General features: G+C 63.3%; 58 protein-coding genes and 1 pseudogene (1 of these 59 only partly in view). 42 read left to right on the top strand and 17 right to left on the bottom strand.

From position 1 onward, the window contains the following. From J2Y58_RS12625 to J2Y58_RS12600, 6 genes are all read left to right on the top strand, one after another. On the top strand, positions 1–334 hold the 3' end of the coding sequence (locus J2Y58_RS12625; RefSeq protein ID WP_310103634.1) for a hypothetical protein. The gene continues 986 nt to the left of window position 1, outside the view; only the last 334 of its 1,320 coding nucleotides appear in the window; the start codon falls outside the window, past its left edge; the stop codon is at positions 332–334. A gap of 84 nt (positions 335–418) precedes the next feature. Next, positions 419–1,735, top strand: coding sequence for a hypothetical protein (locus J2Y58_RS12620; RefSeq protein WP_310103632.1), 1,317 nt, complete (start codon positions 419–421; stop codon positions 1,733–1,735). Between the two features lie 108 nt (positions 1,736–1,843). Beyond that, positions 1,844–3,511 (top strand): ATP-binding protein, encoded by a 1,668-nt coding sequence (locus J2Y58_RS12615; RefSeq protein WP_310103630.1) that lies wholly within the window; start codon positions 1,844–1,846, stop codon positions 3,509–3,511. Between the two features lies 1 nt (position 3,512). Then, a complete protein-coding gene (locus tag J2Y58_RS12610; RefSeq protein WP_242120212.1) occupies positions 3,513–4,439 on the top strand; it encodes a hypothetical protein in 927 nt (308 codons plus the stop codon). 18 nt (positions 4,440–4,457) lie between these two features. Beyond that, positions 4,458–4,751: a hypothetical protein gene (locus J2Y58_RS12605; RefSeq protein ID WP_198356772.1), complete on the top strand. Its 294-nt coding sequence runs from the start codon at positions 4,458–4,460 to the stop codon at positions 4,749–4,751. 61 nt (positions 4,752–4,812) lie between these two features. Further along, positions 4,813–5,166 (top strand): DUF3768 domain-containing protein, encoded by a 354-nt coding sequence (locus J2Y58_RS12600; RefSeq protein WP_310103627.1) that lies wholly within the window; start codon positions 4,813–4,815, stop codon positions 5,164–5,166. Positions 5,167–5,206: 40 nt separating this feature from the next. Here J2Y58_RS12600 and J2Y58_RS12595 read toward each other — a convergent pair whose 3' ends face one another. Beyond that, a complete protein-coding gene (locus J2Y58_RS12595) occupies positions 5,207–5,713 on the bottom strand; it encodes a CPBP family intramembrane glutamic endopeptidase (RefSeq protein WP_310103625.1) in 507 nt (168 codons plus the stop codon). A 241-nt stretch (positions 5,714–5,954) separates the two neighbouring features. Here J2Y58_RS12595 and J2Y58_RS12590 point away from each other — a divergent pair, with 241 nt between their 5' ends. The 5 genes from J2Y58_RS12590 to J2Y58_RS12570 all read left to right on the top strand — a co-directional run bounded on the left by J2Y58_RS12590 (position 5,955) and on the right by J2Y58_RS12570 (position 10,361). After that, positions 5,955–6,206: a hypothetical protein gene (locus J2Y58_RS12590; protein ID WP_221211855.1), complete on the top strand. Its 252-nt coding sequence runs from the start codon at positions 5,955–5,957 to the stop codon at positions 6,204–6,206. An 82-nt stretch (positions 6,207–6,288) separates the two neighbouring features. Further along, positions 6,289–8,565, top strand: a complete 2,277-nt coding sequence (locus tag J2Y58_RS12585; RefSeq protein WP_310103623.1) for a DNA cytosine methyltransferase — start codon at positions 6,289–6,291, stop codon at positions 8,563–8,565. A gap of 256 nt (positions 8,566–8,821) precedes the next feature. Further along, the gene (locus J2Y58_RS12580; protein WP_198356767.1) at positions 8,822–9,412 is read left to right on the top strand and encodes a hypothetical protein; all 591 of its coding nucleotides are present in this window, start codon (positions 8,822–8,824) and stop codon (positions 9,410–9,412) included. Next, positions 9,409–9,951, top strand: coding sequence for a hypothetical protein (locus tag J2Y58_RS12575; RefSeq protein WP_310103621.1), 543 nt, complete (start codon positions 9,409–9,411; stop codon positions 9,949–9,951). Before J2Y58_RS12580 ends, J2Y58_RS12575 begins: the two co-directional genes overlap by 4 nt. A 32-nt stretch (positions 9,952–9,983) precedes the next feature. Next, the gene (locus J2Y58_RS12570; protein WP_310103619.1) at positions 9,984–10,361 is read left to right on the top strand and encodes a hypothetical protein; all 378 of its coding nucleotides are present in this window, start codon (positions 9,984–9,986) and stop codon (positions 10,359–10,361) included. 444 nt (positions 10,362–10,805) lie between these two features. On the opposite strand, the gene acs is transcribed toward J2Y58_RS12570, so the two are convergent. From acs to J2Y58_RS12550, 4 genes are all read right to left on the bottom strand, one after another. Beyond that, on the bottom strand, positions 10,806–13,088 hold the full coding sequence (gene acs / locus J2Y58_RS12565) for an acetate--CoA ligase (RefSeq protein WP_253719243.1): 2,283 nt from the start codon (positions 13,086–13,088) through the stop codon (positions 10,806–10,808). Beyond that, positions 13,088–14,122, bottom strand: coding sequence for an alcohol dehydrogenase AdhP (gene adhP / locus J2Y58_RS12560; protein WP_066278433.1), 1,035 nt, complete (start codon positions 14,120–14,122; stop codon positions 13,088–13,090). The genes acs and adhP overlap by 1 nt, the downstream gene beginning before the upstream one ends. 79 nt (positions 14,123–14,201) lie before the next feature. After that, positions 14,202–15,722, bottom strand: a complete 1,521-nt coding sequence (gene adh, locus J2Y58_RS12555; RefSeq protein WP_137710492.1) for an aldehyde dehydrogenase — start codon at positions 15,720–15,722, stop codon at positions 14,202–14,204. A gap of 140 nt (positions 15,723–15,862) precedes the next feature. Then, a complete protein-coding gene (locus J2Y58_RS12550) occupies positions 15,863–16,939 on the bottom strand; it encodes a GAF domain-containing protein (RefSeq protein ID WP_310103612.1) in 1,077 nt (358 codons plus the stop codon). A gap of 291 nt (positions 16,940–17,230) precedes the next feature. Between J2Y58_RS12550 and J2Y58_RS12545 the strand changes: the two genes are divergently transcribed. Continuing rightward, positions 17,231–17,988, top strand: a protein-coding gene (locus J2Y58_RS12545; RefSeq protein ID WP_310103610.1) for an IS5 family transposase whose coding sequence is annotated in 2 segments (ribosomal slippage) — positions 17,231–17,552 and positions 17,552–17,988 — 759 coding nt in all. Because the reading frame shifts where the segments join, the coding sequence is not laid out codon by codon here. A 135-nt stretch (positions 17,989–18,123) separates the two neighbouring features. On the opposite strand, the gene J2Y58_RS12540 is transcribed toward J2Y58_RS12545, so the two are convergent. Further along, positions 18,124–18,720, bottom strand: coding sequence for an alpha/beta fold hydrolase (locus J2Y58_RS12540; RefSeq protein ID WP_310103608.1), 597 nt, complete (start codon positions 18,718–18,720; stop codon positions 18,124–18,126). A 30-nt stretch (positions 18,721–18,750) separates the two neighbouring features. Further along, positions 18,751–19,146, bottom strand: a complete 396-nt coding sequence (sdhC, locus tag J2Y58_RS12535; protein WP_310103604.1) for a succinate dehydrogenase, cytochrome b556 subunit — start codon at positions 19,144–19,146, stop codon at positions 18,751–18,753. Between the two features lie 77 nt (positions 19,147–19,223). On the opposite strand from sdhC, the gene J2Y58_RS12530 reads away from it, so the two are divergent. Next, complete coding sequence (locus J2Y58_RS12530; protein WP_310103602.1) at positions 19,224–19,805, top strand: TetR/AcrR family transcriptional regulator; 582 nt, start codon at positions 19,224–19,226, stop codon at positions 19,803–19,805. Between the two features lie 196 nt (positions 19,806–20,001). Here the strand turns inward: J2Y58_RS12530 and J2Y58_RS12525 are convergent, their stop codons facing one another. Continuing rightward, positions 20,002–21,432: an IS1182 family transposase gene (locus J2Y58_RS12525; RefSeq protein ID WP_310103600.1), complete on the bottom strand. Its 1,431-nt coding sequence runs from the start codon at positions 21,430–21,432 to the stop codon at positions 20,002–20,004. 163 nt (positions 21,433–21,595) lie between these two features. Continuing rightward, complete coding sequence (locus tag J2Y58_RS12520) at positions 21,596–24,112, bottom strand: PAS domain S-box protein (RefSeq protein WP_310103596.1); 2,517 nt, start codon at positions 24,110–24,112, stop codon at positions 21,596–21,598. A 300-nt stretch (positions 24,113–24,412) separates the two neighbouring features. Between J2Y58_RS12520 and J2Y58_RS12515 the strand changes: the two genes are divergently transcribed. The 3 genes from J2Y58_RS12515 to J2Y58_RS12505 all read left to right on the top strand — a co-directional run bounded on the left by J2Y58_RS12515 (position 24,413) and on the right by J2Y58_RS12505 (position 27,089). Beyond that, complete coding sequence (locus tag J2Y58_RS12515) at positions 24,413–26,290, top strand: HWE histidine kinase domain-containing protein (protein ID WP_310103594.1); 1,878 nt, start codon at positions 24,413–24,415, stop codon at positions 26,288–26,290. Beyond that, a complete protein-coding gene (locus J2Y58_RS12510; RefSeq protein ID WP_310103592.1) occupies positions 26,290–26,667 on the top strand; it encodes a response regulator in 378 nt (125 codons plus the stop codon). Before J2Y58_RS12515 ends, J2Y58_RS12510 begins: the two co-directional genes overlap by 1 nt. 71 nt (positions 26,668–26,738) lie before the next feature. Then, positions 26,739–27,089: a response regulator gene (locus tag J2Y58_RS12505; RefSeq protein ID WP_310103590.1), complete on the top strand. Its 351-nt coding sequence runs from the start codon at positions 26,739–26,741 to the stop codon at positions 27,087–27,089. Here the strand turns inward: J2Y58_RS12505 and J2Y58_RS12500 are convergent. Beyond that, complete coding sequence (locus J2Y58_RS12500) at positions 27,086–29,548, bottom strand: ATP-binding protein (RefSeq protein WP_310103588.1); 2,463 nt, start codon at positions 29,546–29,548, stop codon at positions 27,086–27,088. The two genes, J2Y58_RS12505 and J2Y58_RS12500, sit on opposite strands and share 4 nt — an antisense overlap. A 481-nt stretch (positions 29,549–30,029) precedes the next feature. On the opposite strand from J2Y58_RS12500, the gene J2Y58_RS12495 reads away from it, so the two are divergent. Beyond that, positions 30,030–30,674 carry a DUF4375 domain-containing protein gene (locus tag J2Y58_RS12495; RefSeq protein WP_310103586.1) on the top strand — a complete coding sequence of 215 codons (645 nt, stop codon included), beginning with the start codon at positions 30,030–30,032 and terminating at the stop codon, positions 30,672–30,674. Positions 30,675–30,747: 73 nt separating this feature from the next. Here J2Y58_RS12495 and J2Y58_RS12490 read toward each other — a convergent pair. After that, positions 30,748–32,178, bottom strand: a pseudogene (locus J2Y58_RS12490) (ISNCY family transposase). Positions 32,179–32,442: 264 nt separating this feature from the next. Here J2Y58_RS12490 and J2Y58_RS12480 point away from each other — a divergent pair. After that, entirely contained in the window at positions 32,443–32,694 is a 252-nt protein-coding gene (locus J2Y58_RS12480) for a hypothetical protein (protein ID WP_198356760.1), read from the top strand. A 238-nt stretch (positions 32,695–32,932) separates the two neighbouring features. Beyond that, entirely contained in the window at positions 32,933–33,121 is a 189-nt protein-coding gene (locus tag J2Y58_RS12475; protein WP_066773433.1) for a hypothetical protein, read from the top strand. A 7-nt stretch (positions 33,122–33,128) separates the two neighbouring features. Here the strand turns inward: J2Y58_RS12475 and J2Y58_RS12470 are convergent, their stop codons facing one another. Continuing rightward, the gene (locus J2Y58_RS12470) at positions 33,129–33,593 is read right to left on the bottom strand and encodes a hypothetical protein (protein ID WP_183937287.1); all 465 of its coding nucleotides are present in this window, start codon (positions 33,591–33,593) and stop codon (positions 33,129–33,131) included. A 185-nt stretch (positions 33,594–33,778) separates the two neighbouring features. Between J2Y58_RS12470 and J2Y58_RS12465 the strand changes: the two genes are divergently transcribed. The 4 genes from J2Y58_RS12465 to J2Y58_RS12450 all read left to right on the top strand — a co-directional run bounded on the left by J2Y58_RS12465 (position 33,779) and on the right by J2Y58_RS12450 (position 35,197). Next, positions 33,779–34,099, top strand: coding sequence for a hypothetical protein (locus J2Y58_RS12465; RefSeq protein WP_242120232.1), 321 nt, complete (start codon positions 33,779–33,781; stop codon positions 34,097–34,099). 107 nt (positions 34,100–34,206) lie between these two features. Continuing rightward, positions 34,207–34,614: a response regulator gene (locus J2Y58_RS12460; RefSeq protein ID WP_310103578.1), complete on the top strand. Its 408-nt coding sequence runs from the start codon at positions 34,207–34,209 to the stop codon at positions 34,612–34,614. Positions 34,615–34,686: 72 nt separating this feature from the next. Continuing rightward, complete coding sequence (locus J2Y58_RS12455) at positions 34,687–34,920, top strand: hypothetical protein (protein WP_310103576.1); 234 nt, start codon at positions 34,687–34,689, stop codon at positions 34,918–34,920. A 4-nt stretch (positions 34,921–34,924) separates the two neighbouring features. After that, positions 34,925–35,197, top strand: coding sequence for a hypothetical protein (locus J2Y58_RS12450; RefSeq protein ID WP_310103574.1), 273 nt, complete (start codon positions 34,925–34,927; stop codon positions 35,195–35,197). Positions 35,198–35,212: 15 nt separating this feature from the next. Here the strand turns inward: J2Y58_RS12450 and J2Y58_RS12445 are convergent, their stop codons facing one another. Beyond that, complete coding sequence (locus J2Y58_RS12445) at positions 35,213–35,632, bottom strand: hypothetical protein (RefSeq protein ID WP_310103572.1); 420 nt, start codon at positions 35,630–35,632, stop codon at positions 35,213–35,215. Between the two features lie 130 nt (positions 35,633–35,762). Here J2Y58_RS12445 and J2Y58_RS12440 point away from each other — a divergent pair, with 130 nt between their 5' ends. Continuing rightward, complete coding sequence (locus J2Y58_RS12440) at positions 35,763–36,473, top strand: hypothetical protein (protein WP_310103570.1); 711 nt, start codon at positions 35,763–35,765, stop codon at positions 36,471–36,473. Between the two features lie 30 nt (positions 36,474–36,503). On the opposite strand, the gene J2Y58_RS12435 is transcribed toward J2Y58_RS12440, so the two are convergent. Both J2Y58_RS12435 and J2Y58_RS12430 read right to left on the bottom strand, forming a co-directional pair. After that, a complete protein-coding gene (locus tag J2Y58_RS12435) occupies positions 36,504–36,746 on the bottom strand; it encodes a hypothetical protein (protein WP_156442232.1) in 243 nt (80 codons plus the stop codon). 163 nt (positions 36,747–36,909) lie between these two features. Beyond that, positions 36,910–37,113: a hypothetical protein gene (locus J2Y58_RS12430; RefSeq protein WP_310103566.1), complete on the bottom strand. Its 204-nt coding sequence runs from the start codon at positions 37,111–37,113 to the stop codon at positions 36,910–36,912. 99 nt (positions 37,114–37,212) lie between these two features. Between J2Y58_RS12430 and J2Y58_RS12425 the strand changes: the two genes are divergently transcribed. Then, on the top strand, positions 37,213–37,581 hold the full coding sequence (locus tag J2Y58_RS12425; RefSeq protein WP_310103564.1) for a hypothetical protein: 369 nt from the start codon (positions 37,213–37,215) through the stop codon (positions 37,579–37,581). Positions 37,582–37,607: 26 nt separating this feature from the next. Here the strand turns inward: J2Y58_RS12425 and J2Y58_RS12420 are convergent, their stop codons facing one another. Further along, entirely contained in the window at positions 37,608–38,117 is a 510-nt protein-coding gene (locus J2Y58_RS12420; protein WP_310103562.1) for a hypothetical protein, read from the bottom strand. An 854-nt stretch (positions 38,118–38,971) separates the two neighbouring features. Between J2Y58_RS12420 and J2Y58_RS12415 the strand changes: the two genes are divergently transcribed. The 5 genes from J2Y58_RS12415 to J2Y58_RS12395 all read left to right on the top strand — a co-directional run bounded on the left by J2Y58_RS12415 (position 38,972) and on the right by J2Y58_RS12395 (position 43,178). Further along, positions 38,972–39,430 carry a DUF736 domain-containing protein gene (locus J2Y58_RS12415; protein WP_310103560.1) on the top strand — a complete coding sequence of 153 codons (459 nt, stop codon included), beginning with the start codon at positions 38,972–38,974 and terminating at the stop codon, positions 39,428–39,430. A 78-nt stretch (positions 39,431–39,508) separates the two neighbouring features. Continuing rightward, the gene (locus J2Y58_RS12410) at positions 39,509–40,591 is read left to right on the top strand and encodes a DUF2493 domain-containing protein (RefSeq protein WP_310103559.1); all 1,083 of its coding nucleotides are present in this window, start codon (positions 39,509–39,511) and stop codon (positions 40,589–40,591) included. A 742-nt stretch (positions 40,592–41,333) separates the two neighbouring features. After that, positions 41,334–41,678 carry a hypothetical protein gene (locus J2Y58_RS12405; RefSeq protein WP_310103557.1) on the top strand — a complete coding sequence of 115 codons (345 nt, stop codon included), beginning with the start codon at positions 41,334–41,336 and terminating at the stop codon, positions 41,676–41,678. Positions 41,679–42,021: 343 nt separating this feature from the next. Continuing rightward, entirely contained in the window at positions 42,022–42,276 is a 255-nt protein-coding gene (locus J2Y58_RS12400; RefSeq protein WP_310103555.1) for a hypothetical protein, read from the top strand. A 320-nt stretch (positions 42,277–42,596) separates the two neighbouring features. Beyond that, positions 42,597–43,178 carry a hypothetical protein gene (locus tag J2Y58_RS12395; protein ID WP_310103553.1) on the top strand — a complete coding sequence of 194 codons (582 nt, stop codon included), beginning with the start codon at positions 42,597–42,599 and terminating at the stop codon, positions 43,176–43,178. A gap of 178 nt (positions 43,179–43,356) precedes the next feature. On the opposite strand, the gene J2Y58_RS12390 is transcribed toward J2Y58_RS12395, so the two are convergent. Then, complete coding sequence (locus J2Y58_RS12390) at positions 43,357–43,581, bottom strand: hypothetical protein (protein ID WP_242120259.1); 225 nt, start codon at positions 43,579–43,581, stop codon at positions 43,357–43,359. 526 nt (positions 43,582–44,107) lie between these two features. On the opposite strand from J2Y58_RS12390, the gene J2Y58_RS12385 reads away from it, so the two are divergent. The 12 genes from J2Y58_RS12385 to J2Y58_RS12330 all read left to right on the top strand — a co-directional run bounded on the left by J2Y58_RS12385 (position 44,108) and on the right by J2Y58_RS12330 (position 55,534). Beyond that, positions 44,108–44,401, top strand: coding sequence for a CopG family transcriptional regulator (locus J2Y58_RS12385; RefSeq protein WP_310103550.1), 294 nt, complete (start codon positions 44,108–44,110; stop codon positions 44,399–44,401). After that, a complete protein-coding gene (locus J2Y58_RS12380) occupies positions 44,388–46,718 on the top strand; it encodes a type IV secretion system DNA-binding domain-containing protein (protein WP_310103548.1) in 2,331 nt (776 codons plus the stop codon). The genes J2Y58_RS12385 and J2Y58_RS12380 overlap by 14 nt, the downstream gene beginning before the upstream one ends. Positions 46,719–46,720: 2 nt before the next feature. Next, positions 46,721–49,981, top strand: a complete 3,261-nt coding sequence (gene mobF, locus J2Y58_RS12375; RefSeq protein WP_310103546.1) for a MobF family relaxase — start codon at positions 46,721–46,723, stop codon at positions 49,979–49,981. 8 nt (positions 49,982–49,989) lie between these two features. Next, positions 49,990–50,394, top strand: a complete 405-nt coding sequence (locus J2Y58_RS12370; RefSeq protein ID WP_310103544.1) for a hypothetical protein — start codon at positions 49,990–49,992, stop codon at positions 50,392–50,394. After that, positions 50,391–50,900, top strand: coding sequence for a DUF2726 domain-containing protein (locus J2Y58_RS12365; protein WP_285139051.1), 510 nt, complete (start codon positions 50,391–50,393; stop codon positions 50,898–50,900). The genes J2Y58_RS12370 and J2Y58_RS12365 overlap by 4 nt, the downstream gene beginning before the upstream one ends. 2 nt (positions 50,901–50,902) lie before the next feature. Further along, positions 50,903–51,241: a hypothetical protein gene (locus tag J2Y58_RS12360; RefSeq protein ID WP_310103540.1), complete on the top strand. Its 339-nt coding sequence runs from the start codon at positions 50,903–50,905 to the stop codon at positions 51,239–51,241. A 257-nt stretch (positions 51,242–51,498) separates the two neighbouring features. Next, on the top strand, positions 51,499–51,897 hold the full coding sequence (locus tag J2Y58_RS12355; protein ID WP_310103538.1) for a hypothetical protein: 399 nt from the start codon (positions 51,499–51,501) through the stop codon (positions 51,895–51,897). 73 nt (positions 51,898–51,970) lie between these two features. Then, positions 51,971–52,792 carry a CsgG/HfaB family protein gene (locus J2Y58_RS12350; protein ID WP_310103537.1) on the top strand — a complete coding sequence of 274 codons (822 nt, stop codon included), beginning with the start codon at positions 51,971–51,973 and terminating at the stop codon, positions 52,790–52,792. An 85-nt stretch (positions 52,793–52,877) separates the two neighbouring features. After that, positions 52,878–53,177, top strand: a complete 300-nt coding sequence (locus tag J2Y58_RS12345; protein WP_310103535.1) for a hypothetical protein — start codon at positions 52,878–52,880, stop codon at positions 53,175–53,177. A 159-nt stretch (positions 53,178–53,336) separates the two neighbouring features. Next, positions 53,337–53,630: a hypothetical protein gene (locus tag J2Y58_RS12340; protein ID WP_310103533.1), complete on the top strand. Its 294-nt coding sequence runs from the start codon at positions 53,337–53,339 to the stop codon at positions 53,628–53,630. A 924-nt stretch (positions 53,631–54,554) separates the two neighbouring features. Further along, positions 54,555–55,223 (top strand): ParA family partition ATPase, encoded by a 669-nt coding sequence (gene parA / locus J2Y58_RS12335; protein ID WP_310103531.1) that lies wholly within the window; start codon positions 54,555–54,557, stop codon positions 55,221–55,223. Beyond that, positions 55,220–55,534 carry a ribbon-helix-helix domain-containing protein gene (locus J2Y58_RS12330; protein WP_022676116.1) on the top strand — a complete coding sequence of 105 codons (315 nt, stop codon included), beginning with the start codon at positions 55,220–55,222 and terminating at the stop codon, positions 55,532–55,534. Before parA ends, J2Y58_RS12330 begins: the two co-directional genes overlap by 4 nt. Positions 55,535–56,007: the final 473 nt, after the last annotated feature.

The following is a 56,007-nucleotide window of genomic DNA, read 5'->3' as shown; positions in this document are numbered from 1 at the left end:
CCTGCGGGCGTGGCTGGATCGCGGTTACGGCTCGGACGAGAACATGGCCGCAGGGCACATCCGCTGGGGCAAGCTGATCCATGGCCTGACGGGCAAGCTCGGCGAGTTCACCGCTCGGCATATCGGCGCGGCACCCGGCCGAGGGCATCTGATCCGGGTCTATGTCGGCGATGATCGGCCTGCGACCGGCTATGCCGGCGCGGACGGGGTCCAACTGCCCCATGACGTCGTCGTCTCGAGCAAGGCTAAGCTGCGCTCTGAGATGGCGGCAACGCTCCGGCGCTTCGGTGCAGCAACGCCGCTGATGGCGCTGTCGGGGCGCGACGCCGGATAGCCAGAGCGTCCAGGCAGCCCAAGGCCATGGAGGGGAGGGGGCGGGGAAGCGCGCACCGGAATCAGCCGGTCAGGAGCAACTCCCTTGTCCGACCCCCAGCATCCCCCTTCGCACCATCTGATGCGTCCCGTCCTATGGTCGTTCGGCGAAGGCCCGATCTTCCCTGGCTATACCGACGATACGACATGGAACGGCTTCCTCAACGTGTCCGTGGGTATCGGCATTTGGCCCTACGTGCTGCGCGAGCTGATCGCAGGCGCCGATGGCGACGCCGAGCGCATCGCCGAATATCGGGGTATGGCCACCGACAGCAGCATGGTCTCGATAAGTCACGGCTACACGACCAGCGCCGTCGACGCGAAATGGCCGTGGCTCTTCCCTGACTACCCGCTCGCAACCATGATGCCGATCCCGGCGACGTGGTCGGAGATGAGCTGGCGGCATGAGGCAGCGCCGAGTTTCGGCCCGTGCGTCGGCCCGATGGGCGAGGCTGCTCAGATATGGATCGACTACGCGGATCCAGCGAAACGCGACGTTCCCGAAAGTTCGAGGTTCACCTTCAGCCGACGTGACGCCGTCGGCGAGCTGACCGTGATCTACGCGGGGGACGACTACGACGCTGTGCTGACGCACGCGTCTATCGAGGCGCTTGCCTGCAGCCTCGCCAAGCGGGTCGCCTATGAGATGACCGCAGAGGAATGGCAGGAGACGAGGCTGCGGAATCGGACCACGCCGGACAATGTCTGCGCGTCGCACGATTTCATGGACACCAACATCCTCATGCTTGAGGCATGGGAGGCGGAACGCGGCAATGCTCTGCTCCCGGGTGGCGAGCGGGAGCGCTTCGAGGACGACCTCGAGCGGGTAAACGCTGCGTGGGACATCGCCACCCGCTGCTACCTCACTGCGTCCGAGGAGGGCGCACGCTTCGACGCTTGGCGCCTGACTGGGCGTGCAGTCGACGGCCTTCGTGCCGCGGGCATGGACCTGGCACATGACGACGATGGCGACACGCCGGGGCGGATGTATGAGCCGGGTTTCATGGAGCGGGATCTGCGGCAGTGGGTCGTGAACGTGAGCAACACGAGCCACGCTTTCGACACGCTGTTCGACGCCGAGGCACACCTCTGGAGCGTCTTCGCCTCCGGCGAGGCAAAGGAAGCTCGGCCGTTGGCGGTGACCGCCGCGCCGATCCGTCCTGTTTCACCGCCCCGTGAGATCGCCTTCTCCGAGCAGGAGGTCACCGTGACGGCCGATGCGATCGAGCGTCGCCTTGAGGTCCTGAGACAACGCGCCGCGACCACCGCCGAGGCGTCATCCGAGGGTCTATTCCTCGCAGAGAGCATCCGGCAGCTGGCAGGCGCGCGAGACAAGCTGCGCGCGGCGACCCAGCGGACGTGAGCGGTCCGCCTCTGCGGCGCATCCCGGCGCCGCAGGGGCGAAAAAGGGGAGAGGGAGGGTGATGGCGGATCCGGGGAATTGCCCTCGCACGGCTCCGAAGGATCCGCCATGCTTCCCGCCACGATCTCCACCAGTGTCGCGCCCGAGACCATCAACAAGGTCACCCGGCTGTTCAACGGCTCGGTTAGCGACATCCTGCATGAGCTGCTGCAGAACGCGCGCCGAGCCGGCGCGAGCACGGTCGCCGTGTCCACGATCGGCCGCGCCGGCGACCGTCTCCTGCACATCGTCGACGACGGTCACGGCATCGCCGACCCGGCCAGCATTGTCACGCTGGGCCGCTCCGGGTGGAGTGACACGATCGCTCGCCGCGAGGATCCCGCCGGCATGGGCGTCTTCAGTCTTGCCGGTAGGGACGTCATCATCCGTTCGTGGTCCCAGGCCGCCGACCAAGGCTGGTGCGCCCACATCCCGGCATCAGCGTGGGAAAGCAGCCGGCCGATCGCGATCTCGCCGGATCCGATCGGGCGAGGCACCTCGATCAGCATCCGCATGGAATCCGCTTGGGAGGACGATGTCCTGCCGGCGCTGAGCCATGTTGCGCGTCACTATCCTCTGCCCGTGACCTTCGACGGCGAAAGCGTCGAGCAGACGCCGTGGCTGGACGAAGCGATCTATGAGGAGCGCTGGAACGGGTGCCGCATCGGCGTGGTGAAGGAGCATCACCGCCGGGGCGGCGCGGCTCGCCTCAATTTCCATGGCCTGACGATCCCGTGCCCGATGCCGGTCGTGCAGCAGGTCGGCCGCGGCGAGGAATGGACAGTGCTGGTCGATATCATCGACTGCCCCGCGATCCAGCTGGTACTCCCAGCTCGCAAAGAGGTTGTCCAGAACGAGGCAGTGACGGCCCTGCGCGAGGCCGCGAGCAAGGCGATATATGGTGCCATTGCATCAGAGGGCGCGCATCGGCTTTCGTATAAGGACTGGCTGGAAGCCCGACGGCTCGGCGTCGCGCTGCCCGAGGCCGAATGTCGTCTCCATGGTTGGTGCGCTCCGCATGCCGCGGCGGGCGAAAGCTATATGTCCGGCAGCAGCTTCAACGACGGCACGATGATAATCATGCCGGACGTGGCCGCCATCGTGGCGCAGCCTGCCGAGCTGGCGATCCAGCATCATAAGCCATTCGCTGGTCCGCTCGTGTTCGATGAGCCCGCGTTTGCCGGCTATCGCTGGTACGACGGGCTGGCACGCGTTCAGACGCTCGGTTTCACGGTCGAGCAGGAGGGGCGCACCTTCCACATCACCGACGAAGAGGGGGCACCTTCGGACGTCGACAACGGCTATGTCGAGCAGCTGACGCTCGAAGCCACGGTCGCACACGGCGGTCTGGACACAAAGGTCACCTGCAGCGCCGATGTCGCCTTTGCTCCGGATTTCGACCTTTCGACCGAGGTCGACGATGTTGTGATCTTCGTCCGACGCGGGGCAGAGCTGCCGGCAAGGGACGTGATCTCGCTTCTTCAACGTGCGGCTTTCGACCCGAGCTCCGACAGTTGCGCGGACAGTTATGAAACCCAGGAGGAACGGTTCCGGCGCGACGCCAGCGACCGGGTTCTGGCTTTGCTTGAGGGAACGGATGCTGCGCTCGAGGCACACATTCGCGCGCTCTTCCGCGACTACCCGGTCGATGTGCCAACGGATCGCTCGGTGACGGTCACCATGACCTCGGCGGGCGTGTCAGTCACGATCGCCGAGCGCCAACCGGAGGTCGGGTGACATGGACATGCCCCCGCCACCCGTCGTCTTGGCCTACGGCATCGGGGTCGACAGCACCGCCCTGCTGGTTGAGCTCGTGGCGCGAGGCCAGGCACCGGACCTCGTTCTGAGCGCCGATACCGGCGTCGAGAAGCCGGCGACATACGCCTATCTCGACGTCATCCGTCCCTGGATGGACGGGCATGGCATCAGGCACGAACTGGTCTCGTACACCCCTAAACGGTTCAAACACTGGCCGCCCTATTACGGCCTGCTGGAGATGTGCCTCACCAACGCCACCCTGCCGAGCAAGAGCCTGGGCGGATCGAGCTGCAGCCTCAAATACAAGAAGGCGCCGCAGGATGCCTTTCTCGCCAACTGGCAACCGGCGATCGACGCCTGGAACCGCGGCCAGCGCGTGACGCGCCTCATCGGCTATGACGCAGGCCCCCGCGACACGCTCCGGGCGAACCACGCGCTGTCGATCGAGGATCCGCTCTATGACTGTCAGTCGCCGCTGCGGGAATGGGGCTGGGACCGCGATGCCTGCGTCAGGCGGATCATCGCCGAAGGTCTTCCAGTACCCCCGAAATCGGCCTGTTGGATTTGCATCGCGAACAAGGCTGAGGAGATCCGCGACCTCCCCCGCTGGTGCCTTCGGCTGATCGTCTTGGTCGAAGCTAGAGCGGCACCGAGGCTCCACACCGTGGAGGGGCTATGGCGCCGCTCGACCAAAGCGCGCCCAGGCCGGATGACCGACTTCATACGGGCGGAAGGGCTTCTCCCGAGCCGGGAAATCGACCGCATCTGGCGCGACGCGCCGCTCGACCTGATCCGTTTTCAGGACGTCGCCGCGCTCGTGCCCGTTGGCGAACGCCCAACCATGCAGAGCTGGCTCGAGCGCTTCAACGCAGGGCTGTTCGCCCGACCAACGCCGCTCGCGGCCTGACCCCTCACGGAGGACACCATGAACGACAATCAGGATGCGCGGCCGATAGATCCGACGATCGAGCCGATGCTCGTTCTGTCGACCGCTCACATCACGCAGGAAACCTGCAACACCTTCCTGCCGACCTATCCCGGCCCAGCTTGGGAGAAGGGCGAATACGGATGGTTCATCTACGTGCCGGAGGACGTCGACGAGACGCTCCCGGTCGACCTCGCAGCCTGCATGGCCCTCGCGCGCGCGAAATCCGCCTTCTGGATTATGCTCGATCGCGACGAGCCTGAAGTCGACGGTCTCCCAGTCTTCGACTGGTGAATCTGGATCACGAACCCAACGCCGGGACTGCGCTCTGCGCGCGCCTATTCGGAGACCTCAGATGGTCGATACGACCGACAGCAATATCGATACTATCGGCCGCCTCAACGATCGGTGCCGGCAAGGCCTTGATCGGACGGCTAAGGTGATGATGACCAGCGCCTGCCTCGCCACGTTCACCGAGGACGGGACGAGCGGACTCGCGGTTCAGATTGGGATCGTCGATGCACTTCGGCGCTGCGCCTTCGATCCGCGCGATCGGGAGCGAAATCGCGGCGAGTTCGAGTTTCGCGGGCAGACCGTTTATTTCTCGATCGACTATTACGATCTCGCCCGAGAGTACGGATCAGAAGACCCCGCCGATCCAACCAAGACGCGCCGGGTCCTCATGATGATGTTGCGCGGCGACCTCTGAGGCGAACCCGGTGGACCGACCGAGGCGGGCATTGACCGTCTCAGGAGGCAAGGGTCGCATACCACATGCCGAATGCGTTGCTGGCGATGTGGACGATCAAGCCAGGAACGATGGAGCGCGATTGGACGGCGCATAGGCCGGTCCCCAGCCCGAGGCATAGCGATGCCACGAGATTTGCTGGCTCGAAATGCAAGGTGACGAACAACAGGGCCGAGGCGATGACTGCCACCACGCGCCAGCCACGATCAACGAGTGTGCCGAGCAGATATCCGCGGTAAAGCACCTCCTCGACCATCGGCGCGACCAGCACCGTCGCAACAAGCAGCGCGATGCCGGATGGCCCGGCCATTGATGCCACCAGTGCGCGGCCGACCTCGAGATTGCTCGACGCACCCGACTGCCAGACGGTGGCACCCTGCAAAGCCAATATGCCGAGCGGGATTTGCGCAACCGCAAGGCCGCCCAGCATGGTCACAAGGGTCGAACGATCCCAATCCGGTTTGACCATCAAAACAGCGCGAGCGCGGCCGACCTTGCGGATATCCATCGCCACCAGGCTGAGTATCGCAACGGCACCAAGGGCGATCGTCGCGGCGGTGAGGCCGGATCTAAACCAAGCGCAGGGCCGACGAGATAGTGGATGATGGTGAGGGCCGCCTGATGCGCAATCAGCAGTGCCGCAACGACCCATAGGGACGGCCTTGAGGCGGATCGCGGGGTTTGCACGGCGAGCGCGGGAGCTGCGGCCATCTCGTTCATCCTTCACCCCTTCACGATAGGAGACCGCAGTGTCGGGCATTAAGTCTCAGCAGAACCATGTCCGTCAATGCCGTCCACGCGATCGGCGCTTCGACCTCGTACAGCTTCTCGGCCCGGCGCCGGGCAACGCCGAATGGGAGGCCGAGAAGGCGGGTTGGCGCAGCTTCGTGATGGGCAACGCCAATTCGGCCTATCGACGCGGCACGAAGCTGCGCCACGCATGGCAGCGAGGGTATGACGGTGCCTCGCGCAGCACCGATGCGGTCCGATTGATGCTGTAGCCGATGAAGGCGTGTCGCCCGCGGCGTCACGGAGGGAAGGGGGAGAGGGGCTGTTGGGTCATGTAGATCCGGGAGCCTCACAATGAACGCATTCAGGCACGCGACGGCCGAGGTGGTGATCCGCCACGGCCACATGGCGTGCGGCCTTGGCGCCGGCGCTGCCGGCATGAACGCCGCCAATCCCCGCGTGGGACCACTCCGAGGCCGGTTCGAGTGCGCGGGCGGCATCGATGTCGATGAAGGCGCGATCCGTAATTTCGAGCGCCTGACCGGCGTGAAGGGCACGGTCATGGACCTCTTCAGCGAGGCACAATACCGGGCCTTCCACGGTGAGGCGCCACCTCCAGGGTGGCGCGAAGCGACGCCGCGCGACGTGCGTGGCGTGTTCGGCCGCCTCGACATTCTGTTCGCAAGCTATCCCTGCAAAGGCTTCTCCGGGTTGCTGTCGGCGCGGGCGGCCGAGACCGCCAAGTACCAGGCGCTCAACGACCTCACGACGCGCGGCATGATGCTCAGCCTTGAGGCCTATCGTGACGATCCGGTCGCTATCGTTGCCTTCGAGAACGTGCCGCGGATCGCCTCGTCGCGTGGCGCGCGCTTCCTTGCGAAGATCGACGCTCTGTACCGCGCCTACGGGTATGTGGTGAGCGACGTCGAGGACAGCATCCACGACTGCGGCACGATCGGCGGGCTCGCACAGAGCCGCAAGCGGTTCCTTCGCCTCTTTCGGCATCCGTCCAAGGTGCCGAATTTCATCTATCAGCCCGCCAAGAAGCGGCTGCGCGGTGTCGGCGAGGTGATCGGCAAGCTGCCGCTGCCCGGCGACCCGGTCGCAGGCGTCATGCACCGCGTGCCCGCGCTCCAGTGGAAGACGTGGGTGCGCCTTGCCTTCGTGCCGGCGGGCCGGGACTGGCGCGCGCTGAACGATCTCGCCGTCGTGGACGGGCACCTCCGAGATTTCGCCATCGTACCCGAGCAGGCGTTGCGAGAGAACGCGCTTGGCGTCCTCGACTGGTCTGACCCTGCGCCGACGCTCACCTCGGCCCGCTCGCCGGCCCAAGGCCGCTTCTCGGTTGCCGACGTCCGCGTTCCTGCCGACTGGAACGCCGATGTCCTCGGTGTCCGCGACTGGGACGGCCACACCAGGACCGTCGCAGGTCGCACCGGTCCGACGAACGGGGCCTACAGCGTTGCGGATCCTCGCCCCGACTACGGCGAGAGCACGCATCGTCACGTCCTCGGCGTGCGTGACTGGGAGCAGAGCGCGGCGACGATCAGCGGAAGCCCCAAGCCGAGTGGCGGTGCCCATGCCGTCGCTGATCCGCGGGTGAATGGCCATCCCAAGAGCGTCCAGCTCGGCGTGCAGCCGTGGTCAGAGCCAGCACCGTGCATTAAGGCCGACGTATCGGTCGGAACCGGCCCCTATGCCGTCTCCGACCCTCGAACCGCCGCCCCGCGCTTAGGCAACGTGTTTCGGATCGTGCCACTTGGCGGCTCCGAAGCTGGCGAGCCCGTCGCCGACCCGCGGCCGACGCACGGCAGCGGCGCTCACCACAACAAGATGAAGGTGGTTGCGGCCGACCAAGCAGCCCCGACGATCACCGGCTCGGATCGCGTAGGGTCTGGTGCGCTTTCTGTCGCCGACCCGAGGCCGGGATATGCGTCGGGCACGCATCGCAACATCCTCGCGGTTACCGATTTTGGTGATACCGCCAAGGTCGTCACCGGGGCCATCCATCCCGCTGGCGGTGCGCTGTCGGTCGCAGATCCTCGCCCGGTCGGCCTCAGCTCCGGTGCCCGAGATCAGCACAGCTACAACAGCCAGGCGCACTATGGCGTGGTCCGCTGGGAAGACACGAGCGTCGCTGTCCCCGGTTACGCGAAATACGACCGCGGCAAGTGGTCGGTTGCGGATCCCCGCATCCCCGAGGCCGAGCCGCTGGCCACCTTGCCGGCACCGAACGATCGGGTGGTTGCCCGGATCATCGCCTCCGATGGGACATGGCACCGACCGTTTACGACCTTGGAGCTGGCCGCTCTTCAGTCGCTATTCGACCCCGAGGAGGTCTTCCGCTTCGACGGCGAACGCGATGCCTGGTCGATGCCCCAACCGTTCGAGCTCGAGGGAACATCGGACGCCCAGAAGCGGGAATGGATCGGCAATGCGGTCCCATCGGCTGCGGCGCAGGGCATGGCCGAGGAAATAGGTGAAGCGCTGCTACTCGCCCGGCTCGGCGAAACCTTCACGCTCTCGCACAAGGCGATCTGGGTTTCGCCGCTGCGCATGGCGCTCGCAGTCGACCACAGCCCCATACAGGCGATCACCGAAGGCCGTGGCCTTGAATGGGGAGAGGCATGATGGTCGATCGGTCCAACCTCTCGCGGCCGCGGTCCAGCCAAGCCCATGTGCGCAACCCGGTCCTCGCGCTGCCGAGCATTGCCCGGCTGCAGGCGATGACGCCGGCGACCCGAGCTGAGCTACGGCTCGTCCTCCTCAAGCTGCGACACGACGCGCAGACGCGAGCCGAGGAATGCTGGCCGCGTCACAAGGCCCCCATGGCTGCCTATTGGAAGGTGGTCTCAGTGTACGCAGGACACCTGTCGAGGGTCCTGCGATGAGGTACGATCCGCGCATAGCCACGACCTCCCCGGAGGAGTTCGCCGAGTTGATGGCGCTCGTTCGTCGTGCCGATGAAGCCCCGAGGCCGCAAACGGACGACGACGTATGGCGAGCCACCTATGCCGAAGAGCAACGCCAGCGGCGTGTTGTTGGGTATCAGCAGGATCTCTTCGGATCCAAGGCGACGACACACTTCCGTCGCAACCGGGCCGCGCCGGATTGGGATCGGCCGCCTGTCGAAGCGATCGAGCAGAAGCTGGAGCGGATCAAAGGCGACCCGTTTGCGACGTTCGGTCCGCCACGATCAGATCGGCCGTCTATCCTGTCGCCGGACGAACGCGCCGCGATCGTCCGCAAGGCCGGAAACTGGCTCGCAGTGCGCCAGCGCGTCCGACTGGTCGACGCACCGGGATCCGTTGATCCGGCATTCGGAATCCAACGCTTTCTTGGTCGGGCAGGCGTGGTGTGGCGCCTATGCGGAGCCCCATTCGCGGACCATTGCTATGTCTTCTTCGATCCCGTCGGAGCCGAGCGCACGGCCAAGATCGAGATGGCAGAGCTGCGGGACCTGGAGCCGGTCCGATGAGCTGGCGGGAGCCCGACCTCTTTTACGGCGACAAAAAGCCGCCGCGGTCCCTCGCCCCGATGAAAACCTATCGTGCAGAACCGCGTAGCGCGCCGAAGCCGTATGCATGGGAGAGCATGGGAGCGTGGGTCCGCCATATGCACCGGCTTTTCGCGCTCGAAGGCCCAAACAGCGATCATTATCGCCGAACCCGCGAGACGGCACGCGCCCTGACGGTCGACCGAATCCGTGAATGCCGTCACGATGACGATCTTCGGCGCTGCGAGGCGATGCTGGTCGAGGCCTCGGCGGGGTGGCTTTACGGTCTCGATCGCACCTTCAACCGAGCGGAACGCGGAGCGCTACTGGTCGAGGTGCGCAACCGCCGTCATCTGATCGCCATCGGGCGCGATGCGCCCAAGGCCAAGGGACCGAAACTCGATCCGCGATACCTTCCTGACGACGCACTCGATCGGCTGATCCAATCTCACGCAGACGTCGCGACGGTTGACCGCCTGCGCCACGAACGGGAGCGACGCGCGATTGAGAGGGGAGGGTGAAAGACGTAAGGACAGATTGAGGGAGAATTGCCATGCTTGGATCCGGGCCCTTCGGAGAGATGGTTGCCATCGAATGGCTTCAGATCGTCGCCGGGACACCGATGGTGGTGATGATGTTCGTCCTGCTCCTCGCGATGATGAAGCGGGCTACAGGGCAGATTGACGACCAGGCCGTCGCAAGCGTCGGTTACGGTATGGTAGCAGCTTCGGGCTTCGCCGCTGTCGTCTACCTGATCGGGCTCGCCTGCGTTTATACCGGCCTGATGTGGGAAGGACTGTCCCCTGACCGGCTACCTCAGAACTTTCTCGGCAGCGGCCTTTTCTTTCTGATCGGTCTTGTCACCTACAAGCTCCCGAAGCTGTTCGGTCCTTTCGACAGATGGCTTAATCGCGACCGGACGCGCCAGTAATCAGGCTGCTGTTAGCGCCTGTTAGACGCCTGCACGCCTGTATCGGCAGCGCGTTTTCTTTGTTCCTGCCGTTTAGAAAAGACATAATCTTCGCCAGATAGAAATGACACCATCTGGTAGCAGCGGGGGCAGCGTGGAGCCATCCAAACAGCGCAGCGCTGCCCCCGCTGAGGCGGTGGACTCTCGGCTTATGCCCCCGGACCCGCTGCGACAGCAGCGGGCTCGGTCACGCCGGTTTTCAGGCGCTCGACCTTTCCCGAAACTCCATGCCCGATGCCGCATTTCGGGAAAAGGCAATCGGGAACATATTTCGGGAAAACGCGCCACCTGAGCGGCCCAAAGCGCACTCGTCGGCGTGCCATCGTGCCGGCCGACCTTCCCAATCGGGAACGGTGCCGGAGACGATCCTAACTTCGGAAAGCTTTCCTGTCCCCGTCACGGACCCTAGGCGCTGATGCGGTTAGCCACGAGTTCGTCGACCACCGCAGGGTCGGCCAAGGTTGACATGTCTCCGACTTCGCCCGGTTTCCCTTCGGCAATCTTGCGCAGAATGCGGCGCATGATCTTGCCGCTGCGCGTCTTGGGTAGGCTGGGCGCAAACTGGATCGCATCGGGCGTGGCGATCGGACCGATCTCGCTGCGCACCCATTTGCACAGCGCGGCACGCAGGGCCTCGTCGCCCTCCTGATCCGCGTTGAGCGTCACGAAGGCGTAAATGCCTTGTCCCTTGATATCGTGCGGCATGCCCACCACCGCCGCTTCCGCCACACGCTCATGCGCCACCAGCGCGCTTTCGACTTCGGCGGTGCCCATGCGGTGGCCCGATACGTTGATCACATCATCCACCCGGCCGGTAATCCAGTAATCGCCATCGGCATCGCGACGTGCGCCGTCTCCGGTGAAATAGCTGCCCGGGTAGGTGCTGAAATAGGTCTGAAAGAAGCGCTCCTGATTGCCGTAAACCGTGCGCATCTGACCGGGCCAGCTACGGGTGAGGACGAGATTGCCCTCCACCGCGCCGGCCAGTGTGCGGCCTTCGGCATCGACCAGTTCCGGAAATACACCCGGCAGCGGCTTGGTCGCCGATCCTGGCTTCGCCTCCGCCGTGCCGTTCACGGGCGCGATCAGCGCCGCGCCAGTTTCGGTCTGCCACCATGTGTCGACGATGTCGCAACGCTCGCCGCCGATCACGCGGTGATACCAGTTCCAGGCCTCGGGATTGATCGGCTCGCCTACGGTGCCGAGCAGCCGCAGCCGGGACAGATCGTGTTGTTTCACCGGCTCCTCTCCTTCGCGCATCAGCGCGCGGATCGCGGTCGGCGCGGTGTAGAACACGGTGACGCCCAGACGCTGGCACGTTTCCCATAGGCGTCCGGCATCAGGATAGGTCGGCACGCCGTCAAACATTACCGTGCTGACGCCGTTCGCGAGCGGCCCGTAAACGACATAGCTGTGGCCCGTGATCCAACCGACATCGGCCGTGCACCAGAATAGATCGTCGTCGGCCAACCCGAATAGAAGATCCGTGGTGAGCGCGACCCACAGGAGATAACCGCCGGTGCTGTGCAGCACGCCCTTGGGCTTGCCGGTCGATCCGCTGGTGTAGAGAATGAACAGCGGATCTTCCGCATTCATTGGCTCGGGCGGACAATCGGCATCGACCCCTTTGCTCAAGTCGTGCCACCACCAATCGCGGCCCTCCTTGAGATCGACCTCGGTCGTCGTCCGCTGCACGACGATAACCGTTTCGACCCCGCTCGCCTTTGCACAGGCCGCGTCGACATTGGCCTTTAGGGGAACCGACCTGCCGCCGCGCCTGCCTTCATTGGCGGTGATAACGAGCTTGGCGCCGCAATCGGAAATACGATCAGACAGACTATCGGGTGAAAAGCCACCGAACACCACCGAATGTACCGCGCCGATTCGTGTGCAGGCAAGCATGGCGATCGCGGCTTCGGGTACCATCGGCATGTACAGGATTACCCGATCTCCCTTGGCGACTCCGCGGCCCTTCAACACATTGGCGAAACGACAGACTTCCGTATGCAGTTCGCGGTAAGTGAGGGTTCGCCCCTCGCCCGGCTCGTCCCCTTCGAAAACGATAGCGGCGTTGTCGCCACGGGCATCCAGATGGCGATCGAGGCAGTTGACCGAAACATTCAGTTCGCCGTCGGCAAACCAGCGAATGCCGAAGTCGGCTTTGTCGAAGCTGCTCTCGTCCGCTTTGGTCGGGAAGACGCTCCAGTTCAGGCGGCATGCCTCGGCCAGCCAAAAGGCGTCGGGATCGCGCTCCACCGATGCTTGCATCGCGTGAAGCCTGTCGGTTGCCGCCAACATGGTGATCTCGGCCTTCTCATAGACACGGCTTCGCACGAGAAAGCGTCGGCCCGTTCCGTTGTCGAGGCTGAACATCCCGCCCCGTCCCTCCACCACGTCGAGGATCAGCTGCGTGTGCTTCCATGCCGCGAATTGCTGCGCCCCGATATAGACTGGCGTGGTGCCTATGGTGCCGAGCAGCACGTCCGATCCGCCAAGGCAAAACTCGCTGCGGGGATAAACCATCGGGCTGGAACCGTCGCAGCAACCGCCCGACTGGTGGACCAGCACCGGGCCGTGACGGTCGACGATTTCGGCCAGCAGCGCCGCTCCCGCCTCGGTGGCAATCACACGGCGAACCAAAGCGGCCCGCCCCATTTTTCCCTCGTCCTGCTCGTCACCGTTCGCCATTATACGGTCAGGTCGAGGACGACCCGCCCTTCGATCTGGCCCTGCCGCATACGGTCGAACACCGAGTTGATGTCTTCGAGACCGGCAGTCGAGATCGTCGCCTTCACCTTGCCGTCGCCAGCGAATTCGAGCGATTCCTGCAGGTCCAGCCTGGTGCCGACGATGGAGCCGCGTATGGTAATACCGTTCAGTACCATGCCGAAGATGTTGAGCGGGAAATCACCCGGCGGCAGGCCGTTAAGCGCGACGGTGCCGCCGCGCCCGATCATGCCGACCGCCTGTTCAAAGGCCTTTTCGCTCACCGCGGTCACCAGCGCGCCGCGCGCGCCTCCGCTGGTCAATCGCCTTACCGTCGTGGCGGGATCATTGTCCGTCCGTGCGTTGACCGTCTCCACCGCACCGAGCCTGCGGGCGAGGTCGAGTTTGGCGTCGTCGACGTCGACGGCGACCACCTTCATCCCCATGGCCACCGCATATTGTACCGCCATATGGCCGAGCCCGCCGATGCCGGAGATGACGACCGCATCGCCGGGCCGGGTATCGGTCATCTTCAGGCCCTTGTAGACCGTCACGCCCGCGCACAACACCGGCGCGATTTCGTTGAAGCCGACATTGTCCGGCAGGTGGCCGACATAATTGGGGTCGGCCAGCACGTAGTCGGCGAACCCGCCATTGACCGAATAGCCGGTGTTCAACTGGCTTTCGCACAGCGTCTCCCATCCACCGAGGCAGTGCGTGCAGTGACCGCAAGCGGTGTAGAGCCAAGGCACGCCGACCCGGTCGCCTTCCTTCACGTGGGTCACGCCCTTGCCCACAGCGGAGACAAAGCCCACGCCTTCGTGGCCCGGGATAAAGGGCGGCTCGGGCTTTACCGGCCAGTCGCCTTCTGCGGCGTGGAGGTCGGTGTGACACACACCGGAGGCCTGAATGGCAACCTGGATCATGCCGGGCTGGACCTCGGGAACCGGAACTTCCTCGATCCGCAGTGGCTCGCCAAAGGCGCGCACGACGGCGGCTTTCATGGTCTTGCTCATGACATCTCTCCTGTAGTTTTATCGTTCGAAGGCCGGGCGGCGGGCGAAACTCCGCGTCGCCGTGCCCGGGCTGTTCGCCTCAAAAGAAGCCGAGCTTCTTCGGGCTGTAACTGACCAGCATGTTCTTGGTCTGCTGATAGTGGTCGAGCATCATGCGGTGGTTTTCGCGCCCGATGCCGGATTGCTTGTAGCCGCCGAACGCCGCGTGGGCGGGATAGGCATGGTAGCAATTGGTCCACACACGTCCCGCGCGGATCGCGCGGCCGAAGCGGTAGCAGGTGTTCGCATCCCGGCTCCACACGCCCGCGCCCAGGCCATAAAGCGTATCGTTGGCGATGTTCAGCGCCTCATCCTGGTCCTTGAAGGTGGTGACCGACAGGACCGGTCCGAAGATTTCCTCCTGAAAAATCCGCATCCGGTTATGGCCACGGAACACGGTGGGTTTTACATAGTAGCCGCCTGCAAGATCGCCTTCGAACCGGGCTGCCTCGCCGCCGGTCAGCAGTTCGGCGCCCTCCTGTTTGCCGATATCGATGTAGGATAGGATCTTCTGCTGCTGTTCGGATGATGCCTGCGCGCCGATCATTGTCTCCAGATCGAGCGGATTGCCTGCCTTGATCGCCTCAATGCGCTGGATCGCGCGTTCCATGAAGCGGTCGTAAATGTTCTCATGCACCAGTGCCCGGCTCGGACAGGTGCATACCTCGCCTTGGTTGAGCGCGAACATCACTAGGCCCTCGATCGCCTTGTCGAGATAATCGTCGTCCTCGCGACATACGTCCTCGAAAAAGATGTTCGGACTTTTCCCGCCGAGCTCCAGCGTCACCGGGATCAGGTTCTCGCTGGCATATTGCATGATGAGCCGACCCGTCGTCGTCTCGCCCGTGAAGGCAATCTTCGCGATGCGGTTGCTGCTGGCGAGCGGCTTGCCGGCTTCCAAGCCGAAGCCGTTGACCACGTTGACCACCCCGGCGGGCAGCAGGTCGCCGATGATTTCCATCAGGACCATGATCGACGCCGGCGTCTGTTCGGCCGGTTTCAATACCACGCAATTGCCTGCCGCCAGTGCCGGTGCGAGTTTCCACACCGCCATCAGGATCGGGAAGTTCCACGGAATAATCTGGCCGACCACGCCCAGTGGCTCATGGAAATGATAAGCGACCGTATCGTGATCGATCTCCGAGATACCGCCTTCCTGCGCGCGGATGCAGCCTGCGAAATAGCGGAAGTGATCGATCGCCAGCGGAATGTCCGCGGCCATTGTCTCGCGTAGCGGTTTTCCGTTGTCCCAGGTTTCCGCGATGGCGAGCTCGCGAAGATTTTCCTCCATCCGGTCCGCGATCCGATTGAGGATCAAGGCTCGCTCGCTAACGCTGGTGCGGCCCCAGGCCTCCTTCGCCGCATGCGCCGCATCCAGCGCGGCTTCGACATCGGCCGCCTGACTGCGTGCCACCTGACCAATGGATCTGCCGGTAATCGACGAGATGTTGTCGAAATAGCGCCCTTCCTTGGGCGCGGTCCACTTTCCGCCGATGAAGTTGTCGTAGCGTTCCGCGAACGGCACCGTCATCGAAGTGGCGGGGTTGGTCTGCATGTCCATCACGTCATCCTCTCGAAACCGCCGGATCCTTCCGGTCGCGAGGACGATAGTTCCGCGAGATGGCGGCGGTGCACAGGGACTGCCGGTTGATGGACTGGGTCGATTGTCTCGCTATCGAGACAATGGGGAGACCAGATATGTCAGCGACGCTGCAAACCTACCCTTTCCATTCGACGATAGAGAGTAGCTCGACCGATGCCGAGTTCCTTTGCCGCCTTGGTGGCGTTGCCGTCTGCCCGCGCCAGCGCGCGGCGCAAGAAAGCCCGTTCCGAGTCAAGGAACGAGGTGGCTTCTTCGCCACCGAGGATATTCGAAGCCGTGCGGCGGCCCCCGAGACACGCGTTGGTCAGTTTGAACCGATGCCTTGCAGCGAAGGTCGCGCCGATGACCAGATCGTCCCGATCAACGGCCAGCAAGGCTGCATCGCCGCCCGGCAGATTGGCATCGATGATCCGGTACGAGGCGAAATGCGCGCGAAAGATGCCGCTCTCGATCCGGCGAGCGGCATCCTGCACGATCTTCTGAACGAGCATTCCCATCGCGGCGCTGTGGTCGTAGCGGCAGTTCGAGATATCCAAGGCACCGACAAGCTGGCCGGTCGCATCGCGCACCGGCGCATCCATGCAGCTTATGCCCGTATTCCGGCTGGCGAAGTGTTCATCTCGATGGATCGTGACCGGTCGACCCTCGATCAGGCAGGTGCCGATCCCGTTCGTGCCTTCCCGGCTTTCGCTCCACACTCCGCCGGGCGTCAAGCCGATCCGATCGAAAAGCTCGCGGTCACCCGCGAGACTACGCGCTTCCAGAACGACACCGTCATTGTCCGACAGCATCACGGCGCAACCCGTGGCAGAGACGATCTGGAACAGCTGGTCGAGCAAGGGACGCGCGACCTCCAGCATCAACTCACAGCGTTGCCGCCGCTGAATCAGGTCACTTGCAGATACAAGATCTGGAACCCGGTCGGCTCCTGCGTCGAGACCGTGCTTTAGGGCCGAACGACACCAGCTGGCAGCAACAAGCGAATGCGCGGCACTGGCTGAGCAATGCAGGACCTCTTCGACAAGTGCTTCATGCCGATCCTTCATCGCGCCGGGATACACGAAATGTCGCCAGTTGGCGAACCAATGCCGTAGTGTTCTGCATCCCGCCAGCAGCCTTTGGTGTGAAGAAAGGTATCCTTGCGTCGATAAATTGACATCACGCTGACCGGTCACCCCGCCTGCATCGTTCCATCCGGCAATTGCTTGCAGCCGCCCATCCGTCCGTCCGTCAGGCAGGACAGGTCGCTCATTTTGCGCTTACTACGGAGCCTGAACCAGATCCAGACGTTTCCATTATTGAACTCCAACCTTGAGCTGAGAAGATTTCCGATTTCCGAACGGAAACGGACTGTTCTGACTGTCTTTCATACCCTTCCGATCGGGAATGGTATGAGAGCCTAGTTAGGGGCAGGACCCATTCATGTGAGCGTCGCGATCTGATTCAGGCTCCGCGAGGAGACCGGAATGAGTGACCTGTTTTGGCTGACGGATGAGCAGATTGAGCGGCTGCGGCCGTTCTTTCCCAAGAGCCACGGCCGGCTGCGGGTGGACGACCGACGGGTTCTGAGCGGCATCGTCTTCGTCAACCGCAATGGGCTGCGCTGGCGAGATGCGCCCGGCGCCTATGGGCCACACAAGACGCTCTACGACCGGTGGAAGCGCCGGGGTGAGGCAGGCGTGTTCACGCGGATGATGGAAGGGCTGGCGGCGGCAGGCGCCGAGCCGAAGACGGTTATGATCGACGCCACCTACCTGAAGGCGCACCGCCCGGCATCGAGCCTGCGGGTAAAAAGGGGGGCCTTGGCCGCCTGATAGGCCGCACCAAGGGCGGCATGAACACCAAGCTCCATGCCGTAGCCGATGCGAACGGACGCCCCTTGAGCTTCTTTATGACCGCCGGGCAGGTCAGCGACTACACCGGTGCGGCCGCGTTGCTGGACGACCTGCCGAAGGCTCAGTGGCTGCTAGGTGACCGCGGCTACGACGCCGACTGGTTCAGGGATGCGCTCCAGGCCAAGGGCATCCAACCCTGCATCCCAGGGCGGCGGTCCCGCAACGAGCCGGTCAGGTACGACAAGCGCCGCTATCGGCGACGTAACCGCATCGAGATCATGTTCGGCCGCCTCAAGGACTGGCGCCGCGTCGCAACCCGCTACGACCGCTGCCCGACCGTCTTCTTCTCCGCCATCGCCCTCGCTGCCACCGTCATCTTCTGGCTGTAATCAACGAGTCCTGACCTTAAAGCATGATCGCGCGCTTGGTGGGTGCCACTGCGGTAAGCATGTAACTGTCCCAAAACACCATCCCAAACGAGACGGCTTCGGCCGTCTCGAAGGCCGTTCATTTACGGGAACACCTCAGCCCAGAGGAACCGGATGTGCTGCAACAATCGCATCGCGGAGATGCAGAAAAGCTGTGAACCCCGTTTCGCCATTCAAATGACCACCACTTGGAACCACTTTGAGCGGCACCATTAGTCGGTCTGCGACTTCCTTCGAACGGGGCAACGGCACATATGGGTCATCGTCACCAGCCCAGCAGTGAGTCACACATCCCTTCCGTTCGTTGATACCGTCCCAGTCAAATGGTTCGGCGAAGAACGATGCGTTGATCACGTCATAGTCGGGCAAACCCAGTGCGCCGATGAATCCGGCGGCCAGGAACAGGCCGGCAAACGGTTCAGTTGCTCGCTCGACAAGCCGTAGTGCCATCGTCGCACCCAGGCTATGACCCACAAGAACGGTTGGAGCAGGCTTCAATGGGCCAACAGCACCATCATAGACGGTCAACCATGCTTCTAACGACTGACCCTTTGGGGTCGGGAATCTAGGTCGCAACACGTCGATCCCTTCTCGCTCCAGTTCGACATGAAGCCAGGGAAACCAGTTTGTATCTGGACCGCCGTGCGCACCGTGCAGCACGACCACACGCAATGTCGTTTCCGACTGCCTCACCGCTCAACCTCTTTCGACGAATGCAGATAATTAGCGGAGCAGGAGCCAGCCCCAGTAGCCGATGGTCAAGATGATCGACCCGGTAAAGACGATCAACGACGATCGGCGTGCGATCTTGAGCTCATAACCGGCACCCACATCCATAAAGAAGTGGCGCACGCCAGAGAGCATGTGTTGAAACACCGCCCACGTCAGTCCGATCAATAGCAGCTGGCCAAACCAGCCTGACCAGAAGGAAAGGAACACTGCGTATGCTTCCGGACCGGACGCTACTGCGCCGAGAAACCAGACCAGCGCAGGCACGCCGATCAGCGCTAGGCCGACCCCGGTGATGCGGTGGATGATCGAGACGATCGCCCACGGCCCCCAACGCCAGATCGTCAGATGAGGAGAAAGGGGGCGCCGATGGGAAGCACGCTCGGGCAAAACTAAACCTCGTCTCAGATACACTATGCATCCGGATACACTATGCATCCGACGTATGGCAATGCTATGCTGTGCCGATGAACCGGCCGACCCGTGTTGAATCCGCAGCCGCCACGCGGTCAGCTCTGCTAGCCGCAGCAACTGCCCTCTTCATGAAGGATGGTTTTGCGCGAACGACGATCAATGCGATCGTCCGTGAGGCCGGCTTCACGCGCGGGGCCTTCTACGCCCATTTCACGTCGAAGGACGAAGTGCTGGTTAGCATTGTCGCAGGGCTGGCGGACGAAGCGACACCGCGCCTGTTGAAGCTGATCGCGGCATGTACAACCGGCGATCAGGTTATTGACGCGATATCAAGGTGGGTAGCAGAACGAAGTCAGTCGCAGGATGTAGCGTTGCTGATCCTTGAGGCTGCTCGCGTTGGAGAGCTTGCCAATAACGGTTTGCCTGCGCTCTTTACCGCTCGCTGGACCATCGTAGGTGAAGCAATCGCAAAATTTTTTCCTGACCGCGATCTAAACCTACGGCCAGATGAAATCGTCGCGATCGTCGTTGGCCTTACTTACGGGCCAGTAGGAAGCGGTCTCACTGGGCATGATGCAGGGCGGCTTGTCTCAGTCGCATTAAGGGCTGTTTTGGGAACGGTGCATACCTCTTAATTCTGACCCGACTTCAGCTTTTCTCGAAACACCATCGAGACTGTCCGAAAACTTTTTGGGGCGGGACCGGCGTGAGCCCTTCGCGATAAAGTATCGCGAAATCAGGTATTTTCATCGTCCGGGCGCTGGTGAGCACTGCGATAAGCGTTTTACGGCACCATATCGGGCGTGAAGACGACACGTTCGGAAGCCCGGATCAGGCCTGCACCGCCCGGATCAACCCCGGCACCCCGATGAGGGTGATGGCTCGTCTCAGATTGTAGGCGAGTGCCGTCAGGCTGAACTCGGCGCGGACCTTGTCCAGTCCGCGCATCAGGAAAGCGCCCTGGTTCATCCACTGCTTGATCGAGCCGAAGGGGTGTTCGACCGTGGACTTGCGGATGGTGAGGATGCCCGGTCGTTTCGCGAGGCGTACCGCCATGCGTTCGATGACCGGCTCGTGCTCGCCGCGATTGATGCGCCGCCAGCGACCCGTAGTGCAGCGCGCCTTGATCTGGCAGGCGGCGCAGGCGGCGGGGCTGGAATACTGGACCGACCGATGCCCGCGCGTCACCGAGGCGTAGCGGGTGTCCAGCACCTGCCCGCCGGGGCAGTGATAGACGTCGGCCTCGGGATCGTAGCGGAACCGTTCCTTGGGGAAGAGGCCGTTGCCGACGGCGGTGCCCCGGTGCGGGCGGGGAATGTACGGCGTGATGCCGGCCGCCTCGCACGCGACGATATCGTCGCCCGAATGATACCCCATGTCGGCGACCGCATCGATGCGATCGACGCCAAGCGCTTTCTTCGCCGCGCCGGCGGTGGGCGCCAGCAGCCCCATGTCGTTGCAGGCATTGGTGACGTGCTGCTCGACGATCAGGCTGTGCTTCGCGTCGACCGCCACCTGCGCGTTGTAGCCGAGCGTGACCTTCGAATGCGCGACCATCAGGCGGGCGTCCGGATCGGTGAGCGAGATCTGCCCTTCGCCGCTTTCCTCCAACTGGCCCAGCAGCGCCGCACTCGCCTGGCGCTGCTCACGCAGCCGCGCGATCTTGGTCGCCAGCGCCTCGCCGCGACCGGTGCCGGCACCATCCTCGCCGCGGTCGATCTGATCCAGCTCGGCCAGATACCGCTCCAGTCGCGCATCGGCCGCGGCGAGGTACGTCGTCAACCGTTCGCGGCTGAAATTACGCGACCGGCTGTTCACCGCCTTCAGCCGCGTCCCGTCCACCGCCAGCAACTCGCGCCCGAACAGGTCGAGCCTGCGGCACAGCACCACGAACTCGCGGAACACCGCCTTGAACGCGCCCCGGTTGTCGCGCCGGAAGTCGGCGATGGTCCGGAAATCCGGCCGCACCCCGCGCAGCAGCCAGATCAGTTCGAGATTGCGGGCCGCCTCCGCCGCCAGGCGCCGGCTCGACCGCACCCGATTGAGGTAGCCGTACAGGTACAGCTTGAGCATATCGGCCGGATCGTAACCGGGCCGCCCCGTCGCCTTCGGTCGCGACCGCATGAAACCGGCCCCACCCAGATCGAGGTCGTCGACGAAGGCGTCGATGAACCGCACCGGATTGTCCGCCGCCACATAGTCCTCGACCAATGCAGGCAGCAGCAGCGCCTGATCCCGAGCATGACCCTCGATATACGCCATGCCCGAAGATTACACCGCTCCGGATAGGCAGGGAATCCAGAACCACGTTTTCGGACAGTCTCCATCCCAATTGGGAAAGGGGCGCAGGCTAAATAGTTTGTCATCCAGCCCTCCAACTCGCCGGCAACTTCCGCCGCCAGTGAAACAAAGTGACACACAGGCCTTACTGTTGCGCTGAAGCATTTCCATCGCGGCCACTCAGCAGTTCGCGGACACGTGTGGCCAGAGCGTCCATCGCAAACGGCTTGGTCAGGACATGCTGCCCTGAGCCGAGATGACCGTGGCTCAGGGCAGCGTTCTCCGCGTAGCCGGTGATGAACAGCGTTGCGAGGTCGGGCCGCCGCGCGCGCGCCGCGTCAGCGAGCTGGCGGCCGTTCATGCCGCCGGGCAGACCGACGTCGGTGACGAGGAGATCGACCCGCGCGTCGGATTGGAGGATGCGCTGCGCCGCGGCACCGTCGGCGGCCTCCAGCGTCGCGTAGCCGAGGTCTTGCAACACCTCCGTGACCAGCATCCGGATCGTCGCCTCGTCGTCGACGACCAGTACCGTCTCGCCTTGCTCGGCACCATCGGGCACGGCATCGGCACCGGGCGCATCCTCGTCGGCGGCCCGGTCGGCGCGGGGGAGATAGAGGCACACCATCGTGCCTTCCCCCTTCTCTGAATAGATGCGCACCTGCCCCGCCGACTGGCGCACGAATCCGTAAATCATCGACAGGCCGAGACCCGTGCCCTGACCGATCGGCTTGGTCGTGAAGAAGGGGTCGAACGCCTTGGCGATCACGTCCGCAGGCATGCCGGTCCCGTTGTCGCTGACACACAGCGATACGTACTGGCCTGGGTTTAGGTCGCGCTCGCGCGCGCCGCGCTCGTCGAGCCAGCGGTTGCCGGTCTCGACCACGATGCGCCCGCCATCGGGCATCGCGTCGCGCGCATTAATGCACAGGTTGAGAAGGGCATTCTCGAGCTGCCCCTGGTCGACCAGCGTGGGCCACAGCCCGCCCGCTCTCACTACCTCTACCTCGACGCTCGGCCCCACCGTGCGGCGGACGAGATCCTCCATGCCCGCGACCAGCCGATTGACGTCGGTGGGCTTGGGCTCGAGCGTCTGGCGGCGCGAGAAGGCGAGCAGGCGATGGGTCAGCGCTGCCGCGCGCCGCGCCGCGCCCTGCGCCGCGACAAGATAGCGTTCGACGTCGGTTAGCCGCCCCTGCTCCAGCCGTACCCCGATCAGCTCCAGGCTGCCGCTGATGCCGGCGAGCATATTGTTGAAGTCGTGCGCCAACCCGCCGGTCAGCTGGCCGACCGCCTCCATCTTCTGGCTCTGGCGCAGCGCGTCCTCGGCGGCGCGCTGCTCGGTCAGGTCGCGACCGACGATGTGGAACAGGTCGGTGCCGACGTCGGGTACCGCAGTCCACTGGATGACCCGCTCGCTCCCGTCCTTCGCGAGCACGCGGTCGACGAAGTCGTGCACCGTCTCGCCCGCCGCCAGTCGCCGCACGATGTCGACCGTCGCGGCATGATCCTCCGGGTTGATGATCGCCGCGAACGGCCGTGCCAGCACCTCCGCCTCGCTCCAGCCGAGCAGCGCAGTCCAGGCTGGATTGACGGTCTTCATGAAGCCGTCGAGCCCGGCGGTGCCCATCAGGTCGGTGGTGGTGGTCCACAGCCGGTCGCGCTCGACGGTGCGGGCGTCTACCGTCTCCGCCAGCGTCTCGTTAAGCGCCTTCAACCGCTCTTCGGCGCGCTTCTCGCGATCGATGTCGAGGACGGTGACGACGCCGCCGGTGACGGCGCCTTCGGGATCGCGGATCGGCGCGCCGATCAGCCGTACCCAGGCGTGGGTGTCGTCGCCGCGCTGGTAGAGCACCTCCAGCTCGGGCCGCTCCTCGCCCGCCATCACGCGGGCCATCGGATATTCGTCGGGCTGAACGAGACGGCCGTCCGCGTGGCGCGAGATGAAGACGCGGTAGGCCGACACGTCGTCGGCGGCGTAGACCGGATGACGGAAGATCTCGTCGGTGCGCTGGTTGCTCGACAAGAGGCGCCCACTCGGCGCCTCGGCGGCGACGATGCCGACCGGCGCGGCCGCGAGCACCGCCTGGAGCTGTGCTTCGCTCGCCGCCAGCGCGACGCGCGCTGCGGTCTCGGCCGAGCGCGCGTCGGCGACCTCGCGCGCGGCGTTGCGCTGTTCCCCCGCCTTCCGGCGGAGCTCGATCTGGGTAGTCACCTGCCGTGCCAGCACGCGCAGCGTCAGCTTCTCGCTCTCGGTGAGCCCCGCAGGGCGCGGGGCGCGGTCGAGCACGCACACCGTCCCGAGCGCCATCCCCTCCGCATCCCTGACAAGCGCGCCGGCGTAGAAACGCAGGCCGTTCTCGACATGCACGAGCGGGTTGCCCTCAAACCGCGCGTCGTCGATGAGGTCGGGCACCACCAGCATTTCCTTTTCGAGGATCGCGTGGCGGCAGATCGACACGTCGAGCGGCAGCTCGTCGGCGCCGATGCCGACCTCCGCCTTGAACCATTGTCGGTTCTCGGCGACGAAGTTGACGACCGCGATGGGGGTGTGAAGCGTGGCGGCGGCGAGTTGTGCGATCTCGTCGAACGCAGCCTCGCGCGGCGTGTCGAGGATGCCGGCGGCGTGGAGCGCGGCGATGCGCGCTGCTTCTGAAATGGGCATTCGATACTCGTCAACATATCCAACCACAGTTTAAACGCCTAGGAGCAGCAGGTGTCCGGTCAAATCAACCAGGCGCGCTGGCAGAGCCTGATATTCTCAAAATACTACCCCGAAGGGGACCGTTCCAGCCGTCCTTCTGGCTGTTTGGCGTGCGGGAAACATGCATGGCGACTTGCATAAGCCGCCATGGCCGCCACAAAGATTGCAAGCAGGTCAGGGCCGTTCGCTTGAGCTAGGCCGAACGGGAAGCGCTTGAATATGTGGGCTAAGTCGCCAGCGATAAATAGCCAGCAAACGGAGGTGGAAGGCCCCTACGCTTCCGGTGGCAGTGCAGGCAGGACCATCGCACTCTTGGGGGCAGCCCTAAGCATCACGATCGGCGCAGTAGCGATCGCGGGGTGGGCATTTGGCCTTCCCGTTCTGACCCGCTTTTATGCAGCGCGCAGCGCTATGCAGCCGATAACGGCGCTGTGCGCGATCCTGGCGGGCGCTGGCATTCTGCGAACAAGCAAAACCCGATCAGATCGTTTCTCGTCGAACATCTGTGCCACGGTGATCGTGATCGCCGCAGTGCAGACGCTGGTCGAATACGGGCTCGGCCTAGATCTCGGAACCGATAGCCTGCTCTTCCCGGCCAGCGTCGGAAATCAAGCCATCCCGTATCCCTATCCAGGCCGCATGGCTGCGCCAACTGCTGCGGCGTATCTGCTGATCGGCGCGGGGCTGCTTCTAGCGAAGGTCAGGGGCCACGTTACTGGCCTGCTTCTGTCCGCATGTGCAACGGCAGTCCTGCTCCTCGTGATAGTCGCGCTGCTCGGTTATTTTTACATGGTCGCGCCGCTGACCGGCGTGCTCGGGTTCACCCAGGTGTCCATTCCAACCGCATTGGCGCTTGGGGGCGCGTCCCTTGGCGTTCTCGCGCTTCGCCCCGATGGTGGATGGGTCCGGCTGCTCATCGGCTCCTCTGTCGGCGCGACCGCGGCACGCTGGCTGCTGCCTGTCGTCGTGATCGTGCCGATCGCCGTCGCGTCATTAGCCCTGCGCGGCTCGGAGATCGGGCTTTACCCTTCCGACTTCCGGCTCGCCTTCACTACTGCCGTGACGATCGTGCTCCTCGCCGGCCTCGCGCTCTGGGGGGCCTGGCAGCTCGACCGGCTCGTTGCGGTGCGCCGGACGGCCGAGGCATTGCAGGAGAGTGAGGCGACGCTTCGGGCTTTCTTCGAAACAGACGGGTTGTTTGCTGCGATAATGGAGCAGCAAGGCGAGCACGTCCGCTACCTCAAAGCCAACCCGGCATTTACCCGGCTCTATGGCCGAGCCGATCTCGTTGGTGTGAGCATCGATGAAGTGCAGTCGGCGGACGAGGCGACGGCCATGATCGAACGACTGGCGCACGTTCGCTCCAGCGGGAAGCCCCTGAGCTTTGAACGTGCGCTCGACGGTGAAAGCGGAACACGTTGGTTCTCGGTGACGATCAGCCCGATTGCCGGTCATGCGGGTGAACCGCCACGCTTTGCGACCGCTTCGTTTGAGATCACCGAACGCAAGCGCGCCGAGGTGCAGCAGGAGCTGCTCAGGCATGAACTCGGCCACCGTCTGAAAAACGTGCTGACGGTGGTGCAATCGGTCGCCTCGCAAACGATGCGGCAGGCAAACGACCTGCCAAGCGCCAACCGCGCACTTGCCGCCCGACTTGCGGCACTCGGAGAAGCAACCGATGTCCTGACCGCCCAGTCATGGGAGGCGGCGGACCTGCGCACGCTGATCGGCAAGGCGCTGGCGGCGCATGGCGGCGTCGGTGAGCGCGTGCGGGCGAACGGGCCGGCCATGACGCTGCAGCCGCAGGTCACTCTGGCGCTGGCGCTGGCGCTGCATGAACTCGCCACCAATGCCGCGAAATATGGCGCGTTATCGTCTCCTTCCGGGCATGTGGATGTGGAATGGACCGTCACCGCGGGAACCGATGAAGCTGGCCCGCGCTTCCACCTCCGCTGGCAGGAAGCCGGCGGACCAGAGGTTCGGATACCGTCCCGCCGCGGTTTCGGATCAACCATGATCGAGCGCTCCCTCGCCGCATATTTCAGGGGTGAGGCATCGATCGCTTATCCGCCTGAGGGCGTCATATTCACCCTGGACTGTCCGCTGGCGGAGGCGGGCAGTGTGAGCGAGTTGGCGTAGTGGGACAGAGTAAACCGATCGGGTCCGACACCATCCTCATCGTCGAGGACGAGGCGATCGTTCGCTTCGAGTTGATCGATATGTTCGAGGAAGAAGGCTACCGCGTCTTTGCCGCCGCTGATGCAGATGAGGCCATTGCGATCCTGGACCGGCATGGCGAGGTTCGCATCGTGCTGACTGACATCGAAATGCCGGGGACGATGGATGGGCTGAAGCTCGCGCATTATATCCGGAAGCGCTTTCCGCCGACCCTTTTGCTGGTCGCGTCCGGCCGCAGGAGCGTGCCGGCGGATCAGATGCCGGAGCATAGCGCCTATTTCGCCAAGCCATTCGATCCGGCCGCGTTGCTGCGCAAGATTGATGAGATGACCCGCTAACCTCGGCAGCCTTTGATCTATGATGGGACACGATCGCTCTTCGGAGCGTTGGCTGCACGTGGAGTATTGGTATGTGTCATGTGCTTGTAATTGAGGATGAATGGCTTCTCGCTGAGTACATATCGGACATCGTCGAACGAGCTGGTGCCACATCAATCGATACGGCCACCACGGAAGCAGAAGCAATCAAGGCTGCCATTGCTCATAAGCCGGACGTCATCATGTCGGACGTTGTCCTGGCAGCCGGCCACGGGCCACACGCCGTTCAGACGATTTTTGCGAAATGTGGCGAAGTGCCGGTCATCTTCATCACCGGCACCCCGGCTGATTGTCATCCATGCAACCCGCCGGGGGTCGTATTCGGCAAACCGATCAACGAGCGGCGGGTCATGGAAGCATTCCGCGAGGCGATAGCGGCCTAGCCGTCCAACGCTTCGCGAATTTTGGCTGCCAGCTGATCGATGCCGAATGGCTTTGCCAGGAAGTTCGTACCCGGATCGATCACGCCGTTGTGGACGATCGCATTGCGCGTGTACCCTGTCGTATAAACAACCTTCAGGCTCGGCAGCCTCTTGATCGCCTCGTCCGCTAGTTGCCGCCCCGTCATCTCGGGCATGACGACATCGGTGAACAGCAGTGTCACATCCTGACCGGCGTCGATCATTGCCAAAGCGGCAGGACCGCTGTCCGCATGAAGGACGGTATAGCCCAGCTCGCGGAGCGCTTCCGTCGAGAAGTTGCGGACCCGCTCCTCGTCCTCCACGACCATGACGATCTCGCCCGGCATGCCGCCACGCGCGATCGCGGGTGTGCGCCGTACCATCGAATGGGTTTCCTCACCGAAGGTACGCGGCAGATAGACCTTGATCGTCGTTCCGTGACCGACTTCCGAATAGATCTTCACATGCCCGCCCGATTGCCGGACGAAGCCGAACACCTGACTGAGACCCAGCCCTGTGCCCTTGCCGACACCCTTGGTTGTGAAGAAGGGATCGAAGGCCTTTGCCAGCACGTCCGCTGACATGCCCGTACCGGTGTCGCTGACCGCAATCATGACATAGTGCCCGGCCGGCATCTCGGCATCCAGCGCATAGTCGGCATCAACGTTGGCATTGCCGGTTTCGATCGTCAGGCGCCCGCCAGCGGGCATCGCGTCGCGAGCGTTGACCGCGAGGTTGACGATAACATTCTCAAGCTGAACCGGATCAGCGAGCGTCTTCCACAGGCCCGGGGTCAGCACCGTTTCGAGCCGCACGCGCTCGCCCAGCGTGCGGGCGAGCAACTCTGCCAGACCGTTGACCAGGCGATTGGCATCGATGCTTTCGGGCGCCAGCGGTTGCTGCCGCGAAAAAGCGAGCAGCCGCTGGGTCAATGCCGCAGCACGTGTCGCTCCCTCCATGGCACCGTCCATGAAGCGTTTGATGTCGGTTTCACCGCGATCGAGCCGGCGCTGCGCGAGGTTGAGGCCGCCGATGACGACGGCAAGCATGTTGTTGAAGTCGTGCGCGATGCCGCCGGTGAGTTGGCCAACCGCCTCCATCTTCTGAAGCTGGCGCAATTGCGTCTCGGCAGCGGAGCGCGCTGTCGCCTCGCTCTTGATCTCGGTACTGGCCTCGGCAAGTGCCGCGCTTTGTCGATCCACCAGTTGAGCGAGCCGAAGCACCGCTTCGGCACGTTCGACGGCAAGCCATGTCACGTCCGCCACCTCCCTGGCCAATGCGATTTCAGCAGGCGTCCAATGACGTACTTCGGCGTGGTGCAGGTAGATGCCCGCGTGCCAGACGCCTTCGCGCATCAACGGTACGCACACACCCGAGAGCACCCCGCGGTCCGCGAACGGTAAAAAGTCACCCTCATCGTCATGTCGGCTGTCGCTGAACACGAGCGTCTTGCCACGTCGCCGCGACTGCTCTGCACGTTCGCCGAAGCGACTGACGGGATCGACCCCCGTCAACGGAGCCAATGTTCCGTCTGTCCAGCTTGAGCCATGACGGAGCTGCTTGGCGCCCATCAACCGGTAATAGCCCACTCGGTTGATGCCGAGGCGGCGTCCCAGCATTTCGGCAGACAGACGGATGATCGCTTCAGGGTCGGTCAACTTGCGCTGGCCTACCGTCAGCTCGATCACGAATTCACGTTCTGCTTTGGCCGCGATCAGTGCAAGGTCAGCCACCATGCGCTCGCTGATGTCGAAGCTGACGCCCGGGAAGCGGATGCATTTGCCATCGTCGTCGAAAATGCAGCGCCCTTGTGCCGAGACCCAACGGATCGCGCCATCCTTGTCCAGTAGCCGGTATTCGGACGAAAAGCTCCCCTCTCCCGCCATCACCTTTTCGATCTCCGCCTGCACGCGGGGAAGGTCGTCGGGATGGATGCCGCCGAAAAAATCCGCGATCGGGGCACCCTTCGCGGCGTAGTCGGGATCGACGCCGTAGAGGGTCGCGAACCGTGTATCTGCGGTCAGCCGATCGTTGCAGACATCCCAATCCCACGCGCCGATACTGTTGCCTGCAGATAATGCGAGTTGCAGCCGTTCGTCAGCGGCATCGCGGTCCCGCTCAGCGACGACCCGTGCTGTCGTTTCACCGGTGACGCAGAACAGCCCGGCAATGCTGCCATCATCGTAGAAGGCGGGCGAATAGGTAAAGGTCCACCAGCTTTCCTCAGGCACACCGCCGCGGCTGAGATCGAGCGGCATATCCGTCATCGTCTTCGTTTCACCAGCCAGCGTCGCATCCACGAGCGGCTCGATCTCCGTCCATATACTGGCCCACACTTCGCGGAAGGGACGGCCGAGGGCGCCATCGAGCCGCCAGCCAAGGATCGGCCGGTAGGCATCGTTGTAGAAGCATAGCAGATCTGGCCCCCACGCGAGGAACATGGGCGTTGGACAGGCCAGCAATAACGCTAGTGTCGAGCGAAGCGCGGGTGGCCAATCTCCTATCGGACCGAGTGACGTGTCGGACCAATCACGGCCGATGATTTCGGCTCCGGTGACGCTGGTGTTGCTTAGTGACATGTGCCTGATAATTCTGACGTATGTGGGGTTCGCTCTCTTCCTAGACACCTTGAAGAAAGTTTACAGCCCGTGCGCTTCATATCGCGCCTGCGCCGTGCCGTCGCAATCCGACAGCCCGATACGTGGCTTTCGCGGGGAGGTGTCCCGTTTCATGCCGCTACAGGTTTCGAGACACCGCGGCGGTTCCCGTTTTTGATCCCCAATGGGAATGCCTCCGCCGTCTCGATCGCCGTTCGTTTTCGGGAATGATGCCGGCGCCGGTTGCGATACCATGATCGGCCAAGTGGCATGTCCCCATTCGACATGGCAGGGGTGATCCGAAAGATCGCCCGGGATACCAAGCATGTCCGATTGCCGGATCGCACACCTTTCCATCACGAGGCACGAGGCACGCTCCCCCGATCCAAGCGAGGCTTGCCTTTGGCTCGGTTACTTCATCGAAGAGGCGCTTGAACGTGGCTGGAATGAGAACGAGCTTCCGCCTGACGCCATGCAGTTTGCCGCGCTATGGGATTATCATGGCGAGCGCGCCAATGGCGGACACGCTCAATATTATGAGAACAGGGACGGCGATCTAACCGCGCTGAGGAACGGATCGGAACTTCTTGGCCGGATTGGTCTGAGCCAGCATGGCAAGCTGATCGATCGCTTTATAGAGGTCGCAAATACAAATGAAGATTATATTCACGAACTTTATGTCAGCGGCAACAATCAGGATGTGAAAGCTATATTCTACGATCTCGATGACTCGTTTGCGGAGTTGGAGATAAGCGAGGGCAAGCTCCTACATCATCTTCATGACTGGGTTTTGCAGCAAAGTTGGGTCGTTGTTGATGGTGCGGATGGCCCGGCCAACACCGATTGGTTGCGGCACATCGTTCCCGAGCCTCCACTGCGCGCAGCCCGCATGGCTGCACGCGAGAGACGCCGTCACGCTGAACATCACGGGTCGATGATGGCCCTGATCCAGAAGCTCTGGCGTCGTTAATTACTGGCCTACTTCCCGCATCCGGCTTCCCGAAACTCGATCGTTTTTGAGACGCCGGCAGGCACGGTTCTGGTCATCCTGTCTGCTGGCGGACGTACTCGCCGAGGCCGCGCGCGACGAGCTCGTCGTTGGAGAGGCGAGGGCCTCGCTTCAGGCGCTGATTGCCCAGTTTGCGGCGATCCAGCTTCGGCCCAGGGGGCACGGGCGAGGGGGCCTTGAACATCCCGGCGGGCTGTGCGGTACGCGCAGGCTCGTTGTTGTTGCGCTTGGCGTGGTGCGGCTGCACCTGCTGGATGGCGTGAGCGAGGGCCAGTGCCGCATCGAGGTGCTTGTTGTCGACCACCGGCGCCTGGTTCACGCGGCGCATCTTGTCGAAGACGCGGTAGGGCAGGACTTCGCCGTCGTGCTGGATCTCGAGCCGGCCATCCGGATACTCGCACACATCCACCTTCTTGCGGGCGAGGCCCTGTGCGACCGGGGACGGCTCCAGGATGAACATCGCCTTGTTGTAATGGAGGGTGAGGGCGCCGGTGACGGTGCGCTGCTCGCGCCAGACCATCTCGGCCTCGAGGTTCTCGTGGATGGCGAGCGGCCGGTGCAGATCGCGCGGGTCGAAGGGCGCCTTGGCGAACCGTTGATTGTGCTGCGCCATGTAGAAGGGGAGGAAGGCGTTGGCTTCGTCGATGGTGTTGATGCGGTGGAGCCGCATCGCCTTCACGAGCCGGTCCTGCAGCGTGGCATTGGCGCGCTCGACACGGCCCTTCGCCTGCGGTGAGTTCGCGCAGATCAGCTCGATGTTCAGCCGGTCCAGCGCGCGCCCGAGATGGGTCATCCCATCGCCATTTGCCGAGGCCGTGTTGTTGCGGAAGGCGCTGTGCTTGTCCGTGTAGAAGGCGACCGGCTTGCCGTGCCGCTCGAGATACGTCCGCGTCGCGCGCATGTACGAAAAGGTACTCTCACTCTCGACCATCTCGAGGTGCATCAACTCGCTCGTCGCGTCGTCGATGAACACCAGCAGCGTGCATTGCGGGCCGCGGTCCTCGAACCACCAGTGTTTCGAACCGTCGACTTGGACAAGCTCGCCGCGACAGTCACGCCGGTAGCGGGGCTGATAGGGGCGAGGACGCCTTGCGGCGCGGTCCTTCCAAAGGCCAGCCTCCATCATGATCTGACGCAGCGTCTCGCACGAGAGGCCCAGACCGTGCCGCTCGGCGAGTTATTCGCGCGCGAGCGTCGGGCCGAAGTCGGCATAGTTTTCCCGCACGAGCGCGACGACTTCGGCGCGGAAGGCGTCGCTGTACCGGCGGTTGCTCGGGCGTCCGCGCTTGCGCGACACAAGACCGGCAGCGCCTTCCCGTCGAAGTCGATCGAGCAGCCGGTAGATTTGCCGCCGTTGGAGGCCCAGCAGTTCCATTGCGTCCGCAATCCGGATCTCGCCGCGGTCGAGCCGCATTAGCGTGTCGAACCGGGTGATCTCAGCAGCACTCATTGTCAGCACCGTCATACCATGCGCGTCCTCGTTGCCGAGGAAGGCTATGACACCGGCGACCCGCCGACAGCACCGTCAGTGCCGTTTCTATCTAGCGGAGTGGTGTCATTTGTATTTGGCGCTTACATTCTTTCAGAGCGATAACATAGGTTATGTAAAACAGAGCGTCTAACGGCGCTGTAAAGCTGCGTCCTTTTGGTGGGACGCGGTGCGATTGGCGCGCGCCCGCGATGCAGCTTGCCGATGTTTCTATATCGTAACTCTGTCGGAGTTGGAACCATGGAATATACTGGTTTGGTGTTCGTAATCTCGGTCCTAGTCACCGCCTCCATAACCATTCTCTACCAGGGTGGTGCGGTGAGTTTGAAGGTAACCGCCGTGGTTGCAGGGCTCGGCTTCTGCGGCATGATCGGAGCAGCAAGCATGGCTCCGCCTTCGAAACCGCTGACGTGCGAAGAGATGGCCAAGCGAAAGGCCGAGGCTGACGGCTACGTGGTTGGCCTCGCCAGCGGGATGATGATGCCCCGCTAAATTCGACGCACACGGCGCCTCTCACAAGCGGCGGATACGAAAATGGGGCCGAAACCGATAGCAGCGGCCCCGACCCCATCATCAAAGGATCCTCCGTCGAAACGGCGGATAGACCGATTAAACGCGAGTGCGTCGAATCCGGTCCGCTCCCTTTGATATACCCAACATGTTCAACAATCCATGAACGGACGCGCTGCGGTGCGTGCCGTGACAGGACGTGCCAGACGAGTACCGCGCCATGCTCAACACAGCTTCTACCTGCCGCTCACTGGCGTCCTTCGAGAACGCCTATGCCGTCGCAATCCAACTGCGCGAAGCGACCGGCGTCGACCAATTCGTCGTTCGCACCGGCAACGCTACTCAACCCTTCCGCGTATCGCGGCAGAGGCCCCAGGCGCCCGAGACCATGCAGGTACTGGTCGCCTGAAGACAGATCAGCTGCTCGCCTGCGTTCGCGCCATCAGCTGCGATGCGGTGACGCCTTCGCAGAGCGCCTCATCGGTCATGTAGGTGATCGGCAGGTTCTCGTCGCGGACGACCGCCGCCATACGGCCGCGGCGATACGCGAGGCTCTTGAGCCACGCGAGGTCCTCGAGCGCCAGCTGCAGGGGCGTCACGTCCAGCAGGTGCCACAGACGCATCTGGAACGGGCTCTGCGCCTTCAGGATCTCGGCGACCTCCTCGAAGCCGACACCCTCCTCGACACCGTTGCTATGATCGTGCGCCAAGGCCGCGAACGCTTCCTCCAGCTCACGGATAGCGAAATAGGCGATGTCCAGGCCGACGCCGATGGTCGCACCGGCCAGCACCCGGCGATCGACCGACAGCTGCGGATCGTTCAGCGCATCCAGAAGCGGCAGATCGTAATCATAGCCGCGCATCGCGTCCTTCAACTTCATGGTCGTCCTCCTGTGGCGCGTATTGAACATAACGTGAACAGGGTGCGCAAGTCTTTTTCTTCATACCACGTAGATCCCACAGGATGAATTTTGCCGGGAACATCATCACTGGTGGCACCAGGTCGCCGCGCTTGACCGCGCAGCCCTATGAAGGTCACACACATCTCACACGTTGGAGGTTCGGAATGCACGTTTTGCTTATTCTGGGGATCGCCATCGCGATGGGAGCCGGCTTGTGGAACATGCGCGCTGCGATGCGAGCAGGCCGCGGAGCAGACTGGCGCACCAACAGGGACGGACTTCGCGCACCCGGCTCCTCGCAGAGCTTCACGCTCCTCAGCATGGTTGGACCTACCGTTATCATCGCTTTGGCAGCGTTTGGTGTGCCGCTTCTGGTCCTGCTTGCTGCGGGACTGGCCTATGCGATCACGTTCGTGGTGCTGGCGGTACGCGAGCGTCGTCTGTCCGAAACATACTATCGCGGGAACGTCGGCATAACGTCGTGAGGATGTACCTCCCCTCCCCCCGACTGTCCGGCGCTCGACCGCGTGACGGTCGTTGGAAAATCGACGCGTGTTAGGGGACTTTGCTCCAAATCAAGGGTTTGAGGGGAATGGAACCCTCAACGATCCCTTTCGCGCTTGTCGTCGATGATGACCCTATCATCCTTATGGACGCGTGCGGCATCCTCGAGGATGTTGGGTTTCGCTGTCATTCGGCCGATCATGGCGATGCTGCGAAAGCTATGCTCCCCGATCACGCCGAAGGCATCACGCTCCTCTTCTCTGACGTCGAGATGCCAGGAGAGACGGACGGCTTTGCCCTCGCTCACCATGTCGCGGCGCGGTGGCCGTGGATCGAGATTGTCATCGCAAGCGGTCGCATCAAACCGAACGATGGCGACATGCCGGAGAAGGCGACGTTCATCGGCAAGCCGTTCTCCGCGGCGCTAGTACGGAACCACCTTCGCGAGAAGCTACCCGACGGGAAGAAACCTGAGCCGTTGAAAGCCGCTGTCTGATCGGACCAAATCGGACTTGGCTTTGCCCCGCCTTCCCGTATGTTCACGCAACTATCAACGGGAGTGCCGGATATGGCCACGCCGCGCCGCGACCGCTTCGTCGTTCCGAAGACGACGGGACGCGATTACCTCAACGCCTTCATGCACCTCCTTGAGGCAGCTTATTGGGCTGGGATCGTCGGCGCGCTCGTTTACGCCGACGTCGACCTCTGGGTCTGGGCAGTAGCGGGCTTGCTTGCTGGCCCGCCCTACATCATCGGCACCGCGATAATGCGTAGGCGCCTCGGCATTCTGCGGAGGGTCTGAACGGATGCAGCAGCCCCATGGGCGCACTATCCGGCTGACAGCCATCGCCCTCACGTCTGCGGCCCTTACCGGAGTGTTCGCGGTCTATTTCATCCCCGTCGGCCCCAAAGAAGAGCGCGCCGCGACCGTGCTGTCCAAGACCGGCCCGCAGGGTCAGGCGGCGTATCGCGCCGCTTGGTCCGATGGCCGCCTCACCCGCGCGGACATGTACGAGATCCGCGACGCTTCGGGTCACGAGATCGACAATTGGGTCGATATGTCGGGCCGAACGAGCTGACGCCGCTCGATCACCTCACCAGCGGACTACCACGATCGCAACTGCCAGGATCAGCGGCAGCATCGTCTCCACGGTCCCGATCGCAGCGGTCGCGAGGCGCAACCGCCTCAATCGGCGAGACGGCAACGTCGGGATAGCCCGAAGCGTCTCCGGTACGGCCGTGAGCTCCGTCAGCACCAAGGCATAGCCAAAAGCCAGCGCGACGATGATGCCACCTATCGCAGCAACAGCGGATGGCGGACTGATTGCGATGCCCGCGATCGCTACGGCGACTGCACCACCGAGCAACCCCGCAGCCGCAACATATTGGCGCAACAAGGCGGTGGCATCACGCTCGGCGGACGGATGGGCGATGTTGTCGATGCGCTGATCGCGCGCGCGCCATGCGTCGGCGAACAGGTGCCAGGTCGTAGACGGCCTCACTACCGTATCCATGCTGCATCTTCCTCGAGGGCTGGCATAGCCCTCCCTGAAACCAAAGGGGTCGGCAAGCGCCGGCCCCTTTTTTTGCCTGCGGACCGCTCCCGCGAGCGACACCGAAATAGCAGCGTGTCACCCGCCGGCCGTGCGGATAGACCAAGACATGATTATCGCAGCAGACGACATCGTCGACTGGGTTTCGGATCGCGGCGATCTCCTGATCGCAGCATGGACCCCGCAGATCGCGGCAATGACCGACTGGAAAGTGCCCTATGCCGAGGCGCTCGCCGGTGAGCTTCATGACGGGATGGTCACGTCACTCCTGCGCGGAGGCACCGAGGCAAACTTCCTCAACCTGGTCGCGAGGAGTAACACCGGGCTCGCCCCTCGAACGGAGCGCGACCTCGCCGAGCGCTTTTTCGGCGTCACGCTGAAGCTTGCTCGCGCTGCCCACCGGCACGCGCAGGACGGCAAGGCGACCGCCCTCCCCTTCAAGTACGGGACGATCGTCGGCGACGCCCGCAAAGATCCCTCGCATCTTCCGCTGGCCAACGTGCTGCTCCCCCGCGAGCATCCGTTCTGGACGCGGTGGCAACCGCCGTTCGGTATGGATTGTCGCTGCGGGACCATCGGCATGACGAACGGCCAGCTTGCCCGGTCCGGCCGGAGCATTACCCCCGACGAGGCACTGCCTGCGATCGAGGCGCAGCTGCGCGACACCTGGCCCGCCGATTTTCGACCGCTGCTCGACTTCCGACAACCGCCGGCGCCCGCGACGCCTCCACAGCCGACGATCACTTTGTCGCAGCGGCAGCTCGACGACATTCTATCCCCTTTCAGGCCTGATACCGACTAACCTATCAGGCCGTGGCGCGATCGCAGCTAGTCAGACAGCATCGCCTCTGCGTGATGCGGCCTCGTTCACCCAGCGGCCAAGCAATGCCTGCCCTGCGGTGACCACCGCGCCGCCCATGCCCAAAGCGAGAAAGGCACCGAGGGCAACAGCCAGTGGCTCAAGGCGGCCGGCAAAGGTGGCGCGCGCGAGATCAACGGCCCAGAGCGCGAAAATGACATCCACCGCGACCAACGCCGCAAGGATGCAGAAAGAAACCGTCAGACGTAACTTCATTCGCCTGCTCCTATTAAGCAGCGTACCGCAGACGCGCGGTAACCGCATACTTATCGCACAAGCAGCGCCGATTGCGAACGAGCCAATTGATAACATTGGGCCGTGCCTCGATAGACGATGGTGCGTCAGCGTTTGGCGTCACCACAGCCTGTTAAATACGCGTTCAAGAGGGCGGGAAACCGGCCTCGGCCAAAATATCATACCCTGTTACGTGCCGCGCGATCATTATGCTTTTCGGGACGAGCGCGAACATAAAAAGGAAGAACGATATCAGGCCGCCTGCATAATGATTTGCCAGGAGGAATAGCGGCAGCGAAATTATGCCTGCAAGCATAAAGGCTGCGATCCCCCGAAGTGCCTTGTTCATCCAACAGACTCCCATCGCGGACTTGATGATTACCAGTTCGGCCCGAAGGCTGGAAGAGGTCGATGGCGCGCGATCACCATGGGTGGTGGCGCACGAGGGTTGATTGCTCGCTTCGGCTTTCTTGCCGCCGGCTACGTGGCTACGTTGACGACCATGGAGGACAGCGCCGTGCAGCCAATCGAACGCGACACCCGACCGCAGTCTCTTGAGGACGTGGAGCGGAGCATGCGGCGCATCACCGATCGCTATACCTGGAAGCGGGTCTTCCTGTTCGCCGCCTTGTTCATCTGGCTCTTCAATGCCTATGCCGCCCAGCCCTACGTCGACGGGCGATCGTACATCGCCGTTTGGGTCGTCGCCTGCATCGGTTGCTGGACGGCGTCGGGCTGGCTGCTTGACCTGCCCCGGCTGATGTTCCCGGAGGTAGAGGCCTTCCGGCACCTGCGCCGCCCAGCGCCGCGCCAATAGCCGAGCGCTTCCTCCATCGGCATCGATCAGATGATCGACACGCCAACCTCAGCGGCGAACACCATCAACCCGGGCTCGCCGAAATACTGCGCGTAACCGGGCCGCGGCTCGGGCGCCGAGTTCACGAACCGAGCGGGCTGACAGCGCCACCCCCTGCTATGAGGCCGAAGCGCCGCGCGCGGGAGCCATGCGATCAGAGCTGGCGCATGGGCGTCTTGTGACGTGAAGAACGGCATGGCGAGGATCAAGTCATCGTGGAAGGCGGTCAGCCGGCCCACATAGCCATAGGCGCTCTTGTCGGTCTTCTCGTCGCTCGCGTACTTGCCCTTGACCTGCACCGGCCGGACGATCGTCGTGTTCGTGGCGGGGCGACTGACGATCATGTCGAAGCCGTTATCGCGGCGAGGGAAATAGATATCCCACCCTGCGTCGGCGAGGACGCCGGCGACGTACATCTCCGCGAAATAGTCGCGCACGCGAGCTGGTGGCTCATAGCCGGGCGATGCCGTTTCGTTGATCTCGGGTTCGCCAGTCACGTGCAGTTTCCTTGCCCCTCGCATGACGGACATGGTGGCTGCATCTCGGCATAAGGGGAAGATGGGTGCTGGCCATCCCCGCCCGATGGGCGGGGCCGGGCTCTAGTCGGCAAGAGCCGACCGGAGCCCCGCAAGAGCGGGTCTCCGCCCTGACGGGTGACGATCCCTTGTCCGGGTCCCGGAGACGCTCCCACGGCGCTCCTGAGGCGATCTGCGCGGATGTGGGAGGCTTGCCCCTCCCCTGGCCCCAAATGTCACGCGCGCACGACGTTCATCGCTGGCAGCCTTCGGCTGTTGAATCATGCGCTAAGCGCATGATGAGTGCTTTGTGGGCCTATGTTCTCATCGCACCCTGCGCCGTCTCCCAGTGTCTCGGCGTGCCAGACCCGTCCGACGGGGTCGGCGTCAAAGGGGAATTGCCCGCAAGCGGGCAATGCTTTTGTTTGTTTGAAGACGCCTCAACAAGAATACCGGGCCTGACGGCCCTACGGTTTCCACCGCTAAAGCGGCGGAGCCTCCGTCATTCATGTTGACCCCGCCGGCCGTGCCTGCCTCTTGAGCCCCTGCGAGGACGGCTCCGGGTGCGATGAGAACAGAGGCCGGGCCTTGCCCATCAGCACAGTAAAAGGTGAATTGATCGCTTGGGCGATCAATGCGTCTTTGATTTGTTTATTTACGCTCCCTAGTCGGGAGCTATTTATGCTCGGACTCACCGTGTACGATGACTTTAGTGTCAAGAAAACAATGCGCTTCAATACTTAGAGGGGAGGGGGTAAAAGAAAGATGCCGGAAGGGGAAAGGCCCCAAGTACCGGCAAACAGGGGGAGAGGCCCCCGCAAACAGGAGTTAAGATCATGAACATCGGTTCCTTCAAGTCGGTCAATGGTCAGCTGCTCGGTTCGGTCGCGACCGCCACGATCGACCTCGCTCGCTTGGGTCTCCGCCCGGTCGAGAGCACCAACGAGCGCGCGCCCGCCTTCGAGATCATGGTCCTGAACGTCGCGAAGCGTTGGGTTCAGATCGGCGCGCTTTGGGAAATGACCAGCAACAGCAGCGGCGAGAGCTTCTATCAGGGCAAGCTGGACGACCCGAGCCTCCCCGAGCCGCTCCAGATCATGCTCTTTGGCGATGCCGAGGAAGGTTATCGCGTCGTCTGGAACCGCCCCACCGCGCGCCGCGAGAACCTCGACGGCAGCCGCACCGGACGCCGCACCCGCGCCAACACCGGCGACGACTTCGCGGGCAATGCGACCGCCGATGGCCAGATCGCAGACGCCAACGTCAACGACCCGGATTACGTCCCGCAGATGTAACCCCGACCGAAGCGGGCGGGGAGAGGGGTGCAACCCTCCCCCGACCCTAGCCGCCACCATTTGCCAAGGATTGACGCCATGACCAAGGAAACGACCTCCACCCGCTTTACCAGCTTTGCCGCGATGGGCGAAGCCCTCACCGCGCGCGACAACGTGACGGGCACCGCAGCGGACGACGCTTGCGACCCGCGCACCGCCGACATTGCCGAGAGCATGGCCGAGGAAACCGCGACGACGAATTTTCAGGAAGCGTTTGGCGACGTTGGCGCGCTTTCCATCGTGGAAATGGGAGGCGACCGGCAGGAACTCGACATGCCCGAGCCGATCGAGGCGCAGCACGATTGCGCGGCGATCATGGCGACCCTTTTCGACCTGTTCCGCGATACCCGCCTAGAGGCGAGCGCGCAGGCGATCGCATGGGGCTTCGTCAACTCGTTCCACTACGAGGCGCAGAAGCTGGAACGCGAGGAAGACCGGCTTTGCGCCGACCTTGGCGAGATGACGCGCCGTTACGATCCGTCGGAGATTTACGCGGTCGAAATGGAGGAATTGCAACTCCGCGCCCAGACCAAGACGGAACAGCGCGCCGCTATCGAGTGCATGCGCGATTATGCCGCCGACTGCTACCGCGCGCAGACCGGCCACCCATGGTCCCCGGCGCGCGGATCGAAGGTTTCGAGCGGAGGCACCGCCAGCCAGATCGCCGCAATCGACTTCCTCAAAGCGCGCGCGCAGGATCACCGCGAGAAGCGCAACCCCACCGGCCCGCTTGTCGTCTTTTCGGGCGGCGCAGAGTGGCACGACTGGCAACAGCTTTGGGACCGGCTCGACCAGATCAAGGCGCGCATCCCGCACATGACCTTGTGCACGACCGCGCAGCGGAAGGGCGCGGACGCAGCCGCCGCAGCATGGGCCGCAAGCCGAGACGTCACGGTTGTTGCCTTCACGCCCAATTCTGCCCGCTATGGCAAGCGCGCGGGCTTCGTTCGCAACGAACAGCTTGCCGCCCTTAAGCCGGTCGAGGCAATCGTCTGTCAGGGTTCCGGGCTGCAATCCAACCTGTTGCAGGTGTTGAAAGCCGCCCGCGTCCCGACCCACGCTTTCCGCATCGACGGACAGGCCCCCGCCCCCGTCGCAACCAAGCGCGCCGCGTTCGGTTGAACCCATCGGGCGGCGCGCTCCCCCCTACGCGCCGCCCCTCCCCTTTCCTTGGCAGGAATGACTAGGCCAGCGACGGGAAATCCCCGGCGCTGGCCCCTTTTCGCCACCGTCGCTTTGTGGGGGAAACCCTACTGGTTTCCCCCACGCCAGGTGACCGGGCGCGCACTGCCTTGGCACGGCCCCGTCGGGCCGCGCCTGGTCAGCGCGCGCCCGGTCACCTTCCCCCTTCCGGTATGGCGCTGCCGCAGGTTCGCGGGAGCGTCGATGATCGCGCCAAACCGGCCCGCCCGGCGGTAAGGGCAGACGGAGTGAAGCGGGATAGCGCGATGTTGGTGGCAGGCAGGCTAGGCGCGAATTTGCCCATGCTCGACGCGGTTTCCGCAGGAAGCGAGCGGGCAGCTGACGACTGCGCCGACGCGTCGTCTCTGTCCCTGAGACCCCCTGCCCCGGCACCCCGCTCGCTCGCATCGGTCCGGCCCTTCGGCCTCCCCTTGCTACGCCTCGGCCGGGGAAGCGCCAGAGCGGGCATCGAGCCCGCCCTGGCGCTGCTGCCGCGGAATAATTTGTCTCTCTGTAGTCCCATGGTGGCGGCCGGGGCGACAGGCCTCAAGGACGGCGGGGCCCCACCATTTTGCTCCGCAAAATCGTGACCCCCACCGCCGCTGACGCGGCCGCTTTGCGGTCCTTGACCCCTGCCACCCCGGCCACCGGGAGGACTTCGTCATCGACGAAGGAGGCTCACATGCACAACGTTCTGGAAATCTACGGCTACGACCCCGACCCGTTCGGTATCGACCAGATGGACGACGCGGAGCTGAGCAGCCGCGCGCGGTGTCTCACCACGGAGATTGGCTCGCTGAAACGCCGGCTCGAGCGGTTCGAGGACTTCCTCGACCGGATTGATCTGGCGGCACTCGGAGAGGCGACCCTCGAGGAGATGATCGACCGCGCAGGCGGGGACGACTGGCGACTGCGCGAGGCTGGCGTCGAGCTGGACGACATCGAGCGCTCGCTATCGTGCAGGCAGGCGGCGATGGCCGAGTCTGATCGCGTCGACGCCTCGAACAGCACCAGCAATTGGCCTTGAGACGACTGAGGGGGCCACGCGCCCCCTTTTTCATCGTGACCGCCGCCCCGGCTCGCTCGCATCGGTCCGGCCCGTCGGCCTCCCCTTGCTACGCCTCGGCCGGGGAAGCGCCAATGCGGGCATCGAGCCCGCCCTGGCGCTGCTGCCGCGGGGTAAACCCTCTATCTCAAGTCGTCCCAGTGTGTCGGCCGGTACGGCGAGCCTCAAGGACGGCGGGGCCCCACCATTTTGCTACGCAAAATCGTGACCCCCACCGCCGCTGACGCGGCCGCTACGCGGTCCTTGACCCTCGCCACCCCGACCGACGCATGATCTCCGTCATGAAGACAAAGGAGGAACGGTTATGCAGGTTCTGTTGTTTCGTGCTCTGAAGGACGCTAATGTCGATGACGACAAGGCGGCTGCCGTAGTGGCAGCGATCGAGGAGCACGTGGACGTGGCAGTCGGTCAGGCAAATAAGGCGCTCGAGGCGAAACTGACGGGCATCGACAGCAAGATCGAGACGACGCGCTCGACGCTGACCATCTGGTTCGGCGTACAGACCGCGCTTCTTGCACTGCTCGGCGCTGCCGCCATCTGGAGCAACTTCCTCAAATAACTTGGCCGGGACGCAACGCTCTCCGGTTGCCAGATTTCAACAGGCCGCTCGGTGATCCGGGCGGCCTTTTTGCTGTCTGCGATCCGCGCGCCCTACCCGGCTCGCTCGCTGCGGAGCGGCCCCTTCGGGCCGCCCTTGCTACGCCTCGGCCGGGAAGCGCCAGAGCGGGCATCGAGCCCGCCCTGGCGCTGCTGACGCACCCATAAAGCCATTCTCCAGCACGCGCGTCGAAACGCTGCCCGCGCCCAGCATCAAGGGGCCGGGATCATCGCCGGAGAGGAGAGAGAAAGGGTGACGCAATTTCAACGAAGGAGGTCGAGATGACCATCACGTTCCGCGTCGACGACGGCCACAATGTCCTGTCGCCCTCACCCGCCGTCATCACCCCCGACCAGCCCGGCGCGCTTCGCGATCTGCTCAGCGATCATACCGCCCGAACAGGCGATGCGATGGTCATACCGATCCACGGCGATCCGGCCGCCGGGGCGTTCGAGATCGAGGTCCGCGTGTGCCCTCTCGCACTCGCTTCGATCGCTCGCTGCTTCGACCACGATCCTGCCGTGATCGCCGTCATCGACGAGGCGCAGTTTCGCGCGCGCCGCGCGCGCGTCTGGCAGGAGGAACCGAGCGGCGATCTGCGGCTCGGCCTTGGCCTAAATCCCGATGGCGCACCTGAATTGGAGGTCGCCAACGGGAACGCCTTCGCCCTTCTCGCCAGCCTCGGTCTGGACGAGGAATCGTGCGGTGCGATCCCGCTGTCGCAGCTTCGACAGCGGCTCATGGATCCGCGCATCCGGCGACGGCTCGACGAGGATCCCCAGATGTCTCGCTACGTCGAGGCGCTGACCACCATGGCGGCGCTGAAACCCGTCGAGGGGGAATACCACCTCGCATGGGCCTGACGGCCCGGCGAGGCACGCTCAGCGACCCGCAGGGACGCCCAGCCTACCAGCTGGCGCGTCCCTTTTTTTGCTTGCGAACCTCAAGCCGGCTGCGCCGCGTCCTGACCAGAAAACAGAATGGCCGCATGAGGTAGCAGCCCCATGCGGCCATCGCCGTGACCATCGGTCTCGAACCGGCTCAGGCTTCCGCCATGAGCCGCTTCTCGACCTCGTCGACGCCAAGCGTCTTCACCACCTTCATCAGCCCCTCCAATCGATCGAGCGGGACCTTGAACAGCCCTGCCTTCTCGACTGCTCCGACAGCCGCCTCCCGCACCTTCGCCTGATGCGCCTGACGGCGCTCAGCGAGCTTGCGTTCGTCGGCCGCGATCGCGGCCAGTTCAGCGTCTAGTGACTTCGCCATAGTGTGCCCTTTTCGGTACGGCTGATTGGCTCTGAACGGGACGAATATACCAACCGATGAGCCGCACAGGAAGCCACTAGAACGACCATGGAGCAAACCCTTGGCTCTCTTCCTGCCAGAGGACCTTGACCCCGGCGCGCAGCGCCCTTCAGGCAGCTGCTTTCCGCCTAGCGGCGGATTGGGTCCCGGCGGAAACCAGCGGGGATCCCAAGCCGTCTCGAAGGACCGGAACACCCAGAGCAATACGAAGGAATCGGGACTTCAGTAGAGCACACCCTACGCAAGCTTCGCTTGCCATTTTTCCCGGTTTTCTGCGGGTTTCAGAGGCTACACTAGGCGATCCCACTCGACTAGTTTTTGATCCCATCCGATCCCGCTTGAAAAACCGCAGAAAACCGTCGTTTTTTCGGGATCGCCTGGGATCGCTTTTTTGCCCGAACGTCATGTAGCGATTGCCAACGGTCACCACCGTAGCTTATACCGCTCTCGTCGCAGAGCCCACCAACCTCCCTGCTAGGAGGTTGGATTGAAACGCCCGTTTGTACAGCGAACCGTCCGGTTCGACCCACACCAGTTCGCCCAACTGGAGGAGCTTGCTGAACAGCAAGGTCGATCCATTGCTGACGCCCTGCGCCTGGCGATCGCACACTACATTTCGGGCCAACAGATCCTTTCCGAGAGTCAGCTCAGGCACCTCCGTGTGACCGAGTTCATCCAGATCGCCATGGATGCGATCATCCGTGAGGACCACCCCGACCTCCGCGACCATTTGATCGCCCAAACCGACCTTCGGATGGAGCAGTATCATGGCGCGCGATGACTCCAAGGGCATGCGGCGTGACATCCGCAACGACGGCCGTCCCATCCCCCAGGAACACCACTCGGCGCGAGGCGAGCTACCCCGCAATTCCGGCAACTTCACGCGTGGTTCGCAGCTCCTGAACACCCAGGTGCTGATGTGGCTGCAGGGGGCCAAATTGCCGATCCTGATATGGCTCGGCGTGTTCGCCCTTGCCTACGTCATCATCCTCTCCATCACGCTCGACGAGAACAACGTCCAGCTGATCTGCATGCGGGTGCTGGCGGGTCTTTGGGATTGGGTCGCTCTCGACAATCTGAAGCAGGTCGATCTGCGGATGCCCGACAACAGTCTGCACCGCACGATCATGGGCTATGTGCCCTACGTTCCGGAGGTCGCCCGAGCGTGGACGAAAGCCGTGCGCGGGGTGATCGGATCGGCCATGATCGCGTCCTGCGTCACCGTGCCCCTCGCCATCTGGTACGTCGACTTTTCCAAGCGCCGCGGCAAGGCAATGGTTCAAGAGCGTCACGAGCGCGGCGCGATGCTGGTCGAGCGCGATGTCCTCTACGCCGAGATCGTCCAGCACAACAAAATCGAGTTCGTGAAAGAGGCGCAGAGCCTATTCCCGAACAAGACGCCCGAGCAGGTCCTGAAGCTGCCGTTCGGAGCCCGGAAGGCGGGTGGCATCCACCACCCGTACACGATCGCCGGCATCCCCTACCCGCACCGCCTCGAGCAATCCCATTCCCTGCTTCTCGGCACGACCGGTGCCGGTAAGACGACCGCTCTTCGCAAGACCATCGCACAGATCCGTCAGCGCCAAGACAGCGCCGTCGTGTTCGATCTGACGGGCGCCTATGTCGAGGCCTTCTACGACCCCGAGCGGGACACGATCCTGAACCCGATGGACGCGCGCTGCCCGGCCTGGTCGATCTTCAACGACTGCCGGACCTACAGCGAGTTCACCGCAGCAGCAGCCGCCCTCATTCCGTCCGATGGCGGCTCGTCCGAGCCCTTCTGGGCGCTCGCCGCACGGACCCTGTTCATCGAGATGTGCATGAAGCTCATCGAGAAGAAAATGACCACGAACCAGGCGCTCGCGGACAACCTCATGACGGCCGACCTGAAGCAGGTTCACAAGCACCTCGCGAAGACGATCGCAGACCCTTTGACGGCGCCTGAAGCCGCTCGCATGGCAGAGTCGATCCGCGCCGTCTTCAACACGAATGCGCAGGTCTTGCGCTTCCTCCCCGACGAGGGGCGCACCTACTCAATCAAGGACTGGATGACCGGCGAGAAGAAGCCCGGTTCGATCCTCTTCATCACCTCAAATTACACTGATCTCGAGATGAACCGGGCGCTGCTGACGCTATGGTCGAACCTCGCCATCCACTCGCTCATGACGATGCCGAAAACCCGGTCGCTGCGGACGTGGTTCATGTTCGACGAGCTCGGTGCGCTCCACCGGCTCCCGGCGATCGAAAGCGGCCTGCAGACCGCCCGAAATTTCGGCGGGGCGATGATCCTTGGGCTCCACTCCTTCGACAAGCTGGTGCAGGTCTACGGCGAGGAAAACGCCCGCAATCTGTCGTCGCTGGCGCGAACGAAATTGATCCTGGCCGCAGCCGATCTCGATACCGCGGAGCAGTGCGCCAAATATATCGGCAACCGTGAAATCCGGCAGATGGATGAGGGGTATAGCTACGGCTACAACAACACCCGCGATGCCTCGACCCTGACCCCTCGGAAGCAGGTGGAGCCGCTGGTCATCCCAGACGACATTACGAACCTTCCGTCCATGCACGGCTTCGTCAAATTCCCTGACGGCTTCCCTGCCGCGCGCATCCAACTCGAGTGGGAGCATTACCCGAAGGTCGCGGAGGGTTTCGTCCCGCGGAAACCACGCGATCCTGACGCGCCTGCGGCGTCTGGTCGCGGAGGTGGTGGAAAGTCGAACAGTGGTGGCGAAGACGGCGGGCGTGGGGAGTCGCTGGCACTGTCGGAGGAGGAGGTCGAACCGGCCAACGTCGCGAACAATCTCGCCGCAAATATCCTCTCCCAGCCCAGCGAAGCGGAGATCGATAATTCCCGCGACGGCCTGTCGTCTGAGGCGACGGTGGTGAGCAGTACCGAAGCGGGATCGCCGGCCGATCGCGGCCGGGCCAGCGATGATGAGCGTGACGACCGGACCCGGTCCATGGATGGGCGCAGCGCCCCTGCGCGCAGCGACGAACGGTCGCGTGACGATCCGACACCAACCGCGGAGCGGCCGGAGGATCTGTCCGTCCGCGAAGCGCGTGACGCCTTCCCTGAAGACGACGGGATCGGGCTGTAACGATGCACTCGATCGCTACCGTGAAATCGGCCTCCGGCGCGGCGAAGTATTTCACCAAGGACGACTATGTCGCAGGTGATTATTACACCGACGAGAAGGCTGGAGACGTCAGCCTTTGGGGCGGGGAAGGCGCCGCCACGGCAGGCCTTACCGGCCCCGTCACGCAAGAAGCTTTCGCGAAGGCACTGCATGGCGAGCTGCCTTCAGGAGAGAAGGTCGACCAACGAGAGGGTCGGCGGCCGGGGTACGATCTCACCTTCTCGGCACCGAAGTCAGTCTCGCTCATGGCCTATGTGGCAGGGGACAAGCGTATCCTCGGCCCGGACGGAGCCCATACCAAGGCGGTCCAGCAGACGTTTTCCTGGATCGAGAAGAACCTCGCTGAAACGCGCATCACGAAGGACGGCAAAACGGAGGCGGTGAAGACCGGAAATCTGGTCTATGCACTCTTCCAGCACGACACGAGCCGCGCGCTCGATCCCCAGCTGCATATCCATGCGATCCTGGCCAATCTGACGAAGGGGCCGGATGGCGAATGGCACGCGCTGCACGCTGACAAAATCTGGGCGAACAACACCGTTATCGGCGCAATCTACCATGCGTATCTCCGCAATGAGTTGGAGAAGCTCGGCTACCAGCTTGTCGCGACCGGAAAGCACGGCACGTTCGAGATTGCCGGAGTGCCGAAGGACGTCCTCGAGACCTTCAGCCAGCGCCGTGAGCAGATCCTCGAGAAGGCGGCCGAGCTAGGTATCGTATCACCGAAGGGTCGAGACGGTGTCACCGTCACAACTCGCGATCCCAAGCTCAACCTCGAGGATCGGGACGGCCTGGTCCTCGACTGGATGAAGGATGCAGCTGCAGCCGGTTGGGACGGAAAGGCGCTGCTTGAGGGTGCGATGAAGGCCGCCGCGAAGATGGAGCAGCGTGAGAACGCCGGCGCTATCGGCCGCAGCTACAATGCCATCGCAGACGCCGTGAAGGTGGCGAGAGAGACGGTGTCAGGCTTGATGCGTTCGCCCGACCCGCTCGTCGACCGCGGTTTCGTGCGAATGGCGCAGAGCGTCGGGCAAGCCAACGCGCAGCTCGCCGTCGCCTCGGCGATCCGGACCTTGGGACAGCGCGAGGCGGCGTTCGAGAAGAACCAGGTCGCCAAGAAAGCGCTCGACTTCAATTTGAAGGGCGTGACGATCGATCACGTCGAGGCGCGCATCGATCAGCTGACCGAGAAGGGCAAGCTGCTTGCAGGCGAGATCCGTAGTAGCGCCGGGATGGTGGCCGCCGTAACGACGCCAGAATCCCTCAGAACCGAGGAACGGATCCTCGAGCGAGTAGAGGCCGGCAAAGGCACTGCGACACCGCTGGTGGCTCCTTCGGAGGCACCAGACCGCCTACAGGCCGCCTCCCCTCACGCCCTGAACGAAGGACAGCTCGCAGCCGCAACGCTGGTCGTGTCCTCGGCCGACAAGATCGTGGCGGTGCAGGGCATCGCCGGCGCGGGCAAGTCGACGATGCTCCAAGCTGTCGCACGCGTGGCGGAATCTGAAGGCAAGTCGGTGCTAGGCCTCGCCTTTCAGAACAAGATGGTCGCCGACATGAAGGAGGGCATGGCCCGGCCCGATGCGATCCCCAATCGGGAGATGTCGGTCGACCAGATGCAGGCGGCCGGCGTCAGCGCCGAGACGATCGCGCACTTCATCTGGCACAATGAGAAGCACGCCATAAATCCGAACACACCGGCTGCTCAGGCGCGGCGGGACGAGCTGAAGGACACGATCATCGTCGTCGACGAGACGTCGATGGTCTCCAACCAGGACATGTTGAAGATGCTGACGATCGCCGAGGCGCTCGGCATCGAACGTATAGCGCTCATCGGCGACCGACAGCAGCTGCTCCCGATCGACGCCGGCAAGGCGTTCGCGATGATGCAGGCCGCGAATATCGGCATGGCCCAGATGGATGAAAATCTGCGACAGCAGACCGACCAGCTTCGGACGGTTGCTGCACTCGCCAACGTCGGAAAGGCGGGACAGGCGCTAAAAGTCCTCGGTGACAAGGTGGTCGAACACCAAGACCCGGCCGCGCGTGCGGCGGAGCTATGGCTCGACCTGTCGCCGGAGAAGCGCGCTGAAACGGCGATCTTCGCCTCCGGGCGCGAGACACGAGCGGCCATCAACAATGCGGTCCAGAAGGGCTTGCGGGAAGAGGGCACGCTCAAGGGCGACGGCTTGTTCGTGACAGTCCTGCAGAACATCAATCTGACCCGCGAGGAGCTGCGATACGCCCAATCCTACGAAAAGGGTCAGCAGCTTCAGATACAGGAGGTGATCCCGGAGCTCGGCCTACGCCGCGGCGTGGCGGAGGTCAGACGCACTTTCGCCAACGGGCGGGTGGAAGTGGTCCAGAATGGGCGCGCCATCAAATTCGATCCGCAACGCATGGACCCCATGATCGGCAAGGATCGGATGTCGCTCGCGACCCTGGAGACGGTCCGCATCCATGAGGGCGATCGCATCAGGTGGACGGATAACGACAAGGACCGAGGAATTTTCAACGCCTCGCTCGGCACCATCACTCGGATCGAGGACGGGAAGGTCACCGTGCAGCTGGCCAACAAAGACGAGGTCACGCTCGAGAACGGTGACCGGATGATGCACCGCATGGATCTGGCATACGCCCTGAACATGCACATGGCACAGGGCGTCACGACCAACGACGCGATCGTCGCCATGCGCAGCTTCGAGCGCAACCTGTCGAACCAGCGCCTTTTCAACGTTGCCGTCACGCGCGTGCGGTTCGAGCTGACGATGGTCATCGACAATCTTCAGAAGCTGGAGCGCCAGCTCGACAGCAACCCCGGCAACAAGACGGCGTCGCTCGAGACCCTCGGACGCCTCGATATCGATGGACCGGGGCGACATACGAAAGCTGCCGACGATGCACTCAGCGCGGCCGCAGCTACGCTCGACCGGGATGACGGGCAGCGGATCATATTCGACGCATCGCTGACGTCGGCCGACGACCTGCCGCCCATGGGCAAGTCGGAGAACGACTACTCCGATCCGAAGCAGATGGAGCGCGACGGCCTCACGCTCGACCGCAAGGATGACGAGGATCGGCAGAAGCGCCCGGAGGCACGAAAGGACGACGAACTGGGGATGCGCCCGCTCGACATGGACGATCTAAGCTCCCTGCCCGCAATGCCTGGCCACGGCGACCAGCTGCCGGGGCTCCCTCAGAAAAATCTAAGCCTGGATATGTGAGGAACGCCATGAGCCCGATATTTCAGAGCAAACCAACGTCCGAAGAGTTGCGCAGGCTCGCGCATGATCTGCTCGCTATTCGCGCTAGTCGGTTTTCGAGTGGCGACGCCACACTGTTTGACGACGAAACCCAAAATGCTCGTATCCTGAGTGACGGAGCGCTCGCCTGTCTGCAGGGTGCGGCCGAACTGAAGAAGAAGGACGATGCGCGCCGATCGACCGATCGGCGAATGATCGTTCAGCTCGCCTTGGGCCTGGTCATATTCGCGACCATCGTCGTCGCCGCGCAGCTCATCCCCGAAAGGCCAGCATCATCAGAAGAGGTGCAGTGGCTTTCTATGTCCGAAAACCGGCTATCAGCGGCTGAGAGCGGCAAAACACCGGATTCGATCCCTCTGAGTGGCGTCCGATGATGGATAAGCCCCTCCCCCTCCTGATCGCATTGGTCTCGGCCGTCCTCCTCCTGAAGGCGCTTGGTGTACGAAACATATTCGGCCCACCGCGCCCGGTTGCCAAACGCTTCCTGACCCCGCGCGAGACGGCCATGCTCAACGTCCTCGAGCGCGCCTTGCCGCACTGCCGTATTCATGCGCAGGTCGCGATGGGAGCGCTTCTGCGCGTACCGCAAAGCCCAATGCGAAAGAGCAAGATTTCCGACCGGAATGCCTTCTCGCAGAAGATCGTCGACTTCGTGGCGCAGGACCGTGCGACGGGCCTGATCGTCGCGCTGATCGAGGTCGACGACTGGTCGCATAACCCGTTCAAGGACCGCGTTCGCGACGAAATGACGGCTTATGCAGGATATCGCACGATCCGTGTGCCTGGGCGCGTGCAGCCCAACTTCAACGACGTCATGCCGATCGTCGCGTCGCTGCGACCCCTCCCCGCACAGCACCTTCCCCGCCACGAGGTCATGTAGCCATGGCAAGAGCCGAACGATCACGTCCTTCTGCCGAAGCCAGCGGATTAGATGACGCTCAGAGCGCCCCTACCAGCCAAGCCGGGGTACACACCCCCGCCGAGGAGCTGGCCGACGATCTTCGCACGAGAGCCTTTCACCTCATGGATGAGCATCCGATTGCAGCGGCTCATTTGGTGCTCGCCGCGGCTTCGATCGCGCCGGAATGTGCGGCCGAGAAGGAGGTCGCAGACGAGTTTTCCTTCGTCATCGCCGACTTCACGCAGCAGCTGAAGATCCTGCATCACCGCGCCGTGACGAAGCGCGCCATAACAACTGGAGCGGCACGTCATGGGGGTTGATGATCGCGACTATATGCGGGCCCGGTATCGAAGGCGCCAGGGTATCGATGACGGCCCGACGATCTGGAACGACAAGCGCGGGCGTGTGGAAATGGGCCAAGGATCGTCATGGACCAACGCAAGATGGCAAATGGCCGGCGTCGGACGTGCGCTACTTCAAGCAATCCTAGTTCCGGCCGTCGCGCTCGGGGGCATGTATGTCATCTACAGGACGTACACCTCGGTGATGACGTCGGCATTTCCAGAGGATGATTCCAGTGCCATTCCCGGAAAGCGGCACGGTGTTCACCACACCGGCAACCGACCTTAACCGTCGACAGGGCATTTTAAGGTTTCGCGCTCCAGACAGGCCCAATCATGGCTACGTGGTCGTCTTGAACGACGTAGCGACCGACAAGGATGTGTTGGGGATCTACGTAGCTGGGGGGAAGAAGACGGCAACACCGGTCCAGGTCGGGACCTACCGCGTCAGGATTGCGGAGGGGCTGACGGCCTTCTGGCACGGGAATGACCGCCTTTTCGGCTCGACCACAGCAAAGGAGATGATGGCTCCGGTGAAGGTGGTCGGATCAACAGACAAGACGATCCGGCTGCAGACCGGTCTTGCTCGCGCTCTCGAGGTCGAAGCCGACAGCGCAAAGGGCTTTCTGGAATAGGTCATTTCAGTCGCAACGCACTGAGATAGCAACAAACCTATGGTACACGATCATCGAACGAGGGAGGGATACAATGCGCCGTACTATCGCAATCATGGCATTGCTCGCAGCGTCGGCTTCGCCGGCGCTCGCTCAGAAGGCGGGTAAGGGGGGGATCGGGATCGACGAGAATACGCAGGTTCCACGCTGCGATCGACCATATGGCACCATCGCGTTGGTGGAGGAGCGCGCCGCTGGCGGAACCGCCGAGGGCATTCCCCCGGGCCTTGCGGCGCTGATGCGGATGGCAGAAGCCCAGAACGGCGGGAGTCAGCGTGTTGATCCAATCCCCCTGCTGAAGCTTCTCGTTGCTCAATCGGGCTGCTTCCAGGTCGTCGATCGTGGAGAAGGCTTCGACGCCCTGCAGCGAGAGCGTCAGCTCGCAGCGGGTGGAAGCGTCGCTGGCGCGAACAACCAAGCCACTCTGAAGGCCGCGGATTACCTTCTCCAGGCCAAGGTCCTCTATTCGGATTCCGATGCGGGTGGCAGCGGAGGCGGCCTCGGTACGATGTTCCCCGGCGGTCTCGGGTTCAAGCAGAAGGTCAAGTCGAGCCAGACCATGCTTACCTTGATCGAGGTGAAAACCGGCATCCAACAGGCGATCGCGACGGGCTCGGCCCGCAAAAAAGATCTGTCGATCCTGGGAGGCGGTCTGCTCACCAACGCCGGCGTCGGCGCTCTCGGAGGTGCGTATACCAGCACCGACATGGGCAAGATCACTTCGGTCGCGATGCTCGACGCCTTCGTCAAGCTGACCAATCAGGCACAGACGCGGTTGCCCCAACCAGCTGAAGCTTCGACCGGACCGGCGCCCTCTCCGGCGCCTCCGATGGCACCACCAGCGCCGAGGCAATAAGCTTTAGAGGGGAGAGGGAGTTAGCAAGCGAGCGAGCGAGAGCATCGCTCGATAGCCCCCTCCCCCATTGTCGTCAGGTGTCCATATGAAACACGCGCGCATCCAGCAGCGGGACTTCTTCGATCCTGCCCCCGACCTCAACATAGAGCCGCTAGACGCGGCCGAGATGGAGGCGCCGCGTGGCGAACCGATCGCCATCCCTTGCGGCTTCATGACGAAGACCAACGAGCGATGCCAGCGACTGGCAAGCAGGCCCGTTATGCTGGAGGGGCACCAGATGACGTGTAGAGGCCGTCCTATGCTGTTCTGCGACCCCGCCTGCTACAATGCCTCCAAGCGCGCCGACGTGCCGGCCGATGACACCATCACGGATCCGTCAGCGTAGTCGATGCAAACGGCCCCCTCCCCCACTGCGCCGACATGCGGATATTGCGGCAATCGCCTCGGGGCGTGGCCGCCCGCCAGTCCGGTCGAGCCGTGCCGCGTTTGCAGAAGGCCGACGATGTTTGTGTCAATCCCATGGAGCCAACCTCGCCGTCTCCTGATGTCGGGTCTCCTCGATGCTGGCGCATCGCTTTACGGGATCGCGACGGTCTGTCTCGTGGTTGCGTTCGCCATATCGCCGTCATCAGGTCGGGAATTTGTGAAGGCCTTCACCCTGATGCTGTTCGTTATAGGGTCCGTCCTGGCCGTCGACGGAATATTGGCAGTACGTACCGGGATCGATCGCACCTGGTCTACCAGAAGAAAAGGCCGATCGGCTCGCGCGCTGGGCGTCGGGAAGATCCTCGCGTCTAACGCCGCCCTGATGTTGGTCATCGTCGGCATACTGATATAAGCATCGCGTGTGTGCGACCGCGCATCTGTGCACACGTGCTCACTCGCACGTATGCGGCATCGCAATCACGCTCCTATGCACCCGCGCACCCGCGCGTCGACGCTCATATGTCGCGGCGCGACCCGAGAGCGCACGCTTGGCCCTAGCCCGCAAAGGTCGTGGGTGCCCTCCCCCCGAAGGCGCCAGCTGGTTCGGTAGGTCCCTCTTCACCCGCCCCCTTCAACGTTGGAGATCGGGCGAGAGCATTATGCCGTACCCCTGCGGTGCGATGAAGCACCCGTGCATAGGCGCACCTGTGCACCGGTGCACAGGTGCGATAACGCGATAATGCGATGGACGGAATCGCGTGGCACATGGCTCTGGCTCGACCAAGAGGCGATAGGTCGCCGGCGCGATCCATGCGACACGGCGCTAGGGGCTGCATCAGGCCAGCGCACTATTGCCTTAGTGAACCGTCGCAGGTGTGCACAGGTGCGAGCGTGCGTCGTCGCACGTTCGTGCTTGCGCGATGGTGCAAAGGATCCGTAGTCGGGCAGCTTGTTGCGTGGGTAGCTGATGGATGCCGAACGGGAAGGCCTCACCGAGGATGGTGTAAGGAGATCCCGAGGGGCAGCCTGACGCCGCCAGCTAAGCGACGCAGGGTAGGGCCTGCACTTGCGAGACCCACCCCAGAAACCAGTCGACTCACCGGCGCAGCACCATGCTTCGAGCCGAGCTGGCCTTAGCAGCTGTGTTGGCACCATCGAGCAAGGTCGTTCAACCAACCTAAGCGTTTCATACACATGTGTGACAGTGCACCTGTGCACACCCGCGCAGGTGCATTTTCGCGCTTGTGCGTCACCGCGACTGTGGGCATACGTACCAGCGCAATCGCGCACGTGTGCACAGTCGCGACAGTGCATACGGCGAAGCGAGGATATCAAGATGAAGACAGTGGCACTCATTGCGCAGAAGGGCGGGGTCGGAAAAACGACGCTCGCGATCCACCTTGCGACAGCTTTCGCCGCTACCGGCAAGAACACCTTGCTCCTCGACCTCGATCCACAGGCCAGCGCAGCCGAATGGAAGGATCATCGCGCGGATGAGACGCCCGCAGTGCTGTCGATCCAGCCATCCAGGCTGACAAAGGTTCTCGAGGAAGCGAAGTCGATGGGGGCCGACGTGGTAATCCTCGACACGGCTCCGCACAGCGAGAGCACAGCTCTCGAGGCGGCAAAGGCGGCAGATCTGATCCTCGTACCGTGTCAGCCCACGATCATGGATCTCAGGGCTATGGCGAAGACGGTCGAGCTGTTGAAGCTGGTTGGCAAAACGGCGTTCGCGGTCCTCAACAGCGTGCCTCACCAAGGCACTGGTGGCCAGGAGGCGGCCGAGACGATCGCTTCGTCGTTCGGGCTTCAGGTCGCGGACCCGTCGTTTGGGGATCGCGTCGCCTTCAGCCGCTGTATGATTTCGGGCCAAGCAGCGCAGGAGGTCGAGCCGAACGGAAAAGCTGCCGCAGAGGTGACCGCCTTGTTTGACTGGGTGGTCGCACAGCTGCACACTCGCACACGTGCACCTGGGCAGCGCAAGAAGAAGGGTGAGGCAGCATGACTAGAAAGGTTGGCTTCGCAGCAGGTCTGGGTAAGCTGGGAGAGATTGGCGGCAAGGTTGCGCCAGCGCCGTCGCCTATCGCTCGACCGGCCGAGGCGGTCGAGGCGGGGGAGGGGGACGGGCCTGTTCGGGCGGCGCCGGGCCCTCGCCGGAACGGCAAGGTGAACATTGCCGGTTACTTCGATCCCGCGGTTCGTAAGCAGCTTGCGATGCTGGCTGTCGAGCACGACACCGACCAAGTCAAACTAATGGCGGAAGCCCTGAACCTGCTGTTCGAGAAGTATGGGCGCTCGCCTATCGCCTCCGCTTGAGAAAACCCCGCCGTCAGTCGCGGCGACGGTAAGGGCTCAACGTCGCGCGCTGCATAGCTCGGAGTTGCGCAGCAAGCGCGCTCCGAGCACGCGAGTTTCGCGTTCCATTTGCTCCTCCATCATTGACCAGATGGTACGAGCGGCCGCGCAGTAGCCAGGTACGTCGGCTGCGATCTTGTCGTCGGTCCACCTTTCGATGTGTTTGTCTGAGATGAGCCTCTTAGAGGTGAAGGCGACAAGGAAATCCGACAGCGCAGCACGATCGTCGCTGTCTGCCGTTTCCAGTAAACGCGGAATAATGCAGTCGCTAACAAACGCCGACCTTTCGCGGCTTGCGCGGGTTAGATCTAAGCGAGCCTTTTCCAGACCGGCAATGTTGCTAGCGTCCGCGTTCGTGGTGTAATTTCCCGGTGTAGATGGCGGTGTATGCCGGGGTGGGGCCAAGGCCCCACCCCGGCATCGGCGTCTCGGTG

The organism is Sphingomonas sp. BE138 (assembly GCF_031456125.1).
GTDB lineage: Bacteria > Pseudomonadota > Alphaproteobacteria > Sphingomonadales > Sphingomonadaceae > Sphingomonas.
This window is presented reverse-complemented; position numbering and strand designations above follow the sequence as displayed.

Bases quoted from the DNA above. Each gene is read 5' to 3' on its own strand.
- parA (WP_310103531.1), top strand. From the start codon at position 54,555: ATGAAGACAGTGGCACTCATTGCGCAGAAGGGCGGGGTCGGAAAAACG.
- J2Y58_RS12520 (WP_310103596.1), bottom strand. From the start codon at position 24,112: ATGCCCATTTCAGAAGCAGCGCGCATCGCCGCGCTCCACGCCGCCGGC.
- J2Y58_RS12595 (WP_310103625.1), bottom strand. From the start codon at position 5,713: ATGGATATCCGCAAGGTCGGCCGCGCTCGCGCTGTTTTGATGGTCAAA.
- J2Y58_RS12330 (WP_022676116.1), top strand. From the start codon at position 55,220: ATGACTAGAAAGGTTGGCTTCGCAGCAGGTCTGGGTAAGCTGGGAGAG.
- J2Y58_RS12345 (WP_310103535.1), top strand. From the start codon at position 52,878: ATGAAACACGCGCGCATCCAGCAGCGGGACTTCTTCGATCCTGCCCCC.
- J2Y58_RS12495 (WP_310103586.1), top strand. From the start codon at position 30,030: ATGTCCGATTGCCGGATCGCACACCTTTCCATCACGAGGCACGAGGCA.
- J2Y58_RS12435 (WP_156442232.1), bottom strand. From the start codon at position 36,746: ATGAAGTTACGTCTGACGGTTTCTTTCTGCATCCTTGCGGCGTTGGTC.
- J2Y58_RS12585 (WP_310103623.1), top strand. From the start codon at position 6,289: ATGAACGCATTCAGGCACGCGACGGCCGAGGTGGTGATCCGCCACGGC.
- J2Y58_RS12390 (WP_242120259.1), bottom strand. From the start codon at position 43,581: ATGGCGAAGTCACTAGACGCTGAACTGGCCGCGATCGCGGCCGACGAA.
- J2Y58_RS12430 (WP_310103566.1), bottom strand. From the start codon at position 37,113: ATGAACAAGGCACTTCGGGGGATCGCAGCCTTTATGCTTGCAGGCATA.
- J2Y58_RS12525 (WP_310103600.1), bottom strand. From the start codon at position 21,432: ATGGCGTATATCGAGGGTCATGCTCGGGATCAGGCGCTGCTGCTGCCT.
- J2Y58_RS12445 (WP_310103572.1), bottom strand. From the start codon at position 35,632: ATGGATACGGTAGTGAGGCCGTCTACGACCTGGCACCTGTTCGCCGAC.
- J2Y58_RS12465 (WP_242120232.1), top strand. From the start codon at position 33,779: ATGCACGTTTTGCTTATTCTGGGGATCGCCATCGCGATGGGAGCCGGC.
- J2Y58_RS12475 (WP_066773433.1), top strand. From the start codon at position 32,933: ATGCTCAACACAGCTTCTACCTGCCGCTCACTGGCGTCCTTCGAGAAC.
- J2Y58_RS12530 (WP_310103602.1), top strand. From the start codon at position 19,224: ATGAACCGGCCGACCCGTGTTGAATCCGCAGCCGCCACGCGGTCAGCT.
- J2Y58_RS12340 (WP_310103533.1), top strand. From the start codon at position 53,337: ATGTCGGGTCTCCTCGATGCTGGCGCATCGCTTTACGGGATCGCGACG.
- J2Y58_RS12370 (WP_310103544.1), top strand. From the start codon at position 49,990: ATGAGCCCGATATTTCAGAGCAAACCAACGTCCGAAGAGTTGCGCAGG.
- J2Y58_RS12415 (WP_310103560.1), top strand. From the start codon at position 38,972: ATGAACATCGGTTCCTTCAAGTCGGTCAATGGTCAGCTGCTCGGTTCG.
- J2Y58_RS12410 (WP_310103559.1), top strand. From the start codon at position 39,509: ATGACCAAGGAAACGACCTCCACCCGCTTTACCAGCTTTGCCGCGATG.
- adhP (WP_066278433.1), bottom strand. From the start codon at position 14,122: ATGAGCAAGACCATGAAAGCCGCCGTCGTGCGCGCCTTTGGCGAGCCA.
- J2Y58_RS12400 (WP_310103555.1), top strand. From the start codon at position 42,022: ATGCAGGTTCTGTTGTTTCGTGCTCTGAAGGACGCTAATGTCGATGAC.
- J2Y58_RS12500 (WP_310103588.1), bottom strand. From the start codon at position 29,548: ATGTTCCTCGCGTGGGGGCCAGATCTGCTATGCTTCTACAACGATGCC.
- acs (WP_253719243.1), bottom strand. From the start codon at position 13,088: ATGGCGAACGGTGACGAGCAGGACGAGGGAAAAATGGGGCGGGCCGCT.
- J2Y58_RS12450 (WP_310103574.1), top strand. From the start codon at position 34,925: ATGCAGCAGCCCCATGGGCGCACTATCCGGCTGACAGCCATCGCCCTC.
- J2Y58_RS12470 (WP_183937287.1), bottom strand. From the start codon at position 33,593: ATGAAGTTGAAGGACGCGATGCGCGGCTATGATTACGATCTGCCGCTT.
- J2Y58_RS12365 (WP_285139051.1), top strand. From the start codon at position 50,391: ATGATGGATAAGCCCCTCCCCCTCCTGATCGCATTGGTCTCGGCCGTC.
- J2Y58_RS12395 (WP_310103553.1), top strand. From the start codon at position 42,597: ATGACCATCACGTTCCGCGTCGACGACGGCCACAATGTCCTGTCGCCC.
- J2Y58_RS12570 (WP_310103619.1), top strand. From the start codon at position 9,984: ATGCTTGGATCCGGGCCCTTCGGAGAGATGGTTGCCATCGAATGGCTT.
- J2Y58_RS12455 (WP_310103576.1), top strand. From the start codon at position 34,687: ATGGCCACGCCGCGCCGCGACCGCTTCGTCGTTCCGAAGACGACGGGA.
- J2Y58_RS12600 (WP_310103627.1), top strand. From the start codon at position 4,813: ATGGTCGATACGACCGACAGCAATATCGATACTATCGGCCGCCTCAAC.
- J2Y58_RS12615 (WP_310103630.1), top strand. From the start codon at position 1,844: ATGCTTCCCGCCACGATCTCCACCAGTGTCGCGCCCGAGACCATCAAC.
- J2Y58_RS12575 (WP_310103621.1), top strand. From the start codon at position 9,409: ATGAGCTGGCGGGAGCCCGACCTCTTTTACGGCGACAAAAAGCCGCCG.
- J2Y58_RS12460 (WP_310103578.1), top strand. From the start codon at position 34,207: ATGGAACCCTCAACGATCCCTTTCGCGCTTGTCGTCGATGATGACCCT.
- J2Y58_RS12505 (WP_310103590.1), top strand. From the start codon at position 26,739: ATGTGTCATGTGCTTGTAATTGAGGATGAATGGCTTCTCGCTGAGTAC.
- J2Y58_RS12580 (WP_198356767.1), top strand. From the start codon at position 8,822: ATGAGGTACGATCCGCGCATAGCCACGACCTCCCCGGAGGAGTTCGCC.
- J2Y58_RS12360 (WP_310103540.1), top strand. From the start codon at position 50,903: ATGGCAAGAGCCGAACGATCACGTCCTTCTGCCGAAGCCAGCGGATTA.
- J2Y58_RS12605 (WP_198356772.1), top strand. From the start codon at position 4,458: ATGAACGACAATCAGGATGCGCGGCCGATAGATCCGACGATCGAGCCG.
- J2Y58_RS12480 (WP_198356760.1), top strand. From the start codon at position 32,443: ATGGAATATACTGGTTTGGTGTTCGTAATCTCGGTCCTAGTCACCGCC.
- J2Y58_RS12405 (WP_310103557.1), top strand. From the start codon at position 41,334: ATGCACAACGTTCTGGAAATCTACGGCTACGACCCCGACCCGTTCGGT.
- J2Y58_RS12350 (WP_310103537.1), top strand. From the start codon at position 51,971: ATGCGCCGTACTATCGCAATCATGGCATTGCTCGCAGCGTCGGCTTCG.
- mobF (WP_310103546.1), top strand. From the start codon at position 46,721: ATGCACTCGATCGCTACCGTGAAATCGGCCTCCGGCGCGGCGAAGTAT.
- J2Y58_RS12380 (WP_310103548.1), top strand. From the start codon at position 44,388: ATGGCGCGCGATGACTCCAAGGGCATGCGGCGTGACATCCGCAACGAC.
- adh (WP_137710492.1), bottom strand. From the start codon at position 15,722: ATGGACATGCAGACCAACCCCGCCACTTCGATGACGGTGCCGTTCGCG.
- J2Y58_RS12610 (WP_242120212.1), top strand. From the start codon at position 3,513: ATGGACATGCCCCCGCCACCCGTCGTCTTGGCCTACGGCATCGGGGTC.